This is a genomic window from Candidatus Cloacimonadota bacterium (genome assembly GCA_020532085.1).
In the GTDB taxonomy this organism is placed as follows: domain Bacteria; phylum Cloacimonadota; class Cloacimonadia; order Cloacimonadales; family Cloacimonadaceae; genus Syntrophosphaera.
This window is the reverse complement of sequence record JAJBAV010000002.1, coordinates 1-57,671: the sequence shown is the minus strand read 5'-3', so window position 1 is coordinate 57,671 and position 57,671 is coordinate 1. Positions and strand designations below refer to the sequence as shown.

34 protein-coding genes and 2 tRNA genes (1 of these 36 running past the window's edge) are annotated in these 57,671 nt (G+C 59.2%); 18 read left to right on the top strand and 18 right to left on the bottom strand.

What is annotated here, in order from left to right:
* From LHW45_01095 to LHW45_01070, 6 genes are all read left to right on the top strand, one after another.
* Positions 1-669 carry the 3' portion of an MFS transporter gene (locus LHW45_01095; GenBank protein ID MCB5284180.1) on the top strand. Its footprint begins 570 nt before the window's first position, so the window shows 669 of its 1,239 coding nt (coding positions 571-1,239); the start codon falls outside the window, past its left edge; it ends in the stop codon at positions 667-669.
* A 20-nt stretch (positions 670-689) separates the two neighbouring features.
* Positions 690-2,471: an aspartate--tRNA ligase gene (gene aspS / locus LHW45_01090; GenBank protein ID MCB5284179.1), complete on the top strand. Its 1,782-nt coding sequence runs from the start codon at positions 690-692 to the stop codon at positions 2,469-2,471.
* Entirely contained in the window at positions 2,438-3,046 is a 609-nt protein-coding gene (locus LHW45_01085; protein ID MCB5284178.1) for a phosphoribosylglycinamide formyltransferase, read from the top strand. The genes aspS and LHW45_01085 overlap by 34 nt, the downstream gene beginning before the upstream one ends.
* The gene (mtaB, locus tag LHW45_01080) at positions 3,043-4,335 is read left to right on the top strand and encodes a tRNA (N(6)-L-threonylcarbamoyladenosine(37)-C(2))-methylthiotransferase MtaB (protein ID MCB5284177.1); all 1,293 of its coding nucleotides are present in this window, start codon (positions 3,043-3,045) and stop codon (positions 4,333-4,335) included. The genes LHW45_01085 and mtaB overlap by 4 nt, the downstream gene beginning before the upstream one ends.
* A 111-nt stretch (positions 4,336-4,446) precedes the next feature.
* Positions 4,447-4,522 (top strand) — tRNA-Phe (locus LHW45_01075).
* Positions 4,523-4,570: 48 nt separating this feature from the next.
* Positions 4,571-6,118, top strand: coding sequence for a hypothetical protein (locus LHW45_01070; protein MCB5284176.1), 1,548 nt, complete (start codon positions 4,571-4,573; stop codon positions 6,116-6,118).
* A gap of 19 nt (positions 6,119-6,137) precedes the next feature.
* On the opposite strand, the gene LHW45_01065 is transcribed toward LHW45_01070, so the two are convergent.
* The gene (locus LHW45_01065; GenBank protein MCB5284175.1) at positions 6,138-6,695 is read right to left on the bottom strand and encodes a hypothetical protein; all 558 of its coding nucleotides are present in this window, start codon (positions 6,693-6,695) and stop codon (positions 6,138-6,140) included.
* 452 nt (positions 6,696-7,147) lie between these two features.
* Here LHW45_01065 and LHW45_01060 point away from each other — a divergent pair, with 452 nt between their 5' ends.
* The 3 genes from LHW45_01060 to hcp all read left to right on the top strand — a co-directional run bounded on the left by LHW45_01060 (position 7,148) and on the right by hcp (position 9,783).
* The gene (locus LHW45_01060; protein ID MCB5284174.1) at positions 7,148-7,735 is read left to right on the top strand and encodes a TetR/AcrR family transcriptional regulator; all 588 of its coding nucleotides are present in this window, start codon (positions 7,148-7,150) and stop codon (positions 7,733-7,735) included.
* 65 nt (positions 7,736-7,800) lie between these two features.
* Complete coding sequence (locus LHW45_01055) at positions 7,801-8,118, top strand: cupin domain-containing protein (protein ID MCB5284173.1); 318 nt, start codon at positions 7,801-7,803, stop codon at positions 8,116-8,118.
* 21 nt (positions 8,119-8,139) lie between these two features.
* Positions 8,140-9,783, top strand: a complete 1,644-nt coding sequence (gene hcp, locus LHW45_01050) for a hydroxylamine reductase (GenBank protein ID MCB5284172.1) — start codon at positions 8,140-8,142, stop codon at positions 9,781-9,783.
* Between the two features lie 206 nt (positions 9,784-9,989).
* On the opposite strand, the gene LHW45_01045 is transcribed toward hcp, so the two are convergent.
* Positions 9,990-18,233 carry a hypothetical protein gene (locus LHW45_01045; protein ID MCB5284171.1) on the bottom strand — a complete coding sequence of 2,748 codons (8,244 nt, stop codon included), beginning with the start codon at positions 18,231-18,233 and terminating at the stop codon, positions 9,990-9,992.
* Between the two features lie 209 nt (positions 18,234-18,442).
* Here LHW45_01045 and LHW45_01040 point away from each other — a divergent pair, with 209 nt between their 5' ends.
* The gene (locus LHW45_01040; protein ID MCB5284170.1) at positions 18,443-18,607 is read left to right on the top strand and encodes a hypothetical protein; all 165 of its coding nucleotides are present in this window, start codon (positions 18,443-18,445) and stop codon (positions 18,605-18,607) included.
* Between the two features lie 1,087 nt (positions 18,608-19,694).
* Here the strand turns inward: LHW45_01040 and LHW45_01035 are convergent.
* From LHW45_01035 to LHW45_00995, 9 genes are all read right to left on the bottom strand, one after another.
* On the bottom strand, positions 19,695-20,102 hold the full coding sequence (locus LHW45_01035; GenBank protein MCB5284169.1) for a DUF2752 domain-containing protein: 408 nt from the start codon (positions 20,100-20,102) through the stop codon (positions 19,695-19,697).
* 35 nt (positions 20,103-20,137) lie between these two features.
* Entirely contained in the window at positions 20,138-20,482 is a 345-nt protein-coding gene (locus LHW45_01030) for a DUF4190 domain-containing protein (protein MCB5284168.1), read from the bottom strand.
* 72 nt (positions 20,483-20,554) lie between these two features.
* Positions 20,555-20,968, bottom strand: coding sequence for a V-type ATP synthase subunit K (locus LHW45_01025; GenBank protein MCB5284167.1), 414 nt, complete (start codon positions 20,966-20,968; stop codon positions 20,555-20,557).
* Positions 20,969-21,076: 108 nt separating this feature from the next.
* On the bottom strand, positions 21,077-22,870 hold the full coding sequence (locus LHW45_01020; GenBank protein MCB5284166.1) for a hypothetical protein: 1,794 nt from the start codon (positions 22,868-22,870) through the stop codon (positions 21,077-21,079).
* Positions 22,867-23,460 (bottom strand): V-type ATP synthase subunit D, encoded by a 594-nt coding sequence (locus LHW45_01015; GenBank protein ID MCB5284165.1) that lies wholly within the window; start codon positions 23,458-23,460, stop codon positions 22,867-22,869. Before LHW45_01015 ends, LHW45_01020 begins: the two co-directional genes overlap by 4 nt.
* On the bottom strand, positions 23,457-24,779 hold the full coding sequence (locus tag LHW45_01010; protein ID MCB5284164.1) for a V-type ATP synthase subunit B: 1,323 nt from the start codon (positions 24,777-24,779) through the stop codon (positions 23,457-23,459). The genes LHW45_01015 and LHW45_01010 overlap by 4 nt, the downstream gene beginning before the upstream one ends.
* Complete coding sequence (locus tag LHW45_01005) at positions 24,779-26,533, bottom strand: V-type ATP synthase subunit A (protein ID MCB5284163.1); 1,755 nt, start codon at positions 26,531-26,533, stop codon at positions 24,779-24,781. The genes LHW45_01010 and LHW45_01005 overlap by 1 nt, the downstream gene beginning before the upstream one ends.
* A 13-nt stretch (positions 26,534-26,546) precedes the next feature.
* Positions 26,547-27,431, bottom strand: coding sequence for a DUF2764 domain-containing protein (locus tag LHW45_01000; protein ID MCB5284162.1), 885 nt, complete (start codon positions 27,429-27,431; stop codon positions 26,547-26,549).
* Positions 27,432-27,436: 5 nt separating this feature from the next.
* The gene (locus LHW45_00995; protein MCB5284161.1) at positions 27,437-28,036 is read right to left on the bottom strand and encodes a V-type ATP synthase subunit E; all 600 of its coding nucleotides are present in this window, start codon (positions 28,034-28,036) and stop codon (positions 27,437-27,439) included.
* A gap of 243 nt (positions 28,037-28,279) precedes the next feature.
* Between LHW45_00995 and LHW45_00990 the strand changes: the two genes are divergently transcribed.
* From LHW45_00990 to LHW45_00975, 4 genes are all read left to right on the top strand, one after another.
* On the top strand, positions 28,280-30,862 hold the full coding sequence (locus tag LHW45_00990) for a hypothetical protein (protein MCB5284160.1): 2,583 nt from the start codon (positions 28,280-28,282) through the stop codon (positions 30,860-30,862).
* Between the two features lie 896 nt (positions 30,863-31,758).
* The gene (locus LHW45_00985) at positions 31,759-34,350 is read left to right on the top strand and encodes a hypothetical protein (GenBank protein MCB5284159.1); all 2,592 of its coding nucleotides are present in this window, start codon (positions 31,759-31,761) and stop codon (positions 34,348-34,350) included.
* Between the two features lie 1,115 nt (positions 34,351-35,465).
* A complete protein-coding gene (locus LHW45_00980; protein ID MCB5284158.1) occupies positions 35,466-40,001 on the top strand; it encodes a C25 family cysteine peptidase in 4,536 nt (1,511 codons plus the stop codon).
* Between the two features lie 712 nt (positions 40,002-40,713).
* Positions 40,714-43,407 carry a hypothetical protein gene (locus LHW45_00975; GenBank protein MCB5284157.1) on the top strand — a complete coding sequence of 898 codons (2,694 nt, stop codon included), beginning with the start codon at positions 40,714-40,716 and terminating at the stop codon, positions 43,405-43,407.
* 982 nt (positions 43,408-44,389) lie between these two features.
* Here LHW45_00975 and LHW45_00970 read toward each other — a convergent pair.
* A complete protein-coding gene (locus LHW45_00970) occupies positions 44,390-45,106 on the bottom strand; it encodes a sel1 repeat family protein (GenBank protein ID MCB5284156.1) in 717 nt (238 codons plus the stop codon).
* Positions 45,107-45,297: 191 nt separating this feature from the next.
* Between LHW45_00970 and LHW45_00965 the strand changes: the two genes are divergently transcribed.
* The 3 genes from LHW45_00965 to alr are packed head-to-tail and all read left to right on the top strand — an operon-like array spanning position 45,298 to position 49,071.
* On the top strand, positions 45,298-45,810 hold the full coding sequence (locus LHW45_00965) for a cupin domain-containing protein (GenBank protein ID MCB5284155.1): 513 nt from the start codon (positions 45,298-45,300) through the stop codon (positions 45,808-45,810).
* Between the two features lie 13 nt (positions 45,811-45,823).
* The gene (locus LHW45_00960) at positions 45,824-47,164 is read left to right on the top strand and encodes a PhoH family protein (GenBank protein MCB5284154.1); all 1,341 of its coding nucleotides are present in this window, start codon (positions 45,824-45,826) and stop codon (positions 47,162-47,164) included.
* 11 nt (positions 47,165-47,175) lie between these two features.
* On the top strand, positions 47,176-49,071 hold the full coding sequence (gene alr, locus LHW45_00955) for an alanine racemase (GenBank protein MCB5284153.1): 1,896 nt from the start codon (positions 47,176-47,178) through the stop codon (positions 49,069-49,071).
* Positions 49,072-49,401: 330 nt separating this feature from the next.
* On the opposite strand, the gene LHW45_00950 is transcribed toward alr, so the two are convergent.
* The 6 genes from LHW45_00950 to LHW45_00925 form a co-directional block, all read right to left on the bottom strand.
* Positions 49,402-50,394, bottom strand: a complete 993-nt coding sequence (locus LHW45_00950; protein MCB5284152.1) for a hypothetical protein — start codon at positions 50,392-50,394, stop codon at positions 49,402-49,404.
* 464 nt (positions 50,395-50,858) lie between these two features.
* A tRNA-Leu gene (locus LHW45_00945) sits at positions 50,859-50,946 on the bottom strand.
* Positions 50,947-51,028: 82 nt separating this feature from the next.
* The gene (locus tag LHW45_00940; GenBank protein ID MCB5284151.1) at positions 51,029-51,811 is read right to left on the bottom strand and encodes a TSUP family transporter; all 783 of its coding nucleotides are present in this window, start codon (positions 51,809-51,811) and stop codon (positions 51,029-51,031) included.
* 15 nt (positions 51,812-51,826) lie between these two features.
* Positions 51,827-55,078 (bottom strand): hypothetical protein, encoded by a 3,252-nt coding sequence (locus LHW45_00935; protein ID MCB5284150.1) that lies wholly within the window; start codon positions 55,076-55,078, stop codon positions 51,827-51,829.
* A 3-nt stretch (positions 55,079-55,081) separates the two neighbouring features.
* A complete protein-coding gene (gene umuD / locus LHW45_00930; protein MCB5284149.1) occupies positions 55,082-55,531 on the bottom strand; it encodes a translesion error-prone DNA polymerase V autoproteolytic subunit in 450 nt (149 codons plus the stop codon).
* A gap of 66 nt (positions 55,532-55,597) precedes the next feature.
* Positions 55,598-56,779 carry a tetratricopeptide repeat protein gene (locus LHW45_00925; protein ID MCB5284148.1) on the bottom strand — a complete coding sequence of 394 codons (1,182 nt, stop codon included), beginning with the start codon at positions 56,777-56,779 and terminating at the stop codon, positions 55,598-55,600.
* 297 nt (positions 56,780-57,076) lie between these two features.
* Between LHW45_00925 and LHW45_00920 the strand changes: the two genes are divergently transcribed.
* Positions 57,077-57,364, top strand: a complete 288-nt coding sequence (locus tag LHW45_00920; GenBank protein MCB5284147.1) for an HU family DNA-binding protein — start codon at positions 57,077-57,079, stop codon at positions 57,362-57,364.
* Positions 57,365-57,671 lie beyond the last annotated feature (307 nt).

Genomic DNA, 57,671 nt, shown 5'->3' with positions numbered 1-57,671 from the left:
AAGGAAAAGCAGGTGGCCACCCCCAAGACCAACTACGTGAAAGTGGCGGTTGAACGCATCGTCTTTTCCCTCAAACACATCCGCAGGATGCCGGACCTGCTGAGCTATCTGCTAAGCTATTTTCTCTATAACGTGGGCATTTACACGGTGATCGCCTTTGCCGCCATCTACGGCGGTGACCAGTTCAAAATGAGCCAGCAAAGCCTGATCATCTTCTTCATCATCGCGCAGGTCACCTCCGTGATCGGCGCCGTGGCCTTCGGCTGGCTTTCGGACAGATACAACGTCCGCCTTTCCCTCAGCGTCTCCATCCTGGTCTGGATCGGGGTGGTGACCTGGGCCTTTTTCTGCCGTTCGGCGATGGAGTATTACGCCCTCGGCCTGGTGGCCGGCCTCGCCATCGGCAGCAGCCAGGCGAACAGCCGCACCATGCTTTCCGTGCTTACCCCCCTGGACCGGCAGGCGGAATTTTTCGGCTTCTACACCCTCGTGGGCAGGATCTCCGCGATCATCGGGCCTTTCGTTTACGGAAATCTGTCCCGCGTTACCGGAAACCAGCGCTATGCGATCGTTTCGCTGGGCGCTTTCTTCATCCTGGGCTGGTTTCTCCTGCAGCGGGTGAATCTGGATCGGGGCAAAAACCTCAGTAAAACATACACATTCAATTAACTGGTATAAAGTGGAACATTATGTTGGACAACTTAAGTAACCTCAAGAGAACACATTATTGCGGTGAGCTTTCCGCCCTGAACGTGGGTGAAACGGTGACCGTGATGGGTTGGGTAAATAAACGCCGCGACCTGGGTGGGCTCATCTTCATCGATCTGCGCGACGTGAAAGGCCTGCTGCAGGTGGTGATCCGTCCCGAGGCGGAGACCGTCTTCCGCAAGGCGGAAAAACTGCGCAACGAATATGTGGCGGCGGTCACCGGCACGGTCTCCGCCCGCGAACCCCACAACCTGAATCCCAACCTGCCCACCGGCGAGATCGAGCTAATCGCCGGCGATATTCTGATCCTGAACGACTGCCAGCCTCTGCCCATCCAGCTCACGGAAGCCGCCATGGCCGAGGAGGACCTGCGCCTCAGCTACCGCTATCTGGACCTGCGCCGTCCCGCGCTGCAAAAGGTGATCCTCACCCGCCACAGGATCGTGAAAAGCATTCGCGATTTTCTCTGTGACGAAGGTTTTTACGAGATCGAAACCCCCATCCTGATGAAGAGCACCCCCGAGGGCGCGCGCGATTATCTGGTTCCCAGCCGGGTCCAGCCTGGCAAATTCTACGCTTTGCCACAGTCGCCCCAGATGTTCAAGCAGCTATTGATGATCGGCGGTTTCGACCGCTATTTCCAGATCGCCCGCTGCTTCCGCGATGAAGACCTCAGGGCCGATCGCCAGCCGGAATTCACCCAGCTGGACATCGAACTGAGTTTCGCCACCCAGGAACAGATCTTCGACCTCCTGGAACGCATGCTGGCTGTTCTGTTCAAAGAGGTGCTGGATATGGAACTCCAGCTTCCCTTCGCGCGTTTGGGCTATCAGGAGGCGATGGATCGCTTTGGCTGCGACAAACCCGACCTGCGCTTCGGCCTGGAACTTAAAGACCTCAGTGCCAGCCTCAAGGGTTCGGAGTTTCAGGTCTTTAAATCCGCCCTGGAAGCGGGCGGAGTGATCAAGGCCCTGGCCATTCCCGGCGGCGCCGAATACAGCCGCAAACAACAGGACGAGCTGGTGGAACTGGCCCGCCACAACGGCGGCAAAGGCATCGCCTTCGCCAAGGTGGCAGAAACAGGTCTGGAAGCCGGGATCAGCAAGTTTCTCACCCCCTCTGAGACAGAGGAGATCATTCGCGTCACGGAAGCCAAAACGGGTGACTTGATCGCCATCGTGGCCGATTCCCCAGACATGACGACCAAGGTTTTGGCCGCCCTGCGCAACGAAGTGGCTTTGAGGCAAAAGTTGATCCCGGAAAACATGTTCGCCTTCGCCTGGATCACCGATTTCCCGCTCTTTGCCTACAATGCCGAGCAGCAGCGCTGGGAGCCGGCCCACCACATGTTCACCCTGCCCCGCGAGGAACATATTCCCTGGCTGGACCAACCGGACAAATATGGCCAGATCATCGGCCAGCTCTACGACCTGGTCTGCAACGGCATGGAACTCTCCTCCGGCAGCATCCGCTGCCACCGCCACGACCTCCAGAACAAGATCTTTTCCATCCTCGGCTTCAGCGCGGAAGAGCTGAAGGACCGGTTCGGCTTCTTCCTGGAAGCCCTCAAATACGGGACCCCGCCCCACGGCGGCATCGCGCCCGGCATCGACCGCCTGGTGATGATCATGACCGGTGCCGAATCCATCCGCGACGTGATCGCCTTTCCCAAAACCCTGAAGGCGGCGGACCTCATGAGCGGAGCGCCTTCTGAAGTGCCCGAAACCCAATGGCAAGAGCTGCATCTGAAGCCCGGAAAATAGCAGTCCTCACCAGCGGACACGGCCGCGGCTCCAACCTGCGGGCGCTGCATCAGGCTTTTGCCCAAAACAACTGGCCACTGCGGATCGCCTTTGCCACCGCCTCCAGAGACCAAGTCCCGGTGGTCCGGCTCTGCGCGGGACTGGGCCTGCCCTGCCATATTCTCAACCCGTGCTGCCAGGAGGCCTTTGAGGCCCGGCTGCTGGAGCTTTGCCGGGAGGAAAGGATCGAGCTGATCGCCCTGGCCGGCTTCATGAAGCTGCTCTCACCCACTTTTCTGGACCAGGTGGGCGTTCCGGTGCTGAACATACATCCCGCCTTGCTTCCCGCCCATGGCGGACCGGGCATGTACGGGATCAGGGTCCACGAGGCAGTTTTTGCCGCCGGAGAGCGCTTTTCCGGCGCCACCGTGCATCTGGTGGATCCTCTCTACGACCATGGTAAAATCATCGCCCAGGCAAAGGTTGACATCTCGGATTGCCTCTCGCCGGAAGCCATCGCCGCCCGGGTGCTGGAAGTCGAGCACCGCCTCTACGCTGCGGCGATCCACAACTTCCTTGGCCCTGGATGGCCATGATCCGCGTCGCCATCGCCACCCTGGGCTGTAAAACCAACGCCTATGAATCCGCCGCCATCTCCGCGGGTTTCGCCTCCGGGGCTTACCTCGCCGTGCCTTTTTCCGCCGAGGCGGACGTCTATGTCATCAACACCTGCACGGTCACCGGACGGACGGATTTCAAGAGCCGCAACCTCATCCGCAAAGCCCTGGCCCGCAAAGCCCAAAACCCCGACGTGAAGATCGTGGTTACCGGCTGCTTCGCCCAGCGCAACCCTGATGAGATCAAGGACCTTGGCCCCGTGGACCTCATCGTGGACAATCAGGGCAAGCCCGACATCGCCCGGATCCTCGAAACCAAGGACTACCAGTTTCAGGACATCATGCTCTGCCAGGACTTCGTTTACCGGCCCGTGACCCGGATGGTGGAGCACAGCCGCGCCTTCCAGAAGATCCAGGATGGCTGCGATTTCCGCTGCGCCTACTGCGCGGTGCCCCACGGACGCGGCCACAGCCGTTCCGCCAGCTTTGCCGACGTACTGGATCAGGCCCGGTTGTTCGTGGCCAACGGTTACAAGGAGATCGTGCTCGGTGGCGTCAATCTGGGCCTCTACAAAGACGGAAACCAAGGATTGGCCGAGGTTGTGGAGGCATTGCAAGAGATGGATGGCCTGGAACTGATCCGCCTCAGTTCGCTGGAGCCGATGCTCTTCACCGCGGAACTGACCGAACGGATCAGCCACTGCGACAAGCTTTGCCCCCACTTCCACATTGCCCTGCAGAGCGGCTGCGACAGCGTGCTGAAGCGCATGGGCAGGCAATATGAAACCGCTGCCTTCCGCGCCCTGATCGACACTATCCTCAAAACTTGGCCGGACGCGGCGATCGGGCTCGACGTGATCGCCGGATTCCCCTCTGAAACGGAGGCCGAGTTCCAAACCACCCTGAACCTCCTCTCAGAGCTGGATATCGCCTATCTCCACGCCTTCACTTTTTCCCGCCGCTGGGGCACCCCCGCGGACACCCTGCCAGGCCAGATACCCAATCTGGCCAAGAACCGCCGGGTGAGGCTGCTCACCGCTCTCAGCGATGCCAAGAAGCTTCTTTACACCCAAAGGCTGTTGCGGGACAGGATCCCCCTCCGCGGCGTTTGCGAAAGCGCCGAAGCCGGCCTAGCCACCTGCCTTTCCGACCATTTTATCCGCGCCTACGCTACCGGCGGATGCGCTCCCGGCTCTCTGATTACGGGCATCCCCAGTCAACTGGAGCGGGATGGGATCTTGCTGGCCCCCAGCCCTCAGCCAAGCTGACCCCAGGATGGCTGACATCCCTCAAACCCTCTTCCATATTGCTTTCTAACCCCTGCCGCGGATAATTGTCTTGACAAAATCACGGCCATAAAAGTTTATGCCTTCACTTGTGGCGAGATAGCTCAGCCGGTAGAGCAGAGGCCTGAAAAGCCTTGTGTCCCCAGTTCAATTCTGGGTCTCGCCACCAGTCACTTTGCGGCGCTTGATGAAAGCGCCTTTTTTATTTGGGGACCATATGAAAACATTCACCTTGCGCAATCTTCGCTTTCCGGCCCGGCCGGAATTCTCTCTGGCTGAAGAAACCGGCCGCAAACTTGGCCTGCCTGCCTCAGCCTTTGAGATTGTCAGGATAGTCCGCCAAGCCCTGGATACCAGGCGCCGCGGCCATCCCGTCTTCGATTTTACGCTCCAGCTCAGCTTCAGTGGCGAGGTTCCGCGGCATAAAGACCTTACCCCCCTGGAAATGTCTCCCCTGCGGGAATGCGCGCCCATCCAGGCCCAGGATCCGCATCCATTCATCATCGGCATGGGTCCAGCGGGATTGTTTTGCGCCCTGGCGATGGTGGAAAATGGGCTTCAGCCCTTGTTGTTCGACCGCGGCGACGCCCTGGAACGGCGGGCGGACAAGGTGAACTATTTTTGGCGCCACGGCTCTCTGGATGAGGATTCCAACGTGCAGTGCGGCGAAGGCGGCGCCGGCGCTTTCTCCGACGGCAAGCTCACCGCCCGGGGTGGCGATCCCGCTCTCCAAATGGTTTTGGAACAGATGCTGCGTTTCGGCGCGCCCGCGGAAATTGCCTGGTCGGCCCTGCCCCATCTGGGCACTGACGGCATCCGGGCTCTGGTGCGAAAACTGCGTGAGTATCTGCTGCTAAAAGGCTGCCGCTTCTTTCACCACCACACTTTGGAGGACCTGGAACTCTCAGGTGGAAAACTCACCCGTTTGAAGCTGAATTCCGAATGGCACTCACCCGAGCTGGCGGTGCTGGCTTTGGGCAACTCCGCCCGCTCCACCTGGCCTCTGCTGCAACGGCGGGGGGTGGATCTGGAGCCAAAGCCTTTCGCCCTGGGCTTCCGGATCGAACATATTCAGGCCTGGATCAACGCGTTGGTTTACGGGCAGGGGAATTGGGCGGAATTCCTGGGGCCGGCCAGTTACCGGCTCACAGCCCCAACCGGTTTCACTTTCTGCATGTGTCCAGGCGGTCAGGTGATCGCGGCCGCTTCGGAACAGGGCGGAGTGGTGACCAACGGCATGAGTTTCGCCGCCCGGGCTGGAATTTATGCCAACAGCGCGATCGTAACTCCGGTGAGCGCCACCGATTACGGAGCCGGGCTCTGGGACGGGGTGGAACTGCAGCGCCGTCTGGAAAAGTTATCCTTCCGTGAAACTTTCCTGGCCCCGGTCCAGTCCGCGCGGGCCTTTCTCTGTGGAACAGAGGATCCCGAAGCCCCCCAATCCACCTATACACCGGGAACCTACGCGTCAGACCTCTCCCGGCTTTTCCCGGCGGAAATCTCTTCCCGTCTGCGTGACACCCTCATCCGCTTCGACCAGGTGTTGCCCGGTTTCAGCCAAAACGCCGTTCTGATCGCCCCCGAAACCCGCACCTCGTCACCCATCCGGATCACCAGGCACAAACAGGGATTGCACTGCGTGGGGATCGAAAATCTGTATCCAGTGGGCGAAGGAAGCGGTTACGCGGGCGGGATCAGCAGCAGCGCGGCCGATGGCTGGAGGCTGGGAACGAGGATCAGACAGGGCAACGCCCTGATCAACTGAAACTTCTCGCCCGCTCCGGTCAGTCGTTCTGGATGCAGCGGCGGATCACGTTCAGGATCACGATGATGGCCACCACCAGGCCCCAGGAGGAGTTCTTTTTGGCGGTTTGCGGCCTTCTCGCGCCGCCGGAAGGTTGCTGGGGCGGAACGCGAAACACCGGAGGCTGTTTTTCGGGGATCGAAACCGGCTCGCCGGGCTGCTCCACCGAATAACCGCTGTCACCTTCCCTGCTCTTCACGTGAATGATCTCTTCGGCGGTGTTCTGCCTGCGCCTGATGATCATCAGGATGAAATAGTAGATCAGCAGCGCGATGCCCACCGTGAGGATGATCTGCAGCCAGGGCGGGATCTGCGCTCCGCCAGCGGCTTCCGCTTCTGTATCCGGATTGGTTGGCGCGGATGCGGCGTCTTGCGGATCAAAGCTTGTTTGCAGCAAAAAAGCCGAGCCCGGAACAGGATTCCCGCCGGAACCCAGAACCATACTGGCGAAACCGGCACTGGCCACAACAAGCAGCAGCAACACCAGACCCCAACGCGGTGCGGGCCGCAGCCTGAACTTGAAAAGATCCATTCTCATTTTCATCCTCATTGTTTCAGAATGCCACCATTTTCCGACTGCCCCGGTGCTGTCAAGCTAAATCCTCCCCAAGGCCGCGTGAGACCTTCCAAGCCTTTAATGAACGAGCTGGTGGCGCTAATTAGCCGGTTTTCCCCCAGCCAGCGCTCCCAATATCAATACGGTATCAATACGGAATCAATACGGATTTCATCCGTAATGATTCCGTATTGATACCGTATTGATATTTGGAGCCGGATGGGTTTTCGCCGGTGTAACTTCACCAAAGAAATTGGGATCCATCTGGATCAGTTAAGAAGACCAGAATCCAACCCTGTGAAGAAAACACTGGACGGATCATGGGTTGAAACCCTCTCTCGTCCGTTGGGCGAGAAAACCGAAAAAAATCCTTGCCATTTTTCCAGACCCGCTTAGATTGGTTAGTGAATACTCACTAACATTGAGGCTGGAAGATGGAACTCACTCCGAGACAAGACGATATAGTGCAGGCGGCGATCGCCCTGATCGCCCGCAGGGGTTATAAATTCCTCACAACCAAGAATCTCGCCCGGGAGCTCAAGCTCACCGAAGCCGCGCTGTATCGCCATTTTGCCAGCAAAGACGACCTGATAGTAAAGATCCTGGATTATTTTGAAGCCCTTTCCTGCCGCATCCTGGCCGAGATCGAGAATTCGGAACTGCCGCCGATGGAGAAGGTCCGCCGCTTCGTTCTGGACCGCTACCAGCTATTCAGCACCCATCGCGATCTGGCCAAGGTGATGTTTTCAGAGGAATTGTTCCAATACGATCCCGCCTGCGCCACCCGCATGGACCGGATCTCAGGCACACACAGGGATTCCGTGCTCTACTACCTGCGCGAGGCCCAGGCCAGAGGCGTCGTCGATCCCAGCCACGATCCCGGCCAGTTGTTCCGGGTGATCGTTGGCTCCATGCGTTTTTTGGTGACCCAGTGGAATCTGAGCGGGCAGAACTTTGACCTGGTGGACGAGGGCGAAAAGCTGTTTGCAACCATCAGGAAGCTTGTGGAATTGCGGTCATGAACTTTCCTTCACCGTCCCCCGGCACAGGGGAACCTACTTTGAAAAACAAACCACAGGAGATGCACATGAACAGCAGAAGCTGGAAAGACAACAACCCCGTCCTGGACCGGGAAGGGGTTACCGGAACCAAGATCTACACCCAAACCGAAGGTGAGATCGTGCACATGCGCCTGACCCCGGGCGCCCACCTCAAATCCCACATCACCCCCGTGAACGTAGCTTTTTACGTGCTGGATGGCGCCGCCACGCTCACCATTGGCGATGAAGAGGAAACCTTTCCCAAAGACACCATCATCGACAGCCCGAAGGACATCCCGCACGCGGTTACCAACAAAGGTGACAGCGATCTGCGCCTCCTCGTGATCAAAATGCCCAAACCATAAACAAAGGAGAACAACATGAGCATGTTTTGCTACCAATGCCAGGAAACAGCCCTCAACAAAGGCTGCACCATGCGCGGAGTCTGCGGAAAATCTCCCGAGCTCTGCCACCTTTTCGACCTCTACATCCACGCGCTGAAAGGCATCGCCTACGCCTCGGTGCAACTGGCCAAGAAAGACGTCTATCATCCCGAGGACGCCCTGGTTGTGATGGGCGGCCTCTTCCGCACCATCACCAACGCCAACTGGGATCTGGACCAGATCACCGGACTGATCACCGCAGCCATCGCCCTGCGCGACCAGCGCAAACTGGAGCTGGGCTGGGAAGCCGGCACCATCTGCCCCACCTGCCCGGATGCCGCCACGTTTCAGGTGAAACCTGAGGATTACGATGCCTATGGCCAAAAGGTTGGCGTGCTGGCCACCGAGAACGAAGACATCCGCTCCCTGCGCGAAACCGTTATCTATGGCCTCAAAGGCATCTCCGCCTACGGCGAACACGCCTGGATGCTTGGCTACTCCAGCGATGAAGTGAACAAATTCCTCATGGAGGCGCTGGCCGCCACCGTCGACAACAAGCTCACAGCCGAAGAACTCACCGCCCTCGTGGTCAAAACCGGCGAATACGCCGTGAAGGTGATGGAGCTTCTGGACAGGGCCAACACCGAGACCTACGGCGTTCCGGAACCCACCGAGGTGGATCTGGGCGTGGGAACCAGGCCCGGCATCCTCGTCAGCGGACACGACCTCAAGGATTTTGAGGAACTGCTGCAGCAGACGGAGGACCAGGGCATCGACATCTACACCCACAGCGAGATGCTGCCCGCCAACTATTACCCCGCCTTCAAGAAGTATAAACACTTCCACGGCAACTACGGCTCCTCCTGGTGGCACCAACTGGAGGATTTTGAGAACTTCAACGGACCCATCCTGATGACCACCAACTGCATCGTGCCCCTGCGCGGCGAACAGACCTATCTGGACCGCTTCTTCACCACCGGCATGACCGGATATCCCGGCGCCACCCACATCCCGGAACGCAAACCCGGCCAGCAGAAAGACTTCAGCGCCATCATCGCCAAAGCCAAAACCTGCCAGCCGCCCAAGGAGATCGAGACCGGCACCCTCACTGGCGGATTCAACCACCGCACTGTGATGGCGATGGCCGACCAGGTGGTCGAGGCCGTCAAATCCGGCGCCATCAAGAAATTTGTGGTCATGGCAGGTTGCGACGGACGCATGCCCAAGCGCAAATACTTCACCGAAGTGGCGGAAAAGCTGCCCCAAGACGCCGTGATCCTCACTGCCGGCTGCGCCAAATACCGCTACATCAAACTCCCCCTGGGCGACATCAACGGCATCCCGCGCGTGCTCGACGCCGGCCAGTGCAACGATTCCTACTCTTTGGCCATCATCGCTCTCAAGCTGAAGGAAGCCTTCGGCTTGGACGATGTGAACAAGCTTCCCCTGGCCTTCGACATCGCCTGGTACGAACAAAAAGCCGTGGCCGTGCTGCTCGCCCTGCTCTATCTGGGCTTCAAGAACATCCGCCTCGGGCCCACCCTGCCCGGTTTCCTTTCACCCAACGTGGCGAAAGTGATCATCGATACCTTCGGCCTCCAGCCCACCACCGACGCCGATTCCGACGTCGCCGCCATCATGGCCTGATCCTCAACCCAATAATCTAGCGGGACCTGCCCTGGTCCCGCTTTTTTTAGGCTCTTTTTCAAACCGGGCTTTTTTATGGTTGAGCGCCCGTACCCACCCGGTTTGAAAGAGAGCCTTTTTAATACCAACGTATAAAGCAGGGCCCGGCCAGAAGCCGGGTCCTGTCAGTTCAGTCTGCCGGAAGGAACCATCCTTCCAAACAGGGATCAATCGGTGCCGCGCACCCGGAAGAACCGCCTCGCGTAGCTTCCGGGGGTGGTGAAGCTGTTGTAGCCGCGTCCGATGGGGCTGAAAGTCCCGTCGTACATGTCGGCGTCCTCGATGATGTAGTCGTTGGCACCCTCGATCTTATCCCAGGTGAGGACCACGTTGCCGTTGCCGTCGGCGGAAATTTGCACTTCGGCGGGGTAGTCGTTCTCATCCAGATAGGGCCAGGTGGAGAAGATGCGGATGTTGTCTATGGCCGCGGGAGGCTGGGTTCCCCCGCCGCCGTCATTGCGCCAGCTGAAGATCAGGCGCTTGGTGAGGCCGGCGTAATCAGCGGAAAGCGGAAGAACGGCCAGCTGCCAGTCGCCGATGGAGTGCAGCGGAGCGCCGATCTGGCCTTCCGTGAAGGAGGTCCCGGCCGTGGGAATGAAGCTTGTGTCGGTGATGTGGACGGTCAGGTAGTCGTAGAGGGCTTCGCCCACGCCCTTCCACTGGAATTTCAGCGTCATGCCGGTCATGTCCGCTGGGAAGGTGACGTCGTGGTAGAAATGCACGTAGGAGCTGGCGCCGGGGTTGTAGCTGTGAGTGGCGCCGCTGTTCGTGCTGATGTAGGCGGCGTAGCCGTTGCGGTAGGTCATAGCGCTGCCAAGTTCCCATTTGTTGGGTTGGGTGCCATTCACCGTGATCCAGTCGATCCAGCCGTCCTCGAAATCCTCCACGCAGGGCGGGACCAGTGGCCCGATTCCCCTTCCGGAGAGGGGGACCTGGTGCACCGCTTTGCTGCCAACGTTGTCGATCACCACCAGGTTCGTGGTTTTGGCCCCGATGCTTTGAGGGGCGAACAGCACATAGAGGTTGGCGGAATTGCCGGGTGTGATGGTGAGGTCGTCAGTGAGTTCGGTGAGGTCGAAATCATCGATGTCCGCGCCTTCCAGGTACACGTCATTCTGCATGATCACGAGGTTGGCGTCGCCGGTATTGGTGATCACGAAGGTTTTGGCGGGTGTGGCCTCGCCCACGTTCACCATGCCGTAGTTCCAGGAGGCGGGGTTAATGGAAAACTCGGGGTAGGGCTCGTAGTAATCGATGCTGATGTCGTCGATGGAGATGTAGTTGGTGGTTCCGCCGCAGGTGCCGTGGATGCCCAGATACCAGATGCCGGTGCTGGGGGCGGTGAAGGTGCCGGCCACGCGCTGGTAATCGCCGTTCACCACTTCCCTGTAAGCCACGATGGGATTCGTCATGCCCGCGATGGTGGCAGCCGTGCCATACTTGATCTCCAGGATGGCCTGGCTACCGGAAGTGGTGTATTGCCGGCCCCAGAGTTCCAGCCCGTAGCTTTGCCCCTGCTCCAGATAGATGGGCCGGAATAGCCAGGCGTTGCCGCCGTCGTGCAGAGTGAGGTTATAGCTGCCGGTGCGCGGGGCGCGGTTGTAGGTGATGTCGGTATTTGCGGTCCAATAGTAGGAGCCGGCGCCGAGGGCCTTGGTCCAGCGGTTGATGTCGGTGGAGCCGCTCGCGTTGCCTTCTTCGAAACTCTCCACAAAGGGATATTCCATGATGGTGTCGTCGGCCCGGGTGTCGAAACTCCAAACGGGGCCGGAAGCCGAGTCAAAGCCGTCCTTAACCGCCACGATCTTCCAGTAATATGTATGCTCGGGCAGCAGGAAGGGGTAATATTCGGTGTCGGGCCAATTGCCTTCCATCAAGGGAGGAGTGGTCGTTTCGCCGAAGTAAACCATGTAATAATCCGGATCGCCGCCTCCACCGGGAGCCCAGGCGAGGGGAATGTTCAGAGCCAGGTCGATCGCTTCGTTGGCGGGGCTCAGATAGACCGGGGGATTGGGCGGCAGCTGCACTTCGGTGAAAACGCCCTCATCCGCACCGATATCAGGGGATTCGGAGTCACGGGCATCGCCGTCAATATCCATATCCACGGAGGCCACCACCAGGGCGTTGCCCTCGGCATAGGTCTGCACCTGCGGGTCCAGATGCAGGTTGTAGGGCGCTGCCTCGCTTTGGAAAGGCGGGTCTTCCGAATAGGAATTCTGGTCCTTGCCCAGGTTGGCTGTCTTGTAATCATTTAGGGTCTGGCAGCTGATGGCGCCGTACTGGCAGATCAGGTTCTGCGCGCCGGGTGTTCCGGCATACCAGATGTTCTTGTCGCTGGCGGCGTTGATATCGTCGAAGTGTTCCACCGCTTTCCAGAACGCCGCCGCCTTGCCGGAAGCGCCGGGGCTGGAGAGGTTGGCGAAGATGTTGTTCTGCAGCGTGATCGATGTGGCGCTGTAAGTGTAAAGCACCGCGGAGGAGAAGCTTTCGCCGCCGCTGCCGGTGATCAAAACGCTGTTATAGTAGAGGTTCGCGGTCCCGTTATGAACGTGGATGCCCCGCACGGACGGGGAGCCGCTGGAGGTGGGGGCGCGCAGGTCGCAGATCATGTTATTGTGATAGGTTGAGGTGCCGGTGGAATACAATCCGATCACGGTGGTGGCGGCGCCATTGGTCTGCAAGTTGCGGATGTCGTTGCGGTAAGCAGTGCCCTGGATCATGTAGATCCCCTTCACGTTGCCATTCGAAACCAGACCGGAGATGTTGTTCTGATAAGCGATCGCGCGATTTTCCAAGATCCCGATCACGTCATAGTTTCCCGTGCTGGTGAGATCTGTGATCGAGTTTTCGTAAACACTACGGTTATTGGCGCCGTAATCGGTGTTGATCCTTATTCCGTACACGGCATTGGCGGAAACCACATCGAAGATGGAGTTGTGATGGATATCGAAATCGGGGTGAGAGTGGTAGATGCCGGTGAAGGTCTGGGTGGTGTTGGACCCAGTAATGGTGTTGTGGTGGATGAGGCCAACCCCGTTGTCGTCATAGCAATTGATGCCCGTCGCAGCCACGGTGTTGCCTGCAGCCATCGATACTTGGTTATGGCTGATGTCGATGTTGGTGGATGCCCGGCTGTAGATGGCGTTAGCGCTGAAATCCGTGATCTGGTTGCTTTGGATCACCGGTGTCTGGGAGGCAGTGGTATTGTATAGATAGATGCCATAGCGCACGTTGGAGATGGTGTTGCGCAGATACTGGTTGCGGTGGTTCACCCGGCCGGAGGCTGAATCTTCGCGGATGGCGTAGCATTCCACGCCGCGGTCCAGGGTGATGGCGCAGGCGCTGACTGTATTATCGGTGCAGCCGTTGCCGGTGGGGGCTTCCAGCCAGATGCCGTAGTTCATGTTCGTGGAGCCGCTGGCGTTGGCGATGTCGATGTGGTCGACCGTGAAGAAATCGCCTCCGGCCAGCTTGAAGGCGAAGCTGCCGGTCCCACCGGTGGGCGTGATCTTGGGGTTGGTGGCCAGGGTGTCCGTGCTGGTGAAGACAACTGGATTCAGCTCGGTCCCGGTGGCGGTGATGGCGGGTGGATTTTCGGCGAAAACCTCACCGGCCACTGCGGTGAAGGTGATCCCTCCGGTACCCACCCCACTGGCGTTCAGGTATCTGATGGCGTGGGTGAAATCCGGATAGAAGTGGCCTGTGCCGATCACCCAGCTGCCGGTGAGCGGTTCCTTGTGGGTGGAATAACTCCAGACGGGGCAGTCCAGCGAATCGGGGGAGCCGTTGTCGTTATAAGGAACTATGCGCCAGTAATAGGTCCGCAGGTAGTCCAGCGTGGTTGTGCAGTTGTAGCTGAGCTCGATTCCCAGGTCAGTGCCGCCTTCAATGTATTCCAGCGGGTCTTCCGCCCAGAGGCTGAGCCGGTAACCGGTGGGGACGTCGCCGGAGGAGGAGGCATACCAGGTGAGGGTGGGTTGCAGCACTACCGCGTATTCACCGTCATAGGGGGAAACCACGATGGCTGGATCAGGGATCAGCAGCGGAACGGTAAACTCACCCTCGTCCGCCCCGATGTCCGGCGCTGTGCCAGTTCCCGCGTAGCCCATCTCTCCAGCGCGGACCTCTTCATCGTAGTCCGTGCTGATCCCGGCGATGGCGATGCCGTTGCTTTCCGCCTGGGTGGCGGCTCCGGGAGTGATATGCAGGTCGGTCGCGCTTACGAAGGGAACTTCCTCGGTGAAGCTGTTCTGGTCGGAGGTCACCGTCGCCGCTTTATAATCGTCATGGATCTGGTAGCTGGCGGAAGGCGTCCAGCAGACCAGGTTCTGCGTTCCCGGGGTGCCGGCATGGTAGATGTTCCGGTCGGTGGCGGCATTGATGTTGGCAAAGCCGTCCGCAGTTTTCCAGAAGGCCACGCTCTTGCCGCTGCTTCCAGGGGTGCCGGCATTCATGAAGATATTGTTGTTCATCAGGATTGAGCTGCCGCCGGACACATACAGGGCGGCGCTGGAGAAGTTGTCGTTGCTGCCGGAGGCGTTCAGGTACACGCTGTTGTAATGCAGGCTGGGAGAACCTCCGCTAACCTGCAGGCCAAACACCTGGGGCGCCGTGCTGCCGCCGGGATTGCGGATGTCGTAGATCAGGTTGTTGTGGACCAGGTTTGTGGTGGTGCCGCTTACGATGCCGTAGGCTTGATAACCCGCGGTGGAGTTGGACTGGAGGTTGTGCACTTTGTTGCGATAGAGTTGGGCGCTGCCTCCGCCTTCCAGGTTCAGATCGATGCCGAGAATAGTCTGATTGGAGCTGAGGGCGGTGAACTCGTTGTCATGGATGTCGAGGGTGCCGCTGTAGATGTCAAATCCCTCCATGGTGTAGTTGCTGTGCAGATTGCTGACCAGGTTGCCGAACCAGGAGTTGGTGCCGCTCCGGTTGTACAACGCGTAACAGGTGGAGGTGGTGCTGCCTCCGCTCACCGTGTTGGCCGACACCTGCGTGCCTGTGGAGGAGTAAAGATAGATGCCGTAAAGGGCTGCCGTGGCAGCGGCGGGGAAGGAAATCTGGTTATCGTGGACCAGGCTGCCGTTGTCTGTACGCAGATAAATGCCTTGGATGGCATTGCTGATCACGTTGCCCTGCACCAGGCTGTTGTAGGCGGTCGTGGTGGGATAGAGGTAAACGGCACGGTTGGCACTGTCGATCACGTTCTCGAGCACCTGGGTGCCGGTGCTGCTGCTTCCCCCGCTCAGGTAGATCGCGGTGCTGGTTACAGCCAGATCGAGGGTGATGCCGCAATTGCGGATGGTCACGTGATCGCAGCCGTTGCCGGAAACCCCCTCGATCCAGTAGCCATTGGCCAAATTGGTGGCGGCCGGCAGGTTCCCGACGTCGATGTGGTGGATGGTGATGTGATCGCCGCCCTCGATCTTGAGGGCATAGGTGTCGGTTCCTCCGGTTGGGGTCAGCAGGGGATTCACCGCCGTGGTGTCCGTGCTGGTGAACACGATGGGATCGGCGGCGGTGCCGGTGGCTGTGATGGGGGGCGGATTTTCGGTAAAGACTTCTCCGGCGATGGCCATAAATGTAACTCCTCCGCTGCCCACCCCGGCCGCGTTCAGATGGGTGATGGCCGAAGTGAAGGTGAGGTAGTAGCCGCTGCTGCCGATGATATAGTTGCCGGTGAGCGGAGCGGCGTGGGTCTCAAAACTCCAGTGGGAATAAGCGGTGGAATCAGCCGGGCCGGTGGTGTTGTAGGGCACCACCTTCCAGTAGTAGGTGGTGAGGAAATCCAGGTCCGGATCTGGATCGTAGCTGGTCACGTTGCCCAGGTCCATCACGGTGAGCGAGTTCAGGTTGGTGCCAAAATGCAGCCGGTAGCCAGTGGGCGCGCCTCCGGTGTCAGCGGCGGCCCAGGAGAGGGTGGCGCTGGGCTGTACCACTATGGCCCCGTCAGCCGGGCTGATCAGCACTGGCGGGTCAGGAACCACGGCGGGTACGGTGAAAGCGCCTTCATCCGCTCCGATGTCCGGAAACTCGTCATCCCGGTTGTCGCCGTCAAAGTCGAGATCCCAGCCGGCAAGGGGCAGGGCGTTGCTCTCGGCCAGGGTGGAAGCGCCGGTGGGGATATGCAGGTCGTAGGGTTCCACCGTGCTGGTGAAAGGCACGTTTTCCGTCAGCGAGCCCAGTTCGCGGGTCATGATCGCGGCCTTGTAGTCGCTGAGGGTTTCGTAAGCAGCCCCGTTGTCATAACAAATCAGGTTCTTCGGCCCCGGCGAGCCGGCGTAGTAGATATTGCGGTCGCAGCTGGGGTCGAAATTGGCAAAACCAGAATAGTTATTCTTCCAAATGGCGGCCGCCCTTCCCGTGGTTGCCGATCCCGGGGTGCTGAGGTCCACGATGATGTTGTTGCGCAGGTCCAGGGTGGAAGGGCCGGTATAAACGTAGATGCCGGCGGAACCGAAGTTGGTGTTGCTGTTGCCGCCTTTCAGATAGACGGTGTTGTAGTAGATCCTGAACGTTCCGCCCGTATCGGCGGTGATGCCCCGGATCATGGGAGCTCCGTCGCCCACACTGCCGAGGTCGTAGATCAGGTTGTTGGCCACTGTTACATCGCTTCCATGCAAAGCTATGCCAGAGGCTGTGTAAGCGTTTCCGGGATTCCCCACGAACTTGATATTGTGGATCTCGTTGCCGTAAACATTCACGGCATCGGTTCCGCCATCGAGGAAGATCCCCCACACATGCTGGTTTGAGGAGCTGAGGGCATGGATCTCGTTGGCGTGGATGTCGTGGTTGCCGTTGTAGATATAGACGCCGTAAACCTGATAGGTACCGCTGAAATCCCTTATGGTGTTGTGATGCCAGTCGATCAGGGTTCCAGCGCGTCCGTAGAGGCCGTGGACGGTTATGCTGCCGATGGTGGTGTTGCCGATGATGGTGTTGTTGTCCACCTCGGCAGTTCCGTTGTAAGCGTAGATTCCGTGGAAAACCACAGTGTTGTCGGCTTTCATGGTTATGGTGTTGTGGGTGACCCTCAGGCCGGTAACGTAACCGAAATAGATCCCGTAGTCTGTGATGTCGCTCAAGTCGCAGTATTCCACCAGTTCCTGGAGATTGTAATATGCCGCAGTGCTGTTTCCCAGCAAGTGGATGCCGGTGTCGCAGTTTGCGATGTCCAGGTGGGAATAGCTGTTGTTGGCGTTCCCGGCTCCGCTGGTTCCGGTGGAATAGAGCCCCTTGCTGTTGGCGTTGCTGTTGTCCAGGGTGATGCTGCAGTAGCTGATGGTGTTGTTGTTGCAGGGATCGTAGCTTTGCGCGGCCAGGTGGAAGCCGATCTCCAGGGAGGTGGAGCCGTCGGCGTTGCGCAGGTCCAGATGCTCAAATCTGAACCAGTCGCCGCCGTTGAGTTTGATGGCCGCGTCGGTGGTGGCGGTGGTGCCCATCACTTTCAGGATGGGGTCGTCCCCGGTTCCGCTTTTCCTGAAGGTTATGGGGCGGTTGGGCCCTCCCGTGGCGGTGAGGGCGGGCAGCAGCTCCGCCTGGCTGAAAACCTCTCCGGCCGCTACGTTGAAGCTGGTTCCCCCTTGCGGGATGCCGGAGAGCGGGTAGTTGGTGTTGAGAAAATTGAAAGCCGCCGCGAAAGTGGTGAAGTCCCCGCCGCTGCCGATGGTATAACTGATGTTGATCGCTGCCGGCGGGGCCCAGGTGAAGGTGGTGCCGCTGGCCGGATAGACCGCGCTGCTGAGGGTGCAGGTGCTGTTGGCGGCAGTGCCGGCGGTGGTGGCGTTCCAATCAGTGGTGGTGCTGCGGTTGGCATAGTTGGTGGCGAGATTGGCAGGAACCCCACGCAGACCCACCTGCCCCGTGGTCGCCGTGGCGTTGTTGGTCACTGTTCCATAGATGATCGTCACCCAGTTGGTGGTTTCCTGCAGCCGGATCTGGAAATTGAAGTTATCCCCGGTGGCGCTGGTTTTGCGGTATCCTGCCCACTGGGCCACAAACACCCGGTAGGGCTCGCTGCCAATTGTTTTGATCTGCAGCGTGGCGCCGGGTTGGGCAGCCAGATTCAGGGCCAGGCCTGCCACCCGGTTCACCAGCCAGGGAGGGTTGATACCTGAGGTGGTGCTGAGCGGAGCAATGTAACTGCTGCTTGACATATTCACCGGAACCGGTTCCCAGGACTGCCCCAGCCCGATCCAGCCGTCGGCGCAGATGCCCACCCGGTCGAACTCCTGGCCGCCAAAATAGAAATTGAAGCCCAGCGGAAAGCCCACTCCCGTGTTGGTTGTGCCGCCCAGGGGAACGATGGGGTCCACAAAGCGCTGGGCGTCGGTGCTTTCATTGCCCAATACGATTCCGCCCGTGATCTCAGTGTAAGTTGCGGAACCGGTGGTAAAACTGTAATTGCCCATGGTCTAGGCAAAGCCAAAAACACAAAGGAAGGCGAAAATGCCGAGCATAAGCGTTCGTTTCATGGCAGTCTCCTTGTTATGGACCTTAGTTAAAATCTCTGCCGCGGCCTTTCCCGCGGATAAAACCCCACGTTCCCAATAAATGGCGGGGATTGGATTGATGTCAAGAACAATGTTACAATTATTAATCATCCCATGATTGTCTGTTCATGCCTGAACCTGATGATGCCATTATCTCCGGTCTCACGTATATCGATTTATATGCCATAGAGTTACATTCTATTCATGAATATCAGGCCGGTAAAAATCCCGATCGTGATGGCTCTCTGCCGGCTGGCGCAACGCCCATCTTTTTTCGGCTTGCCTTGGGATAAATCCTTTACAGGTGATGTGTTTGAGCATCCAGGCCCGGCTGTTGATATTTTTCAACGCGGAGCGAAGCAAAATGTTGGGATTCTTTGTCCGGACCTGTTGGCGTCAAACCTCCAGGTTTTCGCCCTTAGCCTCCTCCCGTTTGCCTCTCACTCACTTCCCGCTGAGTTCCCGCCTGACAGGCGGGAAGTCAGGGGGAGGCGGACAAGAGGCGAAGGGGCTGAGCTAAAGGGCGAAACACGGAAGGGAGAAGCTGATTCCGTTGGGGTGGGGCGACCCGGGAGCTTCGGCTGCGGCAAGGAATGTCTGTGCGCTTCGAAAAGAAGGAAGCCGGTGGCTGAAGCCAAACGGACATCGTCTGTTTACAAGGTTGGGGGCTCATCCCAGTACGGTGGCTGAAGCCACCGCCTTCCGTCTTGAGTGTGGCCCCAGCCCGAACCTGTCATTCCGGGGTGACGTTTTAACGCCGGGGTCCCGGAATCCAGACCATCACCGCCTCGCTCCAACCCTGCGTCATTCCGGAACGCAGTGACGGAATCCTGGCCATTCATCCACCCTCTCACACCCTGTCATTCCGGGGTGGCGTTTTAACGCCGGGGTCCCGGAATCCAGGCCATCACCGCCTCGCTCCAAATCTGCGTCATTCCGGAACGCAGTGACGGAATCCAGGCCTTCCGGCTAATGCCCCTGAGGGAGTCGATACAGCGCAGTCTGCATCGATCCCCGCTTGGACCGGAACTGGGATTGGCTATTCCCGCAAGGGCTGGATTCCGGGTCCCCGCGTGCTGGCGCACGCTTCCCCGGAATGACACTCTGGGGCTGGGTGGAGAATGTTCTGCTGTAGTCGATGCTCCTGCGTCGCTCGACTCCAGCGGGGTGGGGGATGTTTAAATCCGTAAATCCGTTCAATCCGTTAACCCGTTCAATCCCTAAACCCGTTCAACCCCTAAATCCGTTCAATCCCTAAACCCTTTCAATCCGTAAATCCGTTCAATCCGTAAATCCGTATGAAATGCGAATGCCCAGCCCGTTCTGGTCCTGTAGTCCATGCTCACAGGCTCGCTGGACTCCAGGCTGCCGGACCCCGGCTCAGGCGAGGGGCGCCAAGAAGATCAGCCAGGCCCAGTTGAGCAGAAAGAGGGCAAGGAAGAAGGCCAGGAGAAGCTTGCGTTCGCGGGCGGTGGCCTCAAGGGCCAGGCGGCGTTTGAAAGCCACGGTGGAAAAGAGCTGCAGTAACACCAAGAGGGTGAAGGACAGCATGAAGGGATTGGAGAGAAAAGCCTGGAGGAAGCGGCCGCGGAAGAGGGCCAAAAAAGCGCGGGAGAGCCCGCAGGTGGGACAATTGATGCCGGTGAGGGCGCGGAACCAGCAGAGCCTCAATCCGGCTTCCAGCAGCAGATGCAGGGCCACATAGCCGCTCAGCGAGAAAAGCAGGATGAGGACAGGGCCCCGTCCGCCGGGGAAGCGGGTGGCGGTCCTTTCCAGACGAAGGCGCATCGGGCCGGCGGCGGGCTCCGCCGCCACCAGTCAGATCAGAACAGGCCTTTCATTCCGGCCATGGTGAGGCCGAACATGAAGATGGCCCCCACCAGTCCGGCCAGGAGGCCAAGCACGTTCAGGGCCACGCCGATGATGCCCAGGATGCGTCCGGCGTTGGTGGTGTCGCGGCCGGCGGGGTCCATGCGGCCGGATTCCATCTTTTTGAGGTCTTCATTGCCGAAGATCCAGGCCAGGATGGAGAAGATCGCGCAGGTGAAGAGGCCGATGATCCCAAAGATGAGCACCAGCATGCCGCGGTGGGGTTCCGGGCGCTGAGGGTGGGTTTCAGGCTGCTCAGGCTGCGGGCTGGGGATTTGGTCGTTGGTGTAGATGTCCATTTTTATCTCCCGGGTTAAACGAACGGGACAGGGAGCGCGGGGCCCCCTGTCCGGATAGGTTCAGCGTTCAGATCACATCGGCAGCATGCCGCTGATGAGGAAGCAGGCGGCGAAGGCGATGATGGCGTAGAGCTCGGGATACACGCCCAGGATGAGGGTGTTCGAGAACACGTTGTTGCCGTTGCCGATGCTTTCGATGCCGTTGGCCACGATGCGGCTCTGGAAATAGGCGGAAACGAGGTTGGTGATCCCGGAGATGAGCCCGGCGCCGAAAATGGCGGCGGCGGTGATCATGGTCATTTCAGGGTTGATGTGCTCTTTCAGGATGAAAAAGGCGCCGAAGCCGTAAAGGCCCTGGGTTCCGGGCATGGCGGAAAGGATCATGCAGTTGGCGAAGATGTCGTCGCGTTTTTTCATCGCGGCCACGGTGGCGGAACCGCCGTTCACCGTTCCCCAGGCGCTGCCGATGCCGGAGAGGGCCACCATGATGAAGATCCCCACCCAGGCCAGGATATAGGCCGGGTTGCCCCCGCCGATGGCGGCGACGGCTTCAGTGACAGGTTGTAAGAGAATGTAAGGCATGTAACCTCCAGGTTATGTATTTATCTTTTTTGTTTTGCCAAAGGGTTTGTATTCGAGGCCGGGTCCATTGAAGCCGGCGTTTTTGTAAAATTCCACAAAGGTGAGGCGGAGGGGATGCACGAAGCCGCTGAGAGCGCCGAGGGCGATGTTGAGCCCGTGGCCGGCCACCATGAAGAGGAAGAAGATCACGGGGCCCAGGATCTTGATGCTGAGGAACTGCTGGCCGATGGAGTTGATCACGAAGCCCAAAATGGCGCTGGAAACGCCGAGGGCGAAGAGGCGGATGTAGGAGAGGATGTCTCCGAAAAAGCCGGTGACCACGTTGTAAAGCAGCCAGAGCCCGCCCAGGACGTTCTTCAGGATGCTCTTGGCGGGGTTGTTGAAAAGCAGCAGCAAGGCCAGGCCTGCCCAGATCAGGTATTTCACATAGGGCTGGACCCGCGAGATGTCGGCATCCAGCAATCCCGCCCCGAGGATGATCAGCCCCAGCAGGAAAAGGAAGGTGCCGAAGGGTGCCAGGAAGTATTTGAAGCCACCCTGGCGGGACAGCTTGACCCCGTTGACGAGGGTGCCGAAGAGGATCTGGATGGCGCCCAGGATCAGGGAAAAATTGAAGATCTGGTCATAATTGCGGACCACCACGAACTTGTCCAGGGAGGTTTCTTTGAGGTCAAAGCCCAGCACCGAGCCAAACACGGAGCCCATCACGATGGAGGCCGCGCCGAAGAGCGCCACCAGGGTCATCATGCTCTTCATGGCTGGGTTTTTGGCCCTGAAGCGCAGGAATAGGGCAAGCAGGATGAAGATCACGCCATAGGCGATATCCGCGTTGCAAAAGCCGAAGAAGAGCATGAAGAAGGGCGCGAAGAAGGGTGTGAGGTCAAATTCGTTGTAGTTCGGCAGCATGTACATCCGGCTGATCGGCTCGAAGAGGCGGGCGAACCAGCAGTTGCGCAGGCTCACGGGGGGATTGTCCTCGACGGTGGCGTCGGCGGCGAAGTGGATGATGCCGTTCTGCTCCAGAAAGCCCTTCAATTCAGGCTCCAGCCGCTCGGGAATGTAGCCGCCCACCACGCGGACATGGTCGTCGGCCGCGCTGAGGCCCTGCAGGGTGGCGTCCTCATATTCGCAGGCCTCGCTGAGCCGGCCGATCTCCGCCGCGAAGCTCTCGATCGCCGTGGGAGCCGTGTTTTGCAGATACTCGTCGATGTCGGCGATCCTGCTTTCCACGCCCTTAAGCTGATCTTCCAGCTCCTGGATGGTGTGCTTGTGGAAAGTGAAACTGTCGGCCTCCAGAACGGGCTTTTCCCCGGTGTGGAAAACCACGAAGTAGAGGATGCCGTTGACTTCGCTTATCTTCTTGATGGCGTAGTCTTCTTCCCACTGTGACTTAAAGTGATTTTTGAGGCAAGTGTGGAAATCCACCTGAATGCCATCGGCTTCCAGCTTTTTCTCCAGCTCATAGTCGAAATGGCCCCAGGGCTCCAATTCGCGGATCTGCTTGCGCAGGGTTTCGGCCTGCCTCCCCAGCCGGTCTTTCTCCCCGCGGGCTTCCGTGATCTTGTTCAGCAGCATCTTGGGCGTGAGGGCGGTGGCGGTTTTCTCCGCTTCCGAGGCCAGCTTCTGCAGAAATGAAGTGGCTTCCGCGAAGTCCCCGATCAGTTCGAGGTTCTTCACCAGCGATTCGGTCTTGGCTTCCGTGTTACGGATCAGATGGAGCACGCCCAGTTTCTGCAGCTGGGCCAGGAAGGCCTCGTAATCGCGGTGATAGAGCACGAAGCTGTATTTGCGCATCTTCTCGATCATGCCACGGCCTCCTTGGCGGTGCGGCCCTTAAGGATCTTCTGCGCGGCCTTGGAGAGGTTTTCCTCGTCCTCCAGGAAGCGCTTGATCTTCAGGATGGCGTCTTCGAAGGCCGGGATCTGCACCTTTTCGTAGAGATTCACCTTTTGGGTGGTCTTCTTGCGCACATATTCCAGGATCTGCATCTTGCGCCAGAAGACGTCCCGCTCCACCTGCAGCGTGGCCAGGCCCTTCACCATTTCGATGCCGTCCAGATACCAGGAAGGCGCGCTGAAGAGGTCGTAATCCCTCAGCTCAAAATCGATCCGGCCCAGCACGGGAACCTGCGTTCCGGCGATGTTGCGGGTGAGGATCTCCACTTGCTTGATCTGCACCAGGGTGGGGTCGAACTCTGCCCAGAGCTTCATGAACTGGTCCAGTTCAGCGGTTTCCCGCCGGATCCGTTCATCCAGTTCGTGGGCTTTGTCGCGGGCGCGTTTCACCTCCATGCGCAGGGCGGATTCCTTGTTTTTCAGCGTGGGCAGGGCCTTGGCCCTCACCTTGAGCTGTTTTTCCAGCATCAGCTGCGAGATCTTGTTATATTGGAACTTCATCCTTGGTCCCAGTGGAGTTGCATGAATTCGTCTTTGATGGCCACTTCTTCGCGGGTGAAATATTTGCGGAAGAGGGCCCAGGTGGTGTCCAGCATCTCATCGGTGTCGATGTTGACGTCGATGGCCAGGATCTGCATGGCATAGTCGCGGGCGAAATCCATGGTCCGCTGGTCATAATCGGAGAGGTCAAAGCCGTTTTCCATCTTGGTTTTGGCGTTGGTGGCGTCGGCGTTCAGGCGCACGGAGGCGCTCATCACCTGGGGGTGGTCGGCGCGGGTGCGTTTGCCCATCACCTTGGTTTTCAGGCGGGAAAGGCTTCTGGCGGGGTCGATCACCACCTTGCCGATGTCGCTGTCGCGGCGCAGGTAGAGCTGGCCTTCGGTGATGTAGCCGGTGTTGTCCGGGATGGCGTGGGTGATGTCTCCGCCGGAGATGGTGGTCACGGCGATGATGGTGATGGAGCCGCCGGCGGGGAACTGCACGGCCTTTTCATAGATCTTGGCGAGGTCCGAATAGAGCGAGCCCGGCATCGAATCCTTGGAGGGGATCTGGTCCATGCGGTTGCTCACGATGGCCAGGGCGTCGCAATAGAGCGTGAGGTCGGTGAGCAGCACCAGCACGGATTCGTTCTTCTGGATGGCGAAATATTCCGCCGCCGCCAGGGCCATGTCCGGCACCAAGAGCCGCTCCACGGGCGGATCGTCGGTGGTGTTCACGAAGGAGATGATCTTGTCGATCACGCCGGCGTTTTCAAAGGTGTTCTTGTAATAGAGGAAATCGTCGTTGGAGAGGCCCATGCCGCCCAGGATGATCTTGTCGGCCTTGGTGCGCAGGGCGACTGTGGCCATCACCTGGTTGTAGGGCTGGTCCGGATCGGCGAAGAAGGGGATCTTCTGCCCGGTGACGAGGGTGTTGTTGAGGTCGATCCCGGCGATGCCGGTGGCGATCAGTTCCGAAGGGTCCTTGCGGCGGACTGGATTCACCGAGGGCCCGCCGATCTCCACTGCCTCGCCCTCGATCGCGGGGCCGCCGTCGATGGGGTCGCCATAGGCGTTGAAAAACCTTCCGGCCAGTTGTTCGCCCACTTTCAGCAGGGGCGGGTGGCCGAAGAAGACCACTTCGGCGTCCGTGCCGATCCCTTCCGTGCCGGAAAAGATCTGCAGCGTCACGGTCTCGCCCATGATCTTCACCACCTGGGCCAGGCGGCCGCTGACGGTGGCCAGTTCTTCATTGCCCACGCCGGTCGCGGTGACCGCGCAGGTGGCCTTGGTGATCTGGGTGAGCTTGGTATATATCTTATGAAATGCTGTACCGGCCATTACTTAGCCCTCCTTTCCTCAAGTATCTTCTGAAGTTCGGACTCGTATCTCTTAAAATCATCGCTTTCAAAGGGCTGATAGTTCATCTGCCGCAGGGCGTTGATCAGTTTGGTGTAATAGGGCTGGAGTTCCTCATAGTTGTCGAAGGCCAGCGGGGTGTCGCAGGTCTTGAGCACGAGGTTGAGCATATAGGCCTGGCGCTTGATGGGGGTGGATTTGTCCACGGGGTCGAAGCCGTCCTGCACCAGGATGATGCGGTCCACCAACTCGCTTTTCCAGAAGCGGCCGTGGTACTCCAGGGGGACGCCGTCGTCGCCCAGGATGTTGATCTGGTCTTTGGCCTCTTTGCCGCGCAGGAGGATGTCCTTGGCCTTGGTGACGCTCTCCACCCAGCCGGGCGCGATGTTGGCGTTCAGATATTCGATCACCTCGTCGTATTCGAGGTATTTGGAGTAAGAATCGATGGGATCGACGGCGGGGTAGCGTTTGCTGTCGGCGCGGTCCTGGGAGAGGGAGTAGAAGCAGCGGGCGGCCTTTTTGGTGGATTCCGTTACGGGTTCCTTGAGGTTTCCGCCGGCGGGCGACACGGCCCCGATGAAGGTGATGGAGCCGGCCTGGCCGTTGTTCAGATAGACGTAGCCCGCGCGGGAATAGAAGTTCGAGATGATGGCCGGGAGGTCCATGGGATAGGCGTCCGGGCCCGGAAGTTCTTCCATGCGGTTGCTCATCTCGCGCAGGGCTTGGGCCCAGCGGGAGGTGGAGTCCGCCAGCAGCAATACTTTCAGGCCCATGCTGCGGTAATATTCGGCGATGGACATGGCGGTGTAAACCGAGGCCTCGCGCGCCGCCACCGGCATGTTCGAGGTGTTGCAGATGATGATGGTGCGTTCCATCAGCTTGCGGCCGGTGCGGGGGTCGTCCAGTTCGGGAAATTCGGTGAAGAGCTCCACCACTTCGTTGGCGCGTTCGCCGCAGGCGGCCACGATGATGAGGTCGGCCTCGGCGTTTTGGGAAATGCTGTGCTGGAGCACGGTCTTGCCGGTTCCGAAGGGGCCCGGGGTGAAGCCTGTGCCGCCCTCGGCGATGGGGTTGAGCGTGTCGATGGTGCGCACGCCGGTTTCCATCATCTTGAAGGGCCGCGGCTTGGATTCATAGGCCCGGATGGGCAGTTTCACCGGCCAATACTGGATCATGTTCAGTTCCTGGTCCTGCCCGTCGGCGTCGGTGATCACGGCGATGGTGTCGGTGAGCTTGTATTTGCCCGCCGCCGCCACGCTTTTCAGCCGGAATTTGCCTTCCAGCTTGAAGGGTACCATGATCTTGTGGTTGATCCAGTTTTCCTGAACGGAGCCCAGCCAGTCGCCGGGGATCACCTCGTCGCCTGCCTTGGCAAGCGGCTCGAACTCCCAGCTGCTGTCTTCGTCCAGCGGATCGGTGTATTCGCCGCGGGTGAGGAACATGCCCTCCATCTTGTTCAGGTCGTCCTGGAGGCCGTCGTAGTTCTTGGAGAGCATGCCAGGCCCCAGCTTCACTTCCAGCATGCGGTCGGAAAATTCCACCGGGTAGCCAGGCCTCAGGCCGCGGGTGCTCTCGAACACCTGCGTGTAGGCGATCTTGCCGGTCACCTTGATCACTTCGGCCATCAGCTTCGTGCCTTCCAGGTCGATGTAGCAGATCTCGTTCTGGGAGACCGGGCCGTCCACCTCCACCTGAACCAGGTTGCTGATTATTCCTTTAACGGTGCCTTTGGTCATACGTTTTAACCTTCTATGATTTTATCGATTTTACTTTGAAGATATCCGGAAAGACGAAGCTGCCGGACAGCGCGTCCATCGTATCCTGAAACATTTCCCTGCCATAGCCGGGATCCAGGTTCAGCCAGCGTTCCACGATGCGCAGCTGGGCGTAATAGCCCAGCACGCGGTCGGCGTTGAAATAGTTGAAGAAATTGTGGTTTTCGATCCATTTCCAGCGCAGGATGTCGTAGCCGCGTTCGCGGTAGAGGATGTTGTTTTGCTCCCAGACGCGCTGGACGCTTTCGAAGAGCTCGTGGCCCTTGCCGAGGCCAAAATCCGCGGCGTTGCTTTTCGCCAGCTTTTCCACCAGCTCGCCGCTTCCCACCAGCCAGCGGGAATAATCCACCTCGTGGGCGCGACCGTTGATGGCGGTGAGGATGTTTTGCAGGTCGCGGTTGAATTCGAACCACTGGCTGAGGAATTTGTTGCCCAACCCCGCGCAGTATTCATAGGAACCCGCCAGCAGCCTGTGCCGGGTGTCCAACTGGGGAGGCATTTCCTCGGCGGAATAGGCCGCCAGGACGGCCTCGTGCCAGAACTCCGGATAAACCCTGTAATCTTTGGGCAGCGCCTCGCTGGAACCCGCCGCCCGGGCCTTCATCCGCTCCAGGTAGCCCTTCCAGAAATCCCGGGAACCTTCCCCCACCGGCCGGCCCTCGTTTTCGCTACCATGCATGATCCGGGCCAGGTCGTCGGCGTCCTCCGGCAGGCAAAGCAGCAGCAGCAGCCGGAAATCCTTCGCCGTAAGATGGTTTTTGGCCTCGGCGAGGAATTGCGCGGTGCTCAGCTGGCTCTTGCTGTCGTCGATGGACAGCGCCGGCAGACCCGTCACGAAGTAGTAATACTGGGTGCGCATGGGTGTCAGGATTTGAAGAGGATCTTGCTGCTGCGGGGTCTCAGGTAGGATTTGAAGAGGTTGGCGAAATCCTCGTCGGTGAAGCTGAGTTTATAGTCGTTGCCCGCGGGCGAGATGGCAAAGCCGTTCTTCATCTGGGGCGAAAACTCCACCTTCAGGCCCTGGCCCGCGCTGGCGCTCAGGCTCTGCGCGAAATGCTGCTCCAGCTTGCCTTCCAGGCTCTTGCTGATGCTCACCGTCCCGCCGGATTCCTTCCAGGCGGCCACCATTTCCAGGATCAGTTTCTTCACGAAATCCGCGTCCGTCGCGGCTTCCTTCAGTTTGGGGTCGAAAGCCTCGCTCAGCAACACTTCCGTGAGCTTTTGCTTCACCGCGCTCAGGGTGTTTTGCGCGGCCATCTTGAGGTCCGAATCGGTGTTTTTGGCGATGTCCGCCGCCTCTTTTTGGGCGCCGGCAACGGTCTTGGCCGCTTCCGCCTTGGCATCTTGCAGGATCGCCTCCGCCTCGGCTTTCGCTTTGTCCAAAATCGCCTCGGCCTCCGCTTTCGCCTTGTTCACGCCCTCGTCATACACGCGCTGTAAAAGGTCTTGCAGCTGGTCGCTCATCATTTCTCCAGTGAGTTTTTGACTTTGTTCACACATTTTTGGGCCGCCCGGTTTTGTCAATGAAAAGTGCCTGAACCCTCTGGTCGGAACAGGTGAGTTGTGTTTTTTCCACAGTTCCCGCCTGATTCACATCAGATTATCATTGACAGATGAATCGCGTACCATGAATATTGACCAAAGTTGCAAAGTTCATCCGGTTCGGCCCGGAAACATTTTCAAACCGGGCCTTAAAAGGAGTCTCTGATGAAGAAAGCCCTGCTGCTGCTGGTTTTCTGTTTTGCCGCCCTCTTGGCCGCCCAGGATACCAATACCTGGACCGGCGCTGAGGACCTGTATTGGAATCATTGGCAAAACTGGTCCCTCGGCCATGTTCCTCTGCCGTCCGAACACGCGATCATCCTCGCTGACGGAGTTGACAGATTCCCGATGGTGATCTACAGCACCGCCTGCCAGTTTCTCACCGTGGGGTCCGGAACATCGCTGTCCATCCTGAACGGGACCCTCACGGTCACCGACGTCTTCTACCAATGGGGCGAAACCACGTTGTCCGGAAGCTCCGGACTGAACGTCTGGGAGATGAGGTGTTACGACGGCTCCCTGCTCAGGTCGGCTGCCACGAACACCCTCGAGCTACAGAAGAATCTCCTGGTTTATCCGGGGGCTGCGATAAACTTCCCCGGCGCTTTGCTGGTCTCGGGAGTTTCCACCTCCACCTTCACCGTGCAAAGCCCGGTCAGCTTCGGGCAACTCAGCCTGCAAAAAAGCGCCAGTTCCCTCACTTTCGGAGTCACTTCCTCCGCCCCCGTCACCGTTACGGGCAGTATCTTTGTGGCTGCCGGAAATACTTTCTACCACGGCTATTCCGGCTCCACCTTCTGCGGTGGCAACCTCCAGATCGAAGCCGGCGGAAGCTGTTCCTTCGACCACGGCACCCTCGTGATGACCGGCGCTCAAGGCAACTACATCACCGATACGGGCGGCGCCAGCCACCTGCACAACCTCACCGTGGACAAAGGCCCCGACGGCACGCTCGAGACCACGAACCTGGACCTCCGCGGCTCCTTCACCCTCCAGTCCGGAGAATTCTACGCCCCGCCCCTGCTCTCCCTGGCCGGAAACTTCAGCAACAACGCGGGTCCGGAAGCCTATTATTATGGAGACACCATCTCCTTCACCGGCAACGGCGTCACCCAGGAGGTCTTCGGCCAGACAGGCTTTGACAACGTTCTGGACAACTTTGCCGCCGCCGGCCGGAACCTGGTTTTCCACGACGAAACCTGGATCTGGGGAACCCTCACCGTCCGCAACAACGTCAGCTTCAACGCCTCTTCCAGCCTTAACGAAGTGGACAACGCCCCGCCCTCCGCGCCGGGAACCCTCAGCTTCAATTCCGACCAGGATTACAGCATCCAGTCCTACGCCTCCGGAGGGACCCTGAACTGCGGCTACGCCAGCAACGTTGATGTCCTCGACCTCGCCAACGACGCCCTCTACGGGATCATAAACGTCTCCGGAGGCCAGCTCGAGATCCATCAGGATCCCGCCCAAAGCTTCGGCCTGGAGGGCTCCCTCACCATCTCCGGCGACGCTTTGGTCGATTTTCAGGGCGGAACGGGACCTTTCACCTTCGGCAACCTTTGCGCCACCCAACTGACCATGTCTGCTGGCGTGATGTTCATCGACAGCGGGGTCTTGATCTCAGACGGGGCCCCAAGCTGCGTGTTCAACCTCAGCGGCGGAACCATCTCAGTCAACGGCGGCTGGGTGGACCAGCGCGGAAACTTCCAGCCCACGGGGGGCCGGGTCCGTTTCACCGGCGATGGCGATGACAACGTCGTTTCCCCCGCCTCCAGCTGGTTTTGGGAGCTCGAGGTCCTCAAGGCGATCTCCCGTCCGGAGGAACCCCCGGACCGCTGGTCCAGCCTATCTTTGAACGATGTCACCGTCAAAGCCGGATTCCTGATTTCCGAGGCCAACCAGGTCAGCCTCGCCGGGAACCTCAGCTCTTTGAACGCCGCGCCCGTCAACATCCTCTGCGGCACCCTGGAAACCAACGGCCACCACATCCTCTGTTCCGGCAATCTCACCGTCTCGGGCAGCGGACGCCTGCTCCTGGAAGCGGGTTCCCAGCTGAAAATGGGCATGGCGAAAATGTTCCTCGCCGAAGCCGGAGGCCAGCTGCTGGCTTTGGGAACTGCTGAGCTGCCGGTCCTGGTCTCGCGTCTCGACAGCGGCTATTACAATTTCTGGATCGACGACGGCGGCTTCATCAGCGCCGAACACACCATCTTCGAATACATGAACACCACGGGGGTCTCGATCCGCGGAACGGCTGTCGTGGACGTGGATCATGCCCTGGATTACTGCGTCTTCCGCGAGGGGATCCCCGCCACCGGAAGCGCCCTCCTCACCGTGAGCAACGGCCAGTCGTTCATCGTCACCGGTGCCGTCTTCCCCGCCAACAACGGCGGCGCCACCTACAACGTTAAAAAGGGCACCGTGGCCCCCATCGGCTCCACCTATTTCAAAAACTGGTCCGGTGAGTTCGGCGGGGCCTTGCACGAGTTTGACCTCTCGAACCGCGTCTTTTGGGACGGCGACCCCATCCCGGGGGTCACAGCGCTCACTCTCAGCTATATCGAACCACCCGCGAACGCCGTCCGCCTCGAGTGGAGCTATCCCTTCGCCGAAGCCACCTACAAGATCTATCGCTGCGCCACGCCCCACGGCACTTTCGTGGAACAGGCCTCGACCGCGGACAAATTCTGGGACCAGACCGATCCCCCCGGCCAATATTTCTACAAAGTGAGCGCCGTGATGCCCTGACCTTTCATTGTCTCGGTTTTAGGGGAAACGGAGCCTGGGCCTGGGTCATTTCGGGGGTGAGGCTGGAGTAAGACGACGCAGGGGCATCGATGACAGCGAAACGAGACCCTGAATCCGCGCCTGTTCAACAAAGTGTCGTCATTGGCGTCATTCTTGGGGAGGGGCCCCGGAATCCAGGCCTCGCGGGAATAGCCCTCGGAGGGTGTCGAGGCAGACTGCGTCTGCGTCGAACCCGACTTGGAGATGAAGTTTTTATGGTTTGACCGTCTGGATTCCGGGACACCGGCGTTAACACGCCACCCCGGAATGACAGATCGTGGCGTGGCGGCTGTACTTTCCGTCATTCCAGCGCAGGCTGGAATCCAGGTCTTTTGAAGAGGGTTAAGGCGTTGCCTGAAGGTTTGGCATTGGTGCATGAGCGGAACTTCTCTGGATCCCAGCCTGCGCTGGGATGACGGTCTGGATCCCAGCCTGCGCTGGGATGACGGCAGCGCTGGGATGACGGTCTGGATGACGGCAGCGCTGGGATGACGGCCAGCGCCAGAATGGATAAGTGGCTTTCCGCAGGATCGGCATCCTGCGCTACGTGGCTATCCTGCGCCACGTGGCGCTCCCATTTCCTTCTCCCATCCGCCTCCCCTGAACATCCCGCTGAGTTCCCGCCTGTCAAGTGGGAACTAAGCGGGTTGTTACCGGGATGTGAGCAGGTTGGGCTCAAGGGGGATGGCGGATGTAAGAAAAGAAGTTGTGAATAAATAATCTTTGACATCTATGAAAGAGTGATTAAGTTGATAATATAGGTTCCGTTTCCCGGAACCGGACCCGAGATTAACGCCAGGGCCTGAAACAGGCTTGGGCAGGATAAATTCAGTCAACCCAGATTTTTAGGAGAGACCATGCATACAGGCAGATTGATGATTTTAGTGGCTCTGGCGGCCTTGGGCGCGCTGGCCGGCGGGCTCTACGCCCAGACGGCCCGGCCAGACCTTGACCAGGAGCGCTCCGCCGGCGCCAGCCCGGAGGAGAATCCGAACACCCGGGTTACCGCCGTCTGGACCGGCGCCATATCCAGCCTCTGGAACGAGGCCGGCAACTGGGGCACGAACCAGATCCCCACCAGTTCGGTGGACGTTTTGATTCCGGCCGGAACAAGCCGCAAACCCGTCACCACCCTCACCACGGCCTATTGCCGCAGCCTTACCCTGGAAGGCGGAAGCTGGCTCACCCTGAGCAGCAGCAGCCTGGTGGTCGCGCAGGACGCGAACATCACCGGCTGGCTTTACATAAACGGCAATTTAAACCTGGATGTGAACGGCGACCTGAACTGGAATTCAGGCTCGGCGGCCCAGATCTCCCACACCGGCGCCGAGATCTTCTGTGCCGGGGACATGTGGTTCCACCCCGGCTCGAACGTCCAGATGGCCATGGGCACCGTCGAACTCGACGGCTTGAGCGATTCCACCCTTTACAACTACAGCCCGAACACCCGGCTGTTCAATCTCCGCTCCGATGTGGAGGGGACCTATACCTTCTATCTGAGCGGCTCCGAGGATTTCCACATCAACGGCAATTTCTACAACTATTACGGGTGCCGCAACGTGTCCACCCTGGCCGGGACCATCCATTTGCGGGGGGATCTGAACGATTACAACGCTACAGTCAACCGGGGGGTGCAATGGGCAAACGGGACCCTGAAGACGACCGGCACGGACCAAAGCATCAGCCTGGCGGGGGCGGACGCCTATCTGAACCACCTCACCATCACTTCCAGCGGCAGGGTGACCCTGAACAGCAACCTGCGCCTCAAAGGAAGCTACGCCATTTATGACGGCAGGTTCGACGCCCTGAACAATCGGGTGACGGTGGAGGGAGACTGGACCAACTATGCCCAATTATCCTATCTGGACGGCAGTTCGCGCGTGGTCTTCGCCGGAATAGGCAGCCAAACCGTGTACGGCGACGAAGGGTTTCACATCCTGGAAGTGGCCAACGGCGGGGCGCTGCGGATCGACGGCGGCTCCTACGTGGCCTGCGCGGTTTACGACTGGACCTCCGGCGGGATCGAGATCAGCGAGCCCTACGCCTGGTTCGACGCCCGGGACCTGGCTGACAACGGCATCGCCGGCAACTGGTGGCTGAGCGCGGACGGCACCATCGAACTGGCCAATCCGGCGCCGGGCGACAACATCGGCCTGAAGGGAAACCTGTTCATCTCCGGGGGCAACTTCGCGGTATACGGGGGCAGCGCAGACTCCTACTGGCCATCCGGGGGAAACGCCTCCATCTCCATGAGCGGCGGCGTGCTGGAATTCCTGAACCAAGGGGTTTACATCGTTCCCTCCTCCTCCTACGGCTTCTCCGCCAACATCAGCGGAGGGACCATCCGTTCGCCCAAAGATTTCACGGTTCTCCGCAACGATTTTCAGCCCAGCGGAGGCACCATCGAGCTGGTGGGGCTGGCCGACGCCTCTGTGAGCCACTTCAGCGGCAGCTGGTTCCACAACGTGAAAATAAACAAGGGCGGCGCGGCCTACAACAGGCGCGGTTCTGACCCTGATGACGGCGGCAACGTCACCCCGCTGAACAACAACGGCATCCTCACCATCATGGGCAACAGCATGATCATGGGCCAGCTGAACATAGCCTACGCCAGCTCCGTGAACGCCAACGGCAACCTGACCATCGATGGTACGGGGGACAACACCATCGCCAATGCGACCCTGCACCTGAACGGCGGAACCCTCATCTCGGCAGGCAACCTCCAGGTTCTGGCGGGGGGAGAGCTCCTCTGCGAGGCTGGCTCGGAGGTGCGGATCGGCGGCGGCAAAGGCCTGTTCGTGGGCCTCTCAGCCCGCCTGACCTCGCAGGGCAGCGCCTCCAGCCCCGTGACTTTCAGAGGTCGCGGAGCCGGCTACTTCGGCCTGGAAGTGCTTTCCGGAGGCACCATCAACGCCGCTTACACGAACTTCCATAACCTGAACGGCAACGGGCTCAAACTGGCCCTGGGCAGCTGGGCCGAAGGCAACTACGCCCTCCCCAACTGCGTGTTCAGCGACGGCGCTTTCGGGGGGACCCTGCTCTGGATCGACAGCGAGCAGAATATCATGTTCGCGAACAATAGCTTTCCCACCCACGCCGGCAGCAACGCCAAAAACGTCTATAAGAGCCGTGACGCCGGGCACGTGCGTTTCTCCGGCTGGGACGGCGCCTTCGGCGGCCCGGGCTTCGAAAACGACCCCCACAACCGAATCTGGTGGGAAGGTGGCGGCATCCCGCCGGTGGAAAACCTCACGCACAGCCGCGACCCCCAAAGCAACCTGTTCATGCTGAATTGGGACTATCCCTTCTCCAGCGCCAGCTTTGTGGTGGAGAGGGCCACCACGCCGGACGGACCTTGGTTCGAGGCGGGATCCACCACCACTCACAGCTGGGGACATTCGGTTCCGGGAAACAGCAATTTCTACCGCGTGACGGCCGTGATGCCCTGAGGCGGCTTGAAAGAATCAATTCACAGGGGATCGCCCGCGCGGTCCCCTGTAGTGTCATTCCGGGGAAGGTTTGAAACACCGTCCCGAGCGGTTTCACCTGAAGGTTCAGCCGCTCTGTCATTCCGGGGAAGGGGCCCCGGAATCCAGACCTTTCATTCACCCGGTCACGCCTTGTCATTCCGGGGAAGGGGCCCCGGAATCCAGACCGTTCATTCACCCGGTCACGCCTTGTCATTCCGGGGTGGGGTATCGGGCACCATTTAGGAAATGGGATTTGTCCGGAGAACAACAGACGGAAGGCGGTGGCTTCAGCCACCGTGCCCTTTCGGGAGCAGTGTTAGAGACGATCTCCGGCGGTTTCAACCGCCGGCTGACGCCATCCGCATATAGCCGGCCAAAAGGCCGTAAACGATCCCTCCGGAGGCCGTGGGGGGCGGATTTCCGGGGTGTTTGGGCCGGTGCTTGAAAGCACCGGACATCGTCTTTATTGGTGGTCTGTCCCGGGCGGGGAACGGTGGCTGAAGCCACCGCCTTCCGTCTTGAAGCGCCAGCCACTGTGTCATTCCGGGGTGGGGGCCCCGGAATCCAGGCCATCACCGCCTTCCGTCTTGAAGCGCCAGCCACTGTGTCATTCCGGGGTGGGGGCCCCGGAATCCAGGCCATCACCGCCTCGCTCCAAATCTGCGTCATTCCGGAACGCAGTGACGGAATCCAGGCCTTCCGGCTAATGCCCCCTGAGGGAGTCGATACAGACGCAGTCTGCATCGATCCCCGCTTGGACCGGAACCGGGATTGGCTATTCCCGCAAGGGCTGGATTCCGGGTCCCCGCGTGCTGGCGCACGCTTCCCCGGAATGACACTCTGGGACTTGGTGGGGGATGTTCAGCTGGAGCCGATGCTCCAGCGTCGCTCGACTCCAGCCTCACCGCCCGGGAGGTTTTGGGCAAATTGAAAACGGAGAGCGAAAAAATATTGACATATTCTGGCGAGTGGTACACATGGTAAAAATAGGTCCGGTTCGCTGAGAAGCGGCAGGAAAACGAGGTCCCGGCAGCATTTGAGCATGGCGGGGGACCTTTGAGCTTTTTGAACCTTACAAATACCGGGAGAAGATCATGAACCTTCGCAAAACATTTTGGGCGCTCCTGCTCATTGGCCTCGCGGGCTGGGGCAAGCTCCCCGGCCAGGCCGGCCAGCTCACTTTTTCCCCAGCTCCAGCCTCCACCCGGCTGGAAAACAATTCCGACCTGGGCTTCGAGCTCAGTTTCAGCATTTCCTCGGCCAGCCTGGAAACCGTGGCCAGCAAAGGCGGGGACTTCAGCCGGCTTTCCCTTGAGGGCTACGGCCCCAGCGGGCGGATCGGCGAGCCGGAGCTACCCGTCCTGAGCAAACTGATTGCCGTTCCCCTGGGCGCCAGTGTGAGCTTTGAGGTGATATCCAGCCAGGAAAGGGTGTTCAGCCGGACGGAGTCGGGCCTGGAACATCCGCTGGCCCCCTCCCAGCCCTCTCTGGCCAAAAGCCAGGACCCGGACAAGGTTCCCTTCGAGCAAAACCTGGCCAGCTACAGCCGGGATTCTTTCACGGACAATCCGCTGTTCCGCCTGGAGGAAGTGGGGATGATGAGGGGCGTGAGGGTGTATCAGTTCTACTTCGAGCCCGCGCGCTACAATCCGGTGAGCGGCGAGCTGAAGATCACCCATCAGGCCAGCATCCGCGTGGATTTCAGCGGAGGCGACCCGGCCGCCACGGAAGAGCTGCTGCGCAAAACCGCCTCCTTCGAATTTGAAAAACTCTACCGCGCCACCCTCTTCAACTGGCGCGCCGACGACCGCGACTGGGTGGTGCGCACCCCGGTGAAGATGCTCATCCTCTGTCCGGCCAGCTACACCAGCTACATCCAGCCTTTCGTGGACTGGAAAAACCAGCAGGGCATCCAGACCAGCGTTACCACCGTGGGCACCGGCGGAACCGTGACCAACAGCGCCGCCAGCATCAAAACCTATCTCCAAAACCTCTGGAACAACGCCACGGCGGGGAATCCCATGCCCACCTACCTCCTGATCGTGGGCGACGTTTCCGGTACGATCGGCATAGTGACCAACACCGGCGGCACCGGCACCCATCCCACGGACCTCACCTACGCGCGGCTGAACGGCACGGACTATCTGCCGGAGCTGTATTACGGGCGCTTTTCGGTTGCCTCCTCCACCGAACTCCAACAGGTGGTTTCCAAGACGATCATCTACGAGAAAACCGAGATGCCGGACCTCAGCTATCTGGGCAAAGCGGTTTTGATCGCAGGGGCTGACACTGGCCACGGACCAGTGGAGGGCAACGGCCAGGTGAACTACGGCACCACCCACTATTTCAACGCCACCAATGGAGTGACCACGAACGCCTATCTCTATCCCGCCTCGGAAACCAGCGACGCCGCCATCATCGCCAACGCCAACGCTGGCCGGGGCTTCATGAACTACACCGCCCACGGCTGGGAAGGAGGCTGGGGAGACCCCAGCTTCACCACCACCGACGTGGCCGCCATGACCAACCTGAACGAATACGGCGTGATGGTGGGCAACGCCTGCCTCACCGGCAAGTTCGACTACGGCGTCTGTTTCGGGGAAGCCCTCATCCGCCGCGCCTCCCGGGGTGCCGCGGGCTACATCGGGGCCAGCAACAGCAGCTACTGGGGTGAGGATTACTGGTGGGCGGTGGGCTATAAAACACCCCAGGCCGCGGCCCATCCCTACGATGCCGCCAAACTGGGCGCCTACGACGCCATGTTCCACACCCACAGCGAAACCCAGGACGACTGGGCCACAAACCTCGGCCAGACGGTTTACATGGGCAATTCCGCGGTGCAGCAGAGCAGCAGCGGGCTGAAAGACTATTACTGGGAGATCTACAACATCATGGGCGATCCCTCGCTCTCCACCTATCTGAAGGTTCCCAGCGCCATGAGCGTTACCCACACCGAATATATCAACCCCGGAACCTCCACCGCGGTTTCCGTGAGCACCGGCGTGGCCTACGCCTATGTGGGAATAAGCTGGAACAACCAGTTTCAAGCAGGCGGATACGCGAACTCCTCCGGAGTCTTCAATGGCTATCTGTATCCCTCCACGCCGCGGGAATACACACTCACCGTCACCGCTCAAAACAGGATCACCTACACCGGCACGATCTACGCGGGCCACATCTGGACCGGCGCCATCTCCACCACCTGGAACATCGCGTCCAACTGGAACTACGGCACGGTGCCCGGAGCAACGAATTACGTTTCGGTCCCCTCCGGCCTTTCCCGCTATCCCGTGATCGGCACCGCCGCCGCCATCTGCCATACTCTCAGCGTGGACACCGGAGCCAGCGTTCACCTTTACACCAATAGCCTCACGGTGGCCAACAACGTTTGCATGGGCGGCTATCTGATCATATCCGACGCCGTTGATCTGAACGTGGATGGCTCTTTAACCTGGCAGTCCGGCTCCACCGCCGATATCAGCAACGCCAGCGCCGAGATCTACTGCGCGGGCAATATGACCTTCCAGTCCGGTTCGAACGTCCAATTCGACATGGGCTACCTCGAGTTCGACGGCCCCAGCACATCCTACCTGTACAATTACAGCGCCAGCACCCGGCTCTTCAACCTCCGCTCCGATGTGGAGGGAACCAGCAATTTGTACTTCAGCACCAACAGCACTTACGACATCTACATCGACGGCAACATCTGGAACTATGACGGCCGCAGTCTGATCTGCAACTACCCGGGAAACGTTTATCTGAAAGGAAACCTGAACGATGCCAACGTTACTGCCGGCAGAGGGGTGATGTGGACCGCGGGGACCCTGGTGACCAACGGCGCCAGCCAAACCATCAGCCTGGCCGGAGCCGACGCCTACCTGAACCACCTCAGCATCAATTCCACCGGAGCCGTAACCCTGCTCAACAACCTGACGGTGAAAGGCAATCTCAGCCTGGTCAGCGGCAGCTTCAACGCCTGGGAATACACCCTGAAAGTGGCGGGGGACTGGACCAACCCGCTTGGCCCCACGGCCTTTAGTGAAGTAACTTCCCGGGTTGTCTTCAACGGCACCGCCCACCAATATGTGAACGGCAGCGAAACCTTCAACATCCTGGAAGTGGCCAATGGCGCCGCTCTGCGCTTCTCCACCGGCTCCGCCGTCAGCTGCGCCGTCTATGACTGGAGCTCCGGCGGGATCGACGTCAACGCCTCCGGAGTCACCTTCACGGCCCAGGATCTGGAGGACAACGGCATCGCCGGCGGCTGGTGGCTGAGCGCCGCGAGTGCCATCAATCTGTACAACCCCTCCCCGAATGACTGGGTGGACCTGAAAGGCACACTGTACATCAGCAACGGAACCTTCAATGTCCACGGGGGCAGCACAGCCTCCTACTGGCCTTACAACGGCAACGGCTCCATCACCATGAGCGGCGGTGTGCTGGATTTCAAGGACCAGGGGGTTTACGTCTATGACCCCGGTTCCTACACCTTTTCCGAGAACATCACCGGGGGTACCATCAGGGTGGCCGGGGGTTTCAATGTGGAACGCTACGATTTCAACCCCAGTGGCGGGACGGTCGAGCTGGTTGGCTCCATCGATGGCAACCTGAGCCATTACTCCGGCAGCAACTTCCACAAGGTGACCATCAACAAAACCGTGGCCAGGACCGGGGGGCTCCAGCTGCCTGAGTTTGAGACCGACCGCGAGGGCAATGCCGTGCCCGTGACCAGAACCGCGGGCGTGAACATCACCGACTGCCTGATCAACAACGGCCTGCATATCATAAGCGCGAACCTGGTGAACATCAACGGGATCGTGACCTGCGCGAACGCCATTAACAACTATGTGGCCAACGCGACCCTGAAAGTGAACGCCGCCACCTTCAGCTCCACCGGCAACCTGTACATCCAGAGCGGCGGGACGCTGGAACTGGTCCCCGGAGCTAATGTCCAGATCGCCAACGCCAAGTCGGTCTTTGTCCAGTCCGGCGGAAGGCTGCAATCGATCGGGGACGCCGCCGCCAACGCCACTTTCAACGTATACATCTCCGGCCATTACGGCCTGCAGGTGCTTCCCGGGGGAACCATCGCCGCGGCCTACACCAGCTTCCAAAAACTGAACGGCTACGGCCTGTATCTGGCCCAGGGCAGCACTGTGGACACGAGTTACCCCTTCGACAACTGCGAGTTCCGCGACGGCGCCATCGCCGGTTACCTGATCTGGATCGACAGCGACCAGAGCTTTACCGTGACCAACGCCTCCTTCCCCACCAACGCCGGCAGCAACGCCAGAAACGTCTATAAGAGCAGCAACGGCGGCCACGTCTATTTCTCCAACTGGAGCGGTGTTTTCGGCGGCCCGGCCTATGAAAACGATACCTACAACCGCGTCTGGTGGTCCGGCAGCGGGATCCCGCCGGTGGAATCAGTCTCCATCAGCTATATGTCCAGCCTGAACGCTGTCCGGCTGAACTGGAGCTATCCCTTCCCCGCCACTCGCTACAACATCTACCGCAGCGCGGCCCCGGACGGGATCTACGTTTACCAGGGATACACCACCAACCTCACCTGGAGCCAGACGGTGCCGGGAGACCGCTACTTCTATTTCTTGAAGGCCGTCGGACCCTGAAGAAAGGGCCACGGAAATGGCATTCCGGGATGGGAGCCCCGGAATCCAATAACCATCACCGCCCGGCCCTGAGCTGAAATTACGGGGTGGGGGTATCGGGCACCATTTTGGAAATGGGAGCTGTCCGAAGAACAACAGACGGAAGGCGGTGGCTTCAGCCACCGTGCCCTTTCGGGAGCAGTGTTAGAGACGATCTCCGGCGGTTTCAACCGCCGGCTGACGCCATCCGCAAATAGCCGGCCAAAAGGCCGTAAACGATCCCTCCGGAGGCCGGGGAGGCGGATTTCCGGGGTGTTTGGGCCGGTGCTTGAAAGCACCGGACATCCTCTTTATTGGTGGTCTGTCCCGGACGGGGAACGGTGGCTGAAGCCACCGCCTTCCGTCTTGAAGCGCCAGCCACTGTGTCATTCCGGGGTGGCCCCCCCCCCCGTCATGCGGGACTTCACCGAGCCCGCAGAGCGACATTGGTCTGGGATCCAGAGACAGGAAATGGATCCCAAGCCCCCGGGGCGGGGGTGGTTTTCCTTTCAGGATCTTAGTGTGGCAGATATTTTCAAGAATAAAGAAAGAAAAAACCGGTTGACATGTTTCCCTATCCAAAAAATATATCCAAAACAGGACCTTATCAGTTAGACAATGCCTTGCTTCCGCCGGCTGAGAACGTTCAGGGGATGGGGCAGGCGCGCGCCGAAAAGACACACAGGAGGAAAACGTGTCTCTGAAAAATTTGATCGTTGTGGCCAGCCTCAGCCTGCTGGGAGGCCTTGCCCTCCACGCGCAGGCAGGCCTGACGCTTGACGCGGAACGGCCCGCCGCCAACGGGACTGAGCGGACCAACCACTATTGGACAGGCGCGGCTTCCACCAGCTGGAACTACGCCGGCAACTGGAATCCCGCCTACGTTCCCAACAGCGACAGCGATGTCTGCATCAACCCCGGTCTCACCAATTATCCCAAATTGAGCAACCTGGCGCCCACCGTCCACACTTTGTGGATCGCAGAAGGCGCCAGCCTCACCCTTTTAACGGGCGGCAACCTCCATGTTTCGGATTGGGCGGACATCCAGGGCCAGCTGAGCATCAGCGCGGCGGTGGACCTGGACGTGGAGGGCAGCATCAACTGGTACAGCGGGTCCTCCGCCAACATCAGCAATTCCAGCGCTGAGATCTATTGCGGCGGCAACATGTTTTTCTATTCCGGCTCCAACGTTCAGTTCTCCACCGGCTATCTGCAATTTGACGGAAACACAGATTCCCAACTTGTGAACTACAGCGCGAACACCCGGCTGAACACCCTCAAGATCATGAAAACGGCCCCGGGGATCTTCTCTTTCAGCGGCGACAGCACAGCGGACTTGACCATCGCGGGGACTTTTTACAATTTCGCGGGCAGCAGGGCTGACTGCAATTACACCGGCAACCTGATCCTGCGCGGAGACCTGAACGATTCCAACGCCGCAGCCGGCCGGGGCCTGAGATTCGGCAGCGGGACCCTGGTGATGGACGGAGCAGGCCAGGCGATGAGCAGCGTAGGCTCCGACGCGTTTCTGAACCACCTCACCATCAGCCCTTCCGCGCAAGCGTACCTTTCCACCGACCTCACAGTGAAAGGAAACCTGAGGCTGGAAAGCGGCGTCTTCAGGGCCAACGGCCTCACCCTGAAAGTGGGCGGCAACTGGACGAACGCCGTCGGCCCCGGCGGTTTCAACCCGGGGACCGGAACGGTGGTGTTCAACAAAGCCCTAGGTTATCAGGATGTGGATGGCGAAACTACTTTTTACAACCTCACGGACGCCCATAGCGGCGATTACCTGAGGATCAGGGCCTACGTGAACGTTCTGGGCACCCTCACCGCGAACCACTGGATCCTCTTCAACAGCGGCGCGAATCTGAACAATGTGACCAACTCCAATAGCAACGCCCTGATCGTCTTCAGCTACGTGGTGGGATACACGATCAACTCCTACACCGGTGGCGGAACGTTGAAAACCCAGGCGGGCTGCCAACTGACCATCCTGGACCTGACCCAGCCGGGGATCCACGGCTATTGGAACATCGAAGCCGGCAACGTGGTGGTCCACCAGGACAGCGGCCAGTTCTTCGATATCAACGGCCGGATGAACGTCCAGGGCAGCGTGGATTTGTACGGGGGCGCGGACGAAATGTGGATGGCCTCAACGGAGGACGCTGAACTCATGATCGGCCCAATTGGCATCTTCACCGTGCGCGACCTGAACATCAGGATGGAACTCACAGATTACGACTTTAGCTTTTTTGGCTCTGGGACCATCCGCTGCTACCACGACTGGATCGACCATCGCGGCGTTTTCAATCCCTTCGGCGGGGCGGTGGAATTCCTCGGCGACGCGAACTCCACCATCACCGCCCATCCCAACAGCAATTTTCGCACGCTGAGGATTGCCAAAACCCTTTCTAGAAATGGATCCGGAGCGCCGGAATCCTTTCGCCTCAGGAACGGAGCCGTGATCACCAGGCTGCGGAACGCGGAGGTGAGCCTCTCCGCCTGCGTGATCAAAGGCGGCTTGGATATCGTTTCAGCAAACACCGTGACCGTCAACGGCGACGTCCAGAGCCTGAATCAGGGCACCAACGTGGTGTCCCACGCCACCCTGGTCCTCGCCGGACACACCTTCACCAGCACCGGCATGACCTACGTGGGCGATGACGGGACCTTCATCTGCCAGCCCAGCTCCACCATCCAGGTCGGGGCCGACGAGCAGTTCGTGGTCTTTCGCAACGGGATCTTCCGGGCTCCGGGAACGGTCTCGGGGCCGGTGACTTTCACCGTTTTTGGAACAGGCGGATATCATTTCATCGTGATGGAAACATCCACTTTCGCTGCCTCCTACGCCACTTTCCAATATCTGGGCTCCACCGGGATCGCCTTTCTGAACTCTCCCACCCTGGAATACTTTGACCATTGCGTGTTCACCAACGGCACCCCCGGCGGCAGGTTCATTTCTTTTTACGGGCCCGGATCCTATACCATATCCAACGCGTCTTTCCCAACCAATCCAGGAAGCAACGCTTATGGCACAGCGGCCAGGAACGTTTACAGGGCAAGCGAGGAAGGCCACGTCTATTTCTCTGGCTGGAGCGGCACCTTCGGCGGTCCTGACTTTGAGGATGATGCCAATAACCGCGTCTGGTGGTCCGGAGGCAGCGGGATCCCGCCGGTGGAGGATATCTCACTGAGCTATGTTCCCGCCCTGAACGTGGTACGGCTGGACTGGAGCTATCCCTTCCCCGCCACTCAGTTCATCGTTGAGCGGAGCCCTTCTCCGGACGGGCCTTTCAGCTTCTACACCAACACCACTTTGCACACCCTCAGCCAAACGCCTCCCGGCCCGCGCTACTTCTACCGGGTGAAGGCCGTCGGACCCTGAAGAAAGGGCCACGGAAATGTCATTCCAGGGTGCGGGTTTCAACCCCCGGGCCCCGGAATCCAATATCAAGCACCGCCCGGCCCTGAGCTGAAATTCCGGGGTGGGTGTATCGGGCACCAGTTTGGAAATGGGATTTGTCCGGAGAACAACAGACGGAAGGCGGTGGCTTCAGCCACCGTGACCCAGATCCGGGGATAGAGATTGACGATGTCCGGCGGTTTTAACCACCGGTTGAGGCATCCAGCCCAGGACCGGACCGGCGGTTGAAACCGCCGGAGATCGTCTCTAACGCGGCTCCTGAAAGGGAACGGTGGCTGAAGCCACCGCCTTCCGTCTTTCGTGTGCGTCTGTCCTGGGCGGGGAACGGTGGCTGCAGTCACTGCCTTCCGTCTGGAAGCGCCAGCCACTGTGTCATTCCGGGGTGGGGGCCCCGGAATCCAGACCTTTCATTCACCCGGTCAAACCTAGTCATTCCAGGGTGGGGGCACCGGAATCCAGACGGTTGGGGTAATGCCCTGGCAAGGTGACGATCCAGGCGCAGCCTTCATCGTCCCCGCTTCCGTTTCACATTGGCTATTCCCGCCAGGCCTGGATTCGAATCACCCCACCGGCCAACAAGTTGTCCGGCGAGAACCCCAACAGAGCCCCGCGTGATGACGCACGCCTCCCCGGAATGACAGTTCGGGGCAGGGATGACGGATGGTTGGTTGCTGTCGTCGCTGCTCCTTCGTCATTCAACCCCAGCGCAGGAATGACACCAGCTCAGGGATGACGGGCTGCCGCAGGATGACGTACCTGTGAGGGCGGGCGGTGGGATGAATGTGGCGGGGAGGCAAATAAAACCGTAACTCAGTTCAATCCGTAAATCCGTATCAGGTCCAAAATAAAACTCACAATCATCCTGGAGTCCATGCCCGCAGGCTCGCTGGACTCCAGGCTCGCCCGATGCCGACAACTACTGGAACACGGAAACCGGGAGTGGTCAGAGAGACAGCAGCAGCGAGTCCGGATCGTGCGGGAGTACTGGCAGTGAATCCAGGGTCCTTTTTGCCCTGGTGGTAACTTCTGGCACAAGCTTTGGCTCCACCAGTGGCGAAGCATCGCAATAGTTGTTATAATCCTGCTCTCCGTAAGCCTGCCGGACGCCGTTGGCCGAGGCCACAAGCAGCCAGTGGTAGGCCTCGACGGGATCCTTGATGACGCCCAGGCCGTATTTGTAGCACCAGCCAAGATTATACTGGGCGGCAGGCACTCCGGCCTCCGCGGCCTGTTTGAACAGGCGAAAGGCTTTCCTGGCTTCGATCATGGTGCCCCAACCCATCATCAGGCAACAGGCATAATCGTTAAGGGCATAGACATTACCCAACTCGGAGGCGGAAGCAAGCCATTCCGAGCCATTCCACAGATCCTCTTCATGGGGCGGCAATTCTACAGGCTGCTGCCCTTCCTGGCTGTACAGGGGATAAGAAGCTACCGCCATAGTGTCCACACATACAGAGCAGCTGTCCCAAACGGTATAGTCCTCATAGACATACTCATGATAATCCAGCCCGTACCTGATGTAAGCCCGGCCCAGACGCAACTGAGCCTCAGCGTCACCCCGCATGGCCGGTAAAAGCAGATCGGCTTCCGGAAACATCTCAGCCGCTAGAGCCAGCGTGAGAGCCGCCAAAACCAGTAATACAAATAGTTTTTTCATGGTTACCTCCATTTCGGCAACTTTAACCGGGGGCTGAAGTTGTCAAGAATTTCGTGCTCTGCTTATGCCAGGTTGGCTGGATGGAAAACTGGAGGTTTACGCGCCTGGACCCGGGAGATGTTAAACAAAAAGATTGACGCCAATCGCCGCCGGACAAATCCTTGTCCGCAGTCTTTAAAACAGAGTGTAGCATGGAAAAATACCAAGATATCCTGGACAAACTGAACATGATGCCCCATCCCGAGGGCGGTTTCTACCGGCGCAACTGGCAATCGCAGATCAGCGGCGACCTCAGGGACAGCACCGGCAAGGTGATCTTTCCGGAGCGGCTGGCGGGATCGTCGATCCTCTATCTTTTGCCCCACACGATGGTTTGCAGGTGGCACCGGGTGCAGTGTGACGAGATGTGGCACCACTACCACGGCACGCCGCTGCGGCTCTACCTGCTTTCGGCCCAGAAAGGGCTCCAGACGCAGATCCTGGGCGCGGACGTGAGCGCCGGCCAGCTGCCCCAGTTCATCATTCCGCGCCAAACCTGGTTCGCGACCGAGCTGGAGGAATCCGCGGGCTTCGCCTTTTGCGGCTGCACGCTGTGGCCGGCTTTTTCCTACACCGATTTTGAGATGGCCGAGTCCGGCGCTTTGGCCGACGAGTTTCCCGCCCAGCGCGAGTTGATCGAGCGCATCCAAACCCACCCCCAATAAGGAGCAAATATTCTTGGCTGACAAAATTTTCATCCTGGACACCAACGTCCTCATTCACAACCCCCAGGCCCTCTTTTCCTTTGAAGAAAACCACGTGGTGATCCCCATCGTGGTGATCGAGGAGATCGACCAATTCAAGAAAGGCGTGGACGAAAAGAGCCGCAACGCACGCCAGATCGGCCGCTACCTGGACGCCCTGAGAACGCGGGGCAGCCTGCAGGAAGGCGTGACCATGGACAACGGCGGCACGGTGCAGGTCTCGGTGAACAAAGATGTGACTGACGCCGCCTCACAGCTCTTTTTCCTGGACCGCATCGACAACCTGATCATAGGCACCGCGCTCTATTTCCAGCAAAAATACCCCCAGGACCTGGTGACGCTGGTCTCCAAGGACGCCAACGTGCGCATCAAAGCCGACAGCGTGGGCATCAACGCCGAGAATTTCGAGACGGACAACATCAAGTTCGAAGAGCTCTACACCGGCTGGGAAACCAAGGAACTGGAGGACGCGGAATTTGACTCCATCAACGGCCGGAAATACATCGCCAATCCCTTTGGGGAGCTGTGTCCGAACCAGTTCATCCGCTTCTTCCGCAAATCCACCCCGGACACAGTTCGCACCCTTCGCTATAACAAGAGCGCGAACGCCCTCTACAAGCTGCAGAGCTATCAGGGTGAACTGGTTTACGGGATCAAGGCGCGCAATTTTGAACAGGAAATGGCGCTGGACCTGCTGCTGGACGACACAGTCCGCCTGGTGAGCCTTTCGGGCAAGGCCGGCACGGGCAAGACCCTGCTGGCGATGGCGGCGGGGCTGCAAAAGGTTGTGGAAGAGCAAAAGTACACCCGGCTGGTGATCTCGCGGCCGATCTCACCGCTGGGGCAGGCCCTCGGCTACCTCCCCGGAACCAAGAGCGACAAATTCAACCCCTGGATGCAGCCCATCTACGACAACATGGACATCCTGCTGGCGCTGCACGAGGACATCAAAAGCGAGAACATGAAAGGCAAACGCAAGCCCAGCCTGGAAGATTTCATGGATTACGGCTTTCTGGAGCTGGAACCGCTCACCTACATCCGCGGCCGCAGCCTGCCGGACCAATTCATCATCATCGACGAGGCCCAAAACCTCACCCCGCACGAGATGAAGACCATCATCACCCGCGCCGGGGAAAACACCAAGGTGGTGCTCACCGGCGACCCCTACCAGATCGACATCCCCTACCTGGATTCCTCTTCCAACGGGCTTTCCGTGGCTGTGGAAAAACTGAAGAACGAGGACATCGTGGGCCACATCACCTTGGAAAAGGGCGAGCGTTCGCAGCTGGCGGACCTGGCCGCGAAGTTCTTTTAGGAGCGCGGGAGATGGCCAAAGAGGCGGTTCGCGAACGCAGCTGGGTGGAGATCGACCTGGCGGCTTTCCGCGCCAACCTGAGGGCTTTGAAGGCCCTGATGGGCGCGAACCAGGGCTTCATCCAGATCGTGAAGGCCGACGCCTATGGGCACGGCGCGCGCGAGATCGCCCGAATCGCCCTCGCGGAGGGGGCTGTGGCGCTGGGAGTGGCCAATCCCGAAGAGGGAAAACTGCTGCGCGTCCAGGGCTTCAGGGAACCCGTCCTGATCCTCTCACCCTCTCTTCCCAGCGAGATCCCGGGGATACTGGACCATGAGCTCTGGCCCACCCTTAGCGATCCGGCTTTTGCCCGGGAGCTGGACCAGGCCTGCGCTGAGCGCAAGATAAGGTGCAAGGTGAGCCTCAAGCTGGACAGCGGCATGCACCGCAGCGGGGCTTTGTCCGGGGATTTCGGGCGGCTCTGGAAGGCAGTGGACCAACTCCCCCATCTGCAGGTGCAGAGCGTGTTTTCCCACTTTGCCGCCAGCGAAAGCGACCCGGCTTTCAGCCAGGCCCAGGAAGAGGAATTTCTGGCCACCCTGAAAAAGTACCAGGTTGACGCCCCCTGGGTGCATCTGGCCAACAGCGCGGCGGTGGTGAACGGTTTCGGAAAATCTCTTTCCGTCTGCCGTCTGGGCATCCTCAGCTACGGCATCTACACCCATTCCTCCCAAAGGGAAAAGATCGCCCTGAAACCCGTGATGACCTTCAAATCCACGGTGGCGCAGATCAAAGAGGTCCCCGCCGGCGCCACGGTGGGCTACAACCGTGCCTGGCAAGCCGCCCGGCCCACGCGCTACGCCGTGATCCCGGTGGGTTACGCCGACGGCTACGACTTTTTGCTTTCGAACCGCGGGACCGTATCCGTAAAAGGAGCGCTCTGTCCAGTGATCGGCCGGGTTTCCATGGACATGATCTGCGCGGACATCAGCGACGCCGGCAAGGTGGATATTGGCGACGAAGTGGTGCTGCTGGGGAATTCCGCGGAGGAACTGAGAGCGGAAAACCTCGCGGCTGCTTATGCTGGCTCGGCCTATGAGCTGCTCTGCCAGGTGGGACGCCGCGCGAAAAGGCATTACTACGACGGCAAACGCCTGGTGACCTCCTCCCCCCTCTCGCGGCGGGAATTTGTCTCTTCGGACTATCCGGATTCCAAGCTCAGCCAGATCATCCAGGCCGCCATCAGCCAGCGCGTGAACAGCGAGGAAATGGGCGAGCTGATCTCGCGCGAGATCCTGCGGGTGTTTTTCTTCAACAAAGACCGCGAGATCCTCTACCGGCGGGACTTTCGCCACCACATCAGCTTCTCCGATTCTGGCGACCCCCGCTTCTGGCGCGCCGCCACCACCCTCAGCTTCAGCAAAACGCTGCAAAATGACTTTTTCACCGTTGCCTGTGCCAATTCCGAGGCGGCCCTGAAAACCTATTTCAAGCGCCGCGACGTGGAATACCGCTGGCTGATGGACACCAACTTCGAGCTCAGCCCGGAAGCCTTTTCCCTCTCCTCGGTGCGGATCGACGGGCTCGAACTGGAGACCAAACTCCACTTCCGCAACGCCTGCATGGAGATCCGCTGCTCCCATCCCGCCCTGCGTGATCTGGTGGGCTCCGAGGTCCGCTTCGAGATCGACACCCTCACCCTCTATCCCCGGGCTTCCCACCAACTCAGCGTTTTCATCACCGAACTCACCCACGGCGTGAAGATCAGCTTTTCCCATCCGGCGGAGCTGGTCCCGATCGAGTGCGTGCCCGTCTTCGCCGGCCAAAACAAGTATCCGCGGGTCTCCACCGGCAAAAACACCATCACCGTGGCCACCAAAGCCGGAGAGTGGGTCTTTCCCCAAAGCGGGGTGGTGTTCGCGTATTGACCCTGGAGGGAGAGGATTTTCGGCAAGAAGGGGGAAGCCAACGCTGTTACGTCATTCCGGGCATTCCCACCTAAAGACACCCCTGTTAGGTCATTCCGGGACGACGCAGTAGAGGCCTGGATTCGAATCACCCCGCCGGCCAACAGGTTGTCCGGCGAGGACCCCGACGGGACCCTGCGTGCTGACGCGCGCTTCCCGGAATGACAGGTTCAGGCTTGGCGATTAACCGTCCAAATCAGCAAATGCGTTCAATCCGTAAACCCGTATAAGAATCCCAACACCCCGCCGATCCGTATAATCCGTTCAATCCGTTGAATCCGTAGGGAAAAGTCAGTCCCCTTCCATCTGCCGCCTCACCTGTTCGGCCTGATGGCGTTCATCCCGGCAGATCTGGATGGCGCGGCTGTAGCGGCTGTTTCCCGGCACGAGTTCCAGAGCCTGGATAAGGTTGGCGAGGGCGTTGTCGTAAGCACCGGTGTAAGTTTGGATGAGGCCAAGGTTGTAATATGCCTTGGCGCGGGATTTGGCGGGGATCTCCGGTTTGAGGGCGGCTGCCTGCAGGATCTCGAGGGCGCGTTCGGTTTCGCCCACAACCACCATCTGGTGGGCGGTTTTGAGCTCCGGAAGGTGTTTCTTGTCCAGCTCGTAGGTTGCGGAAACGTTCACGTAGTAGGGCGCGACGGTGCGGATGAACTGGCGGGAAAGATCGTCCACGCAAACTCCGTAGAGGTAGCTCTGGTCGATCTTGGGCGGCTGGCGGTCCTCGGCGGACTTGGAATCCGAAAAGCTGGTATCGAGGCGCTTGTTGGCGATCACGGCGGAGGTCTGCACATCCATGATCTGGATGTTCACGCCCAGGTAGTGGGTGCCGGTGCGGGTGTGTTTCTGCACCTCGTATTCCATGTCGTTCTTGTCTTTTTTGGTCACCGTTTCCGTGCTGATGTCCTCTTTGTACTCGTCGCGGGTGACCCGGCCGACCACCAAGGCTGCGGCGCCGATGAATTCACCCAGCTGGGGCGCGGTTTCCCCGTTCACAAAACCGTTCCAGGCAAGGTAATGCTCCTGCAGGATGGCCTGAAGGTACTGGCGGTCGAGTATGGTTTCGAAATATTCGCTTTCCAGGAGGCGGGCGGTGAAGGCGTCGCGGATATCCTGAGCGCGGAACCACTGTTGGGGAGGGCCCCAGATGTCGCCCATGGCAACTGCGGTGTAGTCGTAAAGGTTCACCTCGGCCGGGCGCATGATGGCCATGTTCACGCTCTGAGTGGCGCATCCGGCCAGAACCAGCGCCAGCAGGGTTGCGAAGATCAGCTTTGTTCTCATCATCGTTTTCCTTTTTCGATGTCTTGTTCACAATTTATCAAACCCCGCCCGGAATGTCCACAAAAATATTACCCGGCGGGCGGAGTATCCCTCTTCCCAATTTTTTAGATCGATGAAGAATGGGTCGCGGAAAAGCGCAAAATCAGAGAAAAAGAGTTCAGAAAAAAGGGAATTTAAAACAGAGAGCCCACAGTAAAAGCAGAGTGATCGTAACATAAGCTTCAGCTTGTTGGGTGCCCGAGATTTATCTCGAGGCACAGAAAAAAGACAAAACAGAGGGACAGAGAGACAGAGTAAAGTAACATAAGTTTCGGCTTGTTGGGTGAACCTTGGTTCTCCTGTAATCCATGCTCACAAGCCCGCTGGACGCCAAGATGCCATCCGTAAATCCGTTCAATCCGTAAATCCGTATAAAATGGCAATACCCAGAGCGGAACGGAGGAGGAAAAACGCGGGCAGAAAAATGGTGCTGAAGGGGGGACTCGAACCCCCATGAGCTCATCGCTCACTAGTCCCTGAAACTAGCGTGTATACCAATTTCACCACTTCAGCACTTGCTTGTGGGAGCCATTTCCCGGAAAGGGGTCCGGCTGTCAAGGATTTTGTTTGGCAAGTCGGCTGGAACGAAGCGGGATCAGCGACTGAAGAGATCCCAGACGATGCGTCCCAGCAGCAGGACCAGGGCGAGGACAAAGATCGGTTTGATAAGCCGGTTGCCGTTGCGGACCACCAGTTTGGAGCCGATCAGGTTTCCGGCGATGCCGAAGGCGGCGGCGGGCACTGCCAGGGGGAAATACACCTTGCCGGCGATCAGGAAGGCGGTGAGCGCGGCCAGATTGGAAGCAAGATTCACCACCTTGGTGTTGCCGTTGGCCACCACAAAATCGTAGTGCAGCAGCAGCGCGTAAACCAGGATGAGGAAGGTGCCGGTACCGGGGCCGAAAAAGCCGTCCCAGAAGCCGATCAGAAGGCCGGCCAATCCTCCCAAAAACAGCCTGAGGCCAAGTTTGAGCTGGCGGGAATGGTTTTGGCGGCCGAAATTCTTGCGGATGAGGGTGAGCACGGCGATCACGGGTATCACCACCAGCAGCAGCCAGCGCAGGAAATCGCCGGAAAGCAGGAGCACGGCACGGGTGCCCAGATACGAGCCGAGCAGCGCCAAAACCGCGCTGACCAAGGCCACGGGGAGGTCGATCATTTTCGCGTGCAGGTAGCGGGCTGTGCTGAAGACGGTGCCGCAGGCGGAGGAAAACTTGTTCGTGGCCAGGGCCGTGTGCATGGGCAATCCGGCCGCGACGTAGGCCGGGAGGGAGATCAGGCCGCCGCCGCCGGCGATGGAATCGATGAGACCCGCCAGAAAGATGAAGGGCAGCACGAGCGCGTAGTCGAGAGGGGTGAGAGAGATGAGTTCAGTCATGTTCAGCAACCGGGATCAAAGTTCGGCCTTGAATTCCAGCTTGAGCGAGTGTTTCACGTCCTGGTCCGGATAGGCGGTGCCGCTGTATTCGGCGGTGGCGGAGCTGAAGCTGTTGAGGCGGTAAACGGCGGAAAGCGACCAATTGAGCAGCAATCCGCCCCGTTTTTCGGGCAGGAAGGCCAGAAAATCGTCGCCTTCCCGGAAATTGTAGCGAAGCCCGAAGGAGCCGTTCACGCGGGCTTTCTTGCCCCAAACGCCGCGATAGCCGGGTTCCAGGCCCAGGCCGCGCAGGCGGTAGCCTTCACCGCTTTGTTGCCTGAGTCCGTTCTCCAGGCTGCCGCTTAGGTTCAGGGTGCCGATGTTGTTGGGGGAAAAGTTGCGCTGGACCAGCAGCCTGAGCTCGTTCAGGGTGATGTCGGAGAGGTAGCGGGAGTCGGTTTCGTTGCTGTGTTGGTAGCGGAGGTTGTAATTGTTGCCGGAGAAGTTCTTGAAGTCAAACTCCGCGGAGTAGAGGGCTTCCGAGGCGCGGGACTGGCTTTGGTAGCGGTTGTCGAGGCTGCGGTTGAAACTCGCGCCAAGGCTGCCGACCACGCGCCCGGGCACCAGGTCCAGCCAGAAGGTTTGGGAGAGACGCTGGTTTCCGAAGATGGTGGAAGGCGCGCTGAACGCGGATTCCGGGAAGATGAGGTAGCTGCGCCAATCCGTCATCAGCGAATCCTGCAGCGTGCCCTGGAGGATGAGGTCACCGCGCAGCCAGTTCCACTTGGGGAAATGGTTTCCGGGCTTGAGGTAGAGGCTGACCTGGCCGTTCACCTCCGAGCTCAGCGTCCCGCGTCCGCTGGTGATGAAAACGTAGTCCCAGTCGCCATCCGGGGTGTAGACGCCGGTGCTGTCATAGAGGCCGAGGCCGTCGCCGATGTATTCCAGCTCGCGGATGCGGGGAAAAAACTCGGTTTGGTTGAGTTGGTAATTGCCCAGCAGCATCACCGCCTGTTTGAGGAAATAGTGGGAGTTGCGCAGGGACACCAGGTTGTAGCTGTTTTTGGGGCCTTCCCTCTGGATCTGGCGGTGGGTGAAATCGAGGTTCAGGCTGTGGTTGAGGGAGGTGGTGCTGTGTTTTAGGGCGTAGGTTTGCGAGCTGGAGGCGCTGATCCAGTCCGTGTCTTTGCGGAAGCTGTTGTCTTGGGTGAAGCTGAGCTGGGAAAGGCTGGTTGGGCCCATCCGAAGCGTGATCTGGGGATTAACGCGGTAGTAGCGGCTGTCCGGCTCCGCCGGGGAGGGCTGGGTGTGTTCGAGGCTGTTGTAGGTGGCCAGCAGTTTGGCTTTGAGCCAGTTGAAATCCCAGCTTCCGCCCAGATCGTGATACTGCATGAGGCTGGAGCCGGCGTCCTCCGCGAGATCTTGCCAGGAAAGGGTGGAACGCAGGTTCAGAGCGGGAATCAAGCCACGCCCAGTGCTTTGTGAGAGCAAACGCAGCGCTTTCTGGCTGTAGAGGCCGGGAATGTCCCGGTAACGCAGCGTCAGTTGAGGTTTCCAGGCCTCCCAGGCGCGCGAGCCCAGGGTGAGATCGAGCCGCCACTGGGCCAGGGAATCGGCCGGGGGCAGCAGCGCGAGGTCATATTCTTCCGCGTAGCCGGATTGCTGGCTGAAGAGAAAGCTGTTCGCCCAGCGCCGCTCGAAATCCAGGCCGATCCAGCTTTGCCTGTCCACCTCCCCGGTTTTGAGCCGGCCCCAGGCGGCCAGCAGGCCGCCGCGGTTGTCGGCGTCGTCCAATGCGGAAAAAGCATTCTTGTCGTTGGTGGTGTAAATGCCTTCCAAGCCCAGCTCCAGAGGCCCGGACTCATAGTTCAGGGCAAGGTCCGCGTTGTTGCGCAGCACCGCCGGAACCAGGCGTTTCTGAGGCAGCCAGGAACCCAGTCCGGCACCCACGTAGCGGAATTTGCCGCTGGAATATTCTTCATAATCACCGCCGCCCAGGCCCATGAAGCTGAAAGTGACGTTGTAGACCGCGGTGGTGTCGCCCGCGGCGTATTCGTAGTAGGGAATGCCGTCTTCCGTCTGCCTCAGCAGATAGCTGCCCAGGCCGGGATCCACCAGCACGACGCCGTTTCCCCAGGCCAGGCGGTCTCCCGCCGCGCTCAGCGAATCGAGGTCCGCGGGGCTGAACTGATAAAGCAGAGGAGCGTCTTTGGCATCGGTCTGGCGGATGAAGTGATGCGCGAGCGAGAGGCCGGGCAGCACCTGGATCCGGGAGGAATTGAAGAGGGTGGATTGCTTGTAATGTTCATCCGCGTATTGAAACCAGGCGTTGATCTGGTCACTGGAGACCACCAGGCTGCGAAACATCACCGAACCTTCCGAGTAGTCGATGTAATAGTCTGTGCCTCGTTCCAGCAGGACGCCGTTGCGGAAGATCTGTTCGCTGCCGGCGGTGATCAGATACGAGCTCTGCCAGCCTGTGGGATTGAGGTAATAGGGGCCCTGTTTGCCGTCGACCACGGTGATGGCCTGGCTGGCCGGTTTGCCCGCGGCGGCGGTGAAGCCGGCCTGGGCGAAATGGCGGTCGCGGTACCAGGCGTTCAGGCCCTCGATGCTGGTGCGGTAGTTGATATAGCGGGTGTCGGTGAATTCCCAGTCGAGGTCGCCCATCGCGATCTCGTATTGTTTGCCGTACACTCGGATGAACACCTTGTCCAGGCTGCTTAGTTCCTTGGAATCGCCTTCCGGAGTAAGTTTGGACTGGCTGTCGGAAAGCTGGGCGGCAATGTTCACGTTGCGGGAAAGCTCGCCGTTCAGATTCACGAACAGCGACTGCTTCAGGTCGAAGGCATCTTCGTCGGAGAAGGTGATGGCAAAGGTCTTGGCGCCGGAGATGAGCAGTTTGCCATCGTCTGGAAGCCAGTTGCGCGGGCGGGGCGCCACGCTTTGGAAGAGGCTGTCGGAGGGATCCAGCTCGCGGTAGAGCTGGCGCGGGCGGGCCAGTTCAGGCGGCACTTGCAGGCAGCTGACGCGCAGATATTCCGCCTCGGGAAAGCGCAACAGGGTGAGGGTCCCGGCACGGTGATCCAGCCGGTAATCCAAACCCGGAATCAAGAGCAGGGTGTCGGCAAAAACGGATTCTGAACCTGTAACGATGGGGCCTGGCGCGATCTGGTAGTCAAGCTGGTCCGGCAGCAAAAGCAGGCTTTGCTCCAGCACCAGGGATTGCGCCGCCAGCGGCGAAAACAGGATCAGGACCAGGACCGCGGCAAGGAATGGCAGGCGCACGCGCTACACTTTGTGAATCACGGTGGTGACTACGCCCCAGATCACGAAATCGAGCTCCTCGTTGATCTTGATGGCCGGGTAGGACTCGTTTTCGGAAACCAGGAAATACTCTCCCTTTTCGACGCGCAGCTTCTTGATCGTGAATTCCCCGTCATAGCGCACCAGCACCACCGAGTTGTGGTTGGCCTCCAAAGCTCTGTCCACGATCACGATGTCATCCGGAAAAATGCCGCAACCGATCATCGAATCGCCTCCCACCCGGGCGAAAAAGGTGGCGGCCTTGTGCTTGATCAGATATTCATTGAGGTCCAGCAGGCCTTCGATGTAATCGGTGGCGGGAGAGGGAAAGCCGGCCGGAACAGTGCTGCCGATCAGCGGGCGTTTGAGCTTGGTTTCGGTGCTGACGCCGTAGAGCGCCTTCACCGAGCCGTCGGACTTGATCTTTTTGGGCATCGCGGAGACCTCAGAAAACAACAGTCAACCGTGAACACGCACGGTTGACTGCCGAATATGACTTGATTATTTGATCTTCTTGAGAATGGCGGAAGCGCTGGAGCCGTAGTTCGGATCGTTAACGATTCTTTGCAGGTCGGCTTTGGCGGCATCATACTTCTTCTGCATGAAATAGGCGTTGCCGCGCAGCAGATAAGCCGCGGCCTTGGAAGAATCGACGTTGATGGCCTTGGTGGCATAGGTTACCACCTTGGCCCAGCTTTTCTGCTTGTTCCAGTGATTGGCCAGGGCCAGGGCCACGTCGGCGTTGGGCTCCAAGTCCAGGGATTTGTCGTAGTATTCGAGCTTCTTGGAGGTGTTGTTCAGCTTGTCGTAGTTATCGGCCATGATGCGGTAGGCGAGGGCGTTGGAGGCGTTGTCCGTGGTGGCCGCGATCAGTTTGAGCAGCACGTCGTTGGATTTCTTGTAGTTCTTGATCCCACGGTAGAAATCGGCCACGGTGGAGTACACCATCGGGGTTTCGCTCAGTTCGAGGGCTTTGTCGTAATAGATGGCCGCGGTGTTGTCGTCGCCTTCATCGCGATAGGCTGAGGCCAGCACCAGATAGGCGTTCACGTCGCCGGAAGCCTCGGCGTAATCCTTCAGCACCTGATAAGCGCGAACCTGGTCGCCAATGTCGTTTTTGAGGATGCTGTACTTGGACATCAGCACGTCGGAGTTACCAGGCTCGGTTTGAAGCACGTTGTCGTAATAACCCAGGGCGCGTTCGAACTGGCCGGCTTTTTGAGCGGTGAAGGCCATGTTGCGGTAGAGGCCGGCCACGATGGCGTCGCGCTCCGTGGCGGTCATGGTGAGCGGCACCAGGCTTTTGTAGATGTTGGCGGCGCTTTCAAATTCCGTGATCGCGTCATCATACTGCTGATACTGATCGCTTTCCTGGGCCAGGTTCTGATAGGTGAAAGCGATGTTTTTCTGGATCAGTTCGATGTTCACGTCCACCGAATCCGTGGGCGCGGCTTCAGGCTGGGCCAGCAGGTAGTAATCCTTGGCCTGGTTGTAGTATTCCAATGCCAAGGCGAAGTTTCCATCCTCGACGTTGACGAGAGCGGTGTCCTCGGCGGCTTTGGCCAGTTCCAGCGGTGTGGGCGGCGGTTCCACCGGTTCTTCGATCTTTTTGTTTCCGCTGCAGGCGGACAGCACCATAAGGACTGTCAGCAGCATCGCAAGCAGGTATGCATATTTTTTCATTATTCCTCCAGTGAATTTTCTGTTGGAACAACAACGTTACAGGAGCCTTTTTTTGTCAATGTAAAAAGCTAGCAGGCAGCAAGAACGGTATTTTTTGCAGTTTTTTTTCACTCCCATTTGGATTTCGTTTCTGCTTGCCCCACAGTCAGTTGGCATTTCACGACTACGGTTTTGCGTTGCCCGGGAACGCTAAAGTGCTGTGAAAACAGCATTTTTTTGTTGACAGATTTTCCAGACCCCGTTTTTAATAGCACCGTATTATCTCTTACTCTTTAAATACAACCCCAAGGAGGTAAAATGAGCAGAGATGATTTAATCAAAAAGATCGCAGGGACCGCCGGAATTTCGCAGAAAACAGCCGGCATCGCACTCAACGCAATGTTAGAGGGTGTTACGCAAGCTCTCAAGAAAGATGAAAAAGTCTCCCTTGTCGGCTTTGGTTCCTTCAGTGTTGCCCATCGCAAAGCCCGCAATGGCGTCAACCCCAAGACCAAGAAACCCCTCAAGATCCCAGCCCGTAAAGTTCCTGTCTTCAAAGCAGGCAAGAAGCTCAAAGAAGCTGTCAAGGCCGGGAAAAAGAAATAATCCATAATTGACATCCTAAAAAAGGCGGGAAGCGATTCCCGCCTTTTTTCGCGCCGGGAAATCAGACCCCAGCTCGCTTCCCGCTTAGCTTGCGGGCGGGACCAGGCTTTCACCGAAACCCAACTCATTCCCCAGGGCATCCAGGTGTGAAAATCAGAGGAAAATTTGGCTCATCCCCGGGTCGTGTCAAGTCCTGAAATAGTGGACACTCAATTTTGTTGTTTAGCCAAACAGCCCCTACGCCAATATCCCTCCGATCTTCATGCTGAAACCTGGAGGTAATTAACTCACTCTGGTGGATATGGTT

Coding starts and splice junctions, on each gene's coding strand:
- LHW45_00940 (MCB5284151.1), bottom strand. CDS start 51,811: ATGACTGAACTCATCTCTCTCACCCCTCTCGACTACGCGCTCGTGCTG.
- LHW45_00950 (MCB5284152.1), bottom strand. CDS start 50,394: ATGAGAACAAAGCTGATCTTCGCAACCCTGCTGGCGCTGGTTCTGGCC.
- alr (MCB5284153.1), top strand. CDS start 47,176: ATGGCCAAAGAGGCGGTTCGCGAACGCAGCTGGGTGGAGATCGACCTG.
- LHW45_01000 (MCB5284162.1), bottom strand. CDS start 27,431: ATGCGCACCCAGTATTACTACTTCGTGACGGGTCTGCCGGCGCTGTCC.
- LHW45_01040 (MCB5284170.1), top strand. CDS start 18,443: ATGCCTGAACCTGATGATGCCATTATCTCCGGTCTCACGTATATCGAT.
- LHW45_01020 (MCB5284166.1), bottom strand. CDS start 22,870: ATGATCGAGAAGATGCGCAAATACAGCTTCGTGCTCTATCACCGCGAT.
- LHW45_00970 (MCB5284156.1), bottom strand. CDS start 45,106: ATGAAAAAACTATTTGTATTACTGGTTTTGGCGGCTCTCACGCTGGCT.
- LHW45_01060 (MCB5284174.1), top strand. CDS start 7,148: ATGGAACTCACTCCGAGACAAGACGATATAGTGCAGGCGGCGATCGCC.
- LHW45_01065 (MCB5284175.1), bottom strand. CDS start 6,695: ATGAGAATGGATCTTTTCAAGTTCAGGCTGCGGCCCGCACCGCGTTGG.
- LHW45_00920 (MCB5284147.1), top strand. CDS start 57,077: ATGAGCAGAGATGATTTAATCAAAAAGATCGCAGGGACCGCCGGAATT.
- LHW45_01055 (MCB5284173.1), top strand. CDS start 7,801: ATGAACAGCAGAAGCTGGAAAGACAACAACCCCGTCCTGGACCGGGAA.
- mtaB (MCB5284177.1), top strand. CDS start 3,043: ATGATCCGCGTCGCCATCGCCACCCTGGGCTGTAAAACCAACGCCTAT.
- LHW45_01085 (MCB5284178.1), top strand. CDS start 2,438: ATGGCAAGAGCTGCATCTGAAGCCCGGAAAATAGCAGTCCTCACCAGC.
- LHW45_00990 (MCB5284160.1), top strand. CDS start 28,280: ATGAAGAAAGCCCTGCTGCTGCTGGTTTTCTGTTTTGCCGCCCTCTTG.
- LHW45_01035 (MCB5284169.1), bottom strand. CDS start 20,102: ATGCGCCTTCGTCTGGAAAGGACCGCCACCCGCTTCCCCGGCGGACGG.
- LHW45_01030 (MCB5284168.1), bottom strand. CDS start 20,482: ATGGACATCTACACCAACGACCAAATCCCCAGCCCGCAGCCTGAGCAG.
- LHW45_00925 (MCB5284148.1), bottom strand. CDS start 56,779: ATGAAAAAATATGCATACCTGCTTGCGATGCTGCTGACAGTCCTTATG.
- umuD (MCB5284149.1), bottom strand. CDS start 55,531: ATGCCCAAAAAGATCAAGTCCGACGGCTCGGTGAAGGCGCTCTACGGC.
- LHW45_01010 (MCB5284164.1), bottom strand. CDS start 24,779: ATGGCCGGTACAGCATTTCATAAGATATATACCAAGCTCACCCAGATC.
- hcp (MCB5284172.1), top strand. CDS start 8,140: ATGTTTTGCTACCAATGCCAGGAAACAGCCCTCAACAAAGGCTGCACC.
- LHW45_01015 (MCB5284165.1), bottom strand. CDS start 23,460: ATGAAGTTCCAATATAACAAGATCTCGCAGCTGATGCTGGAAAAACAG.
- LHW45_00965 (MCB5284155.1), top strand. CDS start 45,298: ATGGAAAAATACCAAGATATCCTGGACAAACTGAACATGATGCCCCAT.
- LHW45_01005 (MCB5284163.1), bottom strand. CDS start 26,533: ATGACCAAAGGCACCGTTAAAGGAATAATCAGCAACCTGGTTCAGGTG.
- LHW45_01070 (MCB5284176.1), top strand. CDS start 4,571: ATGAAAACATTCACCTTGCGCAATCTTCGCTTTCCGGCCCGGCCGGAA.
- LHW45_00980 (MCB5284158.1), top strand. CDS start 35,466: ATGAACCTTCGCAAAACATTTTGGGCGCTCCTGCTCATTGGCCTCGCG.
- LHW45_01045 (MCB5284171.1), bottom strand. CDS start 18,233: ATGGGCAATTACAGTTTTACCACCGGTTCCGCAACTTACACTGAGATC.
- LHW45_00995 (MCB5284161.1), bottom strand. CDS start 28,036: ATGAGCGACCAGCTGCAAGACCTTTTACAGCGCGTGTATGACGAGGGC.
- aspS (MCB5284179.1), top strand. CDS start 690: ATGTTGGACAACTTAAGTAACCTCAAGAGAACACATTATTGCGGTGAG.
- LHW45_00985 (MCB5284159.1), top strand. CDS start 31,759: ATGCATACAGGCAGATTGATGATTTTAGTGGCTCTGGCGGCCTTGGGC.
- LHW45_01025 (MCB5284167.1), bottom strand. CDS start 20,968: ATGGTGGCCCTCTCCGGCATCGGCAGCGCCTGGGGAACGGTGAACGGC.